The sequence below is a fragment of the Maribacter sp. IgM3_T14_3 genome (assembly GCF_049603095.1).
Taxonomy (GTDB): domain Bacteria; phylum Bacteroidota; class Bacteroidia; order Flavobacteriales; family Flavobacteriaceae; genus Maribacter.
Genome location: NZ_CP187138.1, coordinates 922743 through 980413 on the forward strand (window position 1 = coordinate 922743; position 57671 = coordinate 980413).

General features: G+C 36.4%; 51 protein-coding genes (2 of these 51 cut by a window edge). 25 read left to right on the top strand and 26 right to left on the bottom strand.

Annotated elements, in window-relative coordinates:
* The 3 genes in view from ACPF9A_RS04245 to ACPF9A_RS04255 are tightly spaced (at most 21 nt apart) and all read right to left on the bottom strand, a layout consistent with a single transcriptional unit that may run on beyond the window.
* On the bottom strand, nt 1–175 hold the start of the coding sequence (locus tag ACPF9A_RS04245; RefSeq protein ID WP_424001955.1) for a mechanosensitive ion channel family protein. It extends 659 nt beyond the left edge of the window; 175 of the gene's 834 nt are visible here — the first part of the coding sequence; it begins with the start codon at nt 173–175; its stop codon lies beyond the left edge, outside the window.
* Nucleotides 176–196: 21 nt separating this feature from the next.
* Entirely contained in the window at nt 197–388 is a 192-nt protein-coding gene (locus tag ACPF9A_RS04250) for a hypothetical protein (RefSeq protein WP_424001957.1), read from the bottom strand.
* A complete protein-coding gene (locus ACPF9A_RS04255) occupies nt 388–1014 on the bottom strand; it encodes an RNA polymerase sigma factor (RefSeq protein WP_424001959.1) in 627 nt (208 codons plus the stop codon). Before ACPF9A_RS04255 ends, ACPF9A_RS04250 begins: the two co-directional genes overlap by 1 nt.
* Before the next feature lie 78 nt (nt 1015–1092).
* On the opposite strand from ACPF9A_RS04255, the gene ACPF9A_RS04260 reads away from it, so the two are divergent.
* The 3 genes from ACPF9A_RS04260 (at nt 1093) to ACPF9A_RS04270 (ending at nt 4249) form a co-directional block, all read left to right on the top strand.
* Nucleotides 1093–1773: a hypothetical protein gene (locus ACPF9A_RS04260; protein ID WP_424001961.1), complete on the top strand. Its 681-nt coding sequence runs from the start codon at nt 1093–1095 to the stop codon at nt 1771–1773.
* 43 nt (nt 1774–1816) lie between these two features.
* Nucleotides 1817–2980, top strand: coding sequence for a hypothetical protein (locus ACPF9A_RS04265; RefSeq protein ID WP_424001963.1), 1164 nt, complete (start codon nt 1817–1819; stop codon nt 2978–2980).
* 102 nt (nt 2981–3082) lie between these two features.
* Nucleotides 3083–4249: a hypothetical protein gene (locus tag ACPF9A_RS04270; protein WP_424001965.1), complete on the top strand. Its 1167-nt coding sequence runs from the start codon at nt 3083–3085 to the stop codon at nt 4247–4249.
* Between the two features lie 6 nt (nt 4250–4255).
* On the opposite strand, the gene ACPF9A_RS04275 is transcribed toward ACPF9A_RS04270, so the two are convergent.
* The 3 genes from ACPF9A_RS04275 to ACPF9A_RS04285 all read right to left on the bottom strand — a co-directional run bounded on the left by ACPF9A_RS04275 (nt 4256) and on the right by ACPF9A_RS04285 (nt 7289).
* On the bottom strand, nt 4256–5404 hold the full coding sequence (locus tag ACPF9A_RS04275; protein ID WP_424001967.1) for an MFS transporter: 1149 nt from the start codon (nt 5402–5404) through the stop codon (nt 4256–4258).
* An 80-nt stretch (nt 5405–5484) separates the two neighbouring features.
* The gene (gene kynU, locus ACPF9A_RS04280) at nt 5485–6753 is read right to left on the bottom strand and encodes a kynureninase (RefSeq protein ID WP_424001969.1); all 1269 of its coding nucleotides are present in this window, start codon (nt 6751–6753) and stop codon (nt 5485–5487) included.
* Nucleotides 6754–6818: 65 nt separating this feature from the next.
* Nucleotides 6819–7289 carry a GNAT family N-acetyltransferase gene (locus ACPF9A_RS04285; protein ID WP_424001971.1) on the bottom strand — a complete coding sequence of 157 codons (471 nt, stop codon included), beginning with the start codon at nt 7287–7289 and terminating at the stop codon, nt 6819–6821.
* A gap of 64 nt (nt 7290–7353) precedes the next feature.
* Between ACPF9A_RS04285 and ACPF9A_RS04290 the strand changes: the two genes are divergently transcribed.
* Nucleotides 7354–7995, top strand: coding sequence for an O-methyltransferase (locus ACPF9A_RS04290; RefSeq protein ID WP_424001973.1), 642 nt, complete (start codon nt 7354–7356; stop codon nt 7993–7995).
* On the opposite strand, the gene ACPF9A_RS04295 is transcribed toward ACPF9A_RS04290, so the two are convergent.
* The 6 genes from ACPF9A_RS04295 to ACPF9A_RS04320 all read right to left on the bottom strand — a co-directional run bounded on the left by ACPF9A_RS04295 (nt 7958) and on the right by ACPF9A_RS04320 (nt 13397).
* Nucleotides 7958–8533, bottom strand: a complete 576-nt coding sequence (locus ACPF9A_RS04295) for a phosphatase PAP2 family protein (RefSeq protein WP_424001975.1) — start codon at nt 8531–8533, stop codon at nt 7958–7960. The genes ACPF9A_RS04290 and ACPF9A_RS04295 overlap by 38 nt on opposite strands.
* 6 nt (nt 8534–8539) lie before the next feature.
* The gene (locus ACPF9A_RS04300) at nt 8540–8869 is read right to left on the bottom strand and encodes a Sec-independent protein translocase subunit TatA/TatB (protein ID WP_424001977.1); all 330 of its coding nucleotides are present in this window, start codon (nt 8867–8869) and stop codon (nt 8540–8542) included.
* Nucleotides 8870–8962: 93 nt separating this feature from the next.
* Nucleotides 8963–11275 carry a M1 family metallopeptidase gene (locus ACPF9A_RS04305; protein ID WP_424001979.1) on the bottom strand — a complete coding sequence of 771 codons (2313 nt, stop codon included), beginning with the start codon at nt 11273–11275 and terminating at the stop codon, nt 8963–8965.
* A 57-nt stretch (nt 11276–11332) separates the two neighbouring features.
* Nucleotides 11333–11839: a DUF6702 family protein gene (locus ACPF9A_RS04310; RefSeq protein WP_424001981.1), complete on the bottom strand. Its 507-nt coding sequence runs from the start codon at nt 11837–11839 to the stop codon at nt 11333–11335.
* A gap of 51 nt (nt 11840–11890) precedes the next feature.
* Nucleotides 11891–12664, bottom strand: a complete 774-nt coding sequence (locus ACPF9A_RS04315; RefSeq protein WP_424001983.1) for a hypothetical protein — start codon at nt 12662–12664, stop codon at nt 11891–11893.
* The gene (locus ACPF9A_RS04320; protein ID WP_424001985.1) at nt 12654–13397 is read right to left on the bottom strand and encodes a hypothetical protein; all 744 of its coding nucleotides are present in this window, start codon (nt 13395–13397) and stop codon (nt 12654–12656) included. Before ACPF9A_RS04320 ends, ACPF9A_RS04315 begins: the two co-directional genes overlap by 11 nt.
* Before the next feature lie 292 nt (nt 13398–13689).
* On the opposite strand from ACPF9A_RS04320, the gene ACPF9A_RS04325 reads away from it, so the two are divergent.
* From ACPF9A_RS04325 to ACPF9A_RS04365, 9 genes are all read left to right on the top strand, one after another.
* A complete protein-coding gene (locus ACPF9A_RS04325) occupies nt 13690–17100 on the top strand; it encodes a beta strand repeat-containing protein (protein WP_424001987.1) in 3411 nt (1136 codons plus the stop codon).
* Nucleotides 17100–18263, top strand: coding sequence for a gliding motility-associated C-terminal domain-containing protein (locus tag ACPF9A_RS04330; RefSeq protein ID WP_424001989.1), 1164 nt, complete (start codon nt 17100–17102; stop codon nt 18261–18263). The genes ACPF9A_RS04325 and ACPF9A_RS04330 overlap by 1 nt, the downstream gene beginning before the upstream one ends.
* Before the next feature lie 237 nt (nt 18264–18500).
* On the top strand, nt 18501–26846 hold the full coding sequence (locus ACPF9A_RS04335) for a beta strand repeat-containing protein (protein ID WP_424001991.1): 8346 nt from the start codon (nt 18501–18503) through the stop codon (nt 26844–26846).
* A gap of 1 nt (nt 26847) precedes the next feature.
* Nucleotides 26848–27501, top strand: coding sequence for a hypothetical protein (locus tag ACPF9A_RS04340; protein ID WP_424001993.1), 654 nt, complete (start codon nt 26848–26850; stop codon nt 27499–27501).
* A complete protein-coding gene (locus ACPF9A_RS04345; protein WP_424001995.1) occupies nt 27498–28556 on the top strand; it encodes a hypothetical protein in 1059 nt (352 codons plus the stop codon). The genes ACPF9A_RS04340 and ACPF9A_RS04345 overlap by 4 nt, the downstream gene beginning before the upstream one ends.
* 98 nt (nt 28557–28654) lie before the next feature.
* Nucleotides 28655–29827: a gliding motility-associated C-terminal domain-containing protein gene (locus ACPF9A_RS04350; protein ID WP_424001997.1), complete on the top strand. Its 1173-nt coding sequence runs from the start codon at nt 28655–28657 to the stop codon at nt 29825–29827.
* Between the two features lie 126 nt (nt 29828–29953).
* Nucleotides 29954–30688 carry a M15 family metallopeptidase gene (locus ACPF9A_RS04355; RefSeq protein ID WP_424001999.1) on the top strand — a complete coding sequence of 245 codons (735 nt, stop codon included), beginning with the start codon at nt 29954–29956 and terminating at the stop codon, nt 30686–30688.
* Between the two features lie 39 nt (nt 30689–30727).
* Nucleotides 30728–31498 carry a M48 family metalloprotease gene (locus ACPF9A_RS04360; RefSeq protein ID WP_424002001.1) on the top strand — a complete coding sequence of 257 codons (771 nt, stop codon included), beginning with the start codon at nt 30728–30730 and terminating at the stop codon, nt 31496–31498.
* A gap of 136 nt (nt 31499–31634) precedes the next feature.
* The gene (locus ACPF9A_RS04365; RefSeq protein ID WP_317614972.1) at nt 31635–31802 is read left to right on the top strand and encodes a DUF6747 family protein; all 168 of its coding nucleotides are present in this window, start codon (nt 31635–31637) and stop codon (nt 31800–31802) included.
* A gap of 106 nt (nt 31803–31908) precedes the next feature.
* Here ACPF9A_RS04365 and ACPF9A_RS04370 read toward each other — a convergent pair whose 3' ends face one another.
* Both ACPF9A_RS04370 and ACPF9A_RS04375 read right to left on the bottom strand, forming a co-directional pair.
* Entirely contained in the window at nt 31909–32295 is a 387-nt protein-coding gene (locus tag ACPF9A_RS04370) for an ankyrin repeat domain-containing protein (RefSeq protein ID WP_424002003.1), read from the bottom strand.
* 190 nt (nt 32296–32485) lie between these two features.
* A complete protein-coding gene (locus ACPF9A_RS04375; protein WP_424002005.1) occupies nt 32486–32878 on the bottom strand; it encodes an ankyrin repeat domain-containing protein in 393 nt (130 codons plus the stop codon).
* Nucleotides 32879–33102: 224 nt separating this feature from the next.
* Here ACPF9A_RS04375 and gpmI point away from each other — a divergent pair, with 224 nt between their 5' ends.
* From gpmI to ACPF9A_RS04390, 3 genes are read left to right on the top strand one after another with little or no spacing between them, the layout of a single operon-like run.
* Nucleotides 33103–34620, top strand: coding sequence for a 2,3-bisphosphoglycerate-independent phosphoglycerate mutase (gene gpmI, locus ACPF9A_RS04380; protein ID WP_424002007.1), 1518 nt, complete (start codon nt 33103–33105; stop codon nt 34618–34620).
* Nucleotides 34621–34650: 30 nt separating this feature from the next.
* Nucleotides 34651–35469: a type I methionyl aminopeptidase gene (map, locus tag ACPF9A_RS04385; protein ID WP_424002009.1), complete on the top strand. Its 819-nt coding sequence runs from the start codon at nt 34651–34653 to the stop codon at nt 35467–35469.
* A 9-nt stretch (nt 35470–35478) separates the two neighbouring features.
* Nucleotides 35479–36243, top strand: coding sequence for a class I SAM-dependent methyltransferase (locus tag ACPF9A_RS04390; protein WP_424002011.1), 765 nt, complete (start codon nt 35479–35481; stop codon nt 36241–36243).
* On the opposite strand, the gene ACPF9A_RS04395 is transcribed toward ACPF9A_RS04390, so the two are convergent.
* From ACPF9A_RS04395 to ACPF9A_RS04430, 8 genes are all read right to left on the bottom strand, one after another.
* Entirely contained in the window at nt 36244–37254 is a 1011-nt protein-coding gene (locus ACPF9A_RS04395) for an FAD:protein FMN transferase (RefSeq protein ID WP_424002013.1), read from the bottom strand.
* Nucleotides 37251–37613 (bottom strand): Na(+)-translocating NADH-quinone reductase subunit F, encoded by a 363-nt coding sequence (locus ACPF9A_RS04400; RefSeq protein WP_424002015.1) that lies wholly within the window; start codon nt 37611–37613, stop codon nt 37251–37253. Before ACPF9A_RS04400 ends, ACPF9A_RS04395 begins: the two co-directional genes overlap by 4 nt.
* Before the next feature lie 72 nt (nt 37614–37685).
* Nucleotides 37686–38993, bottom strand: a complete 1308-nt coding sequence (nqrF, locus tag ACPF9A_RS04405; protein WP_424002017.1) for an NADH:ubiquinone reductase (Na(+)-transporting) subunit F — start codon at nt 38991–38993, stop codon at nt 37686–37688.
* A gap of 2 nt (nt 38994–38995) precedes the next feature.
* Nucleotides 38996–39757, bottom strand: a complete 762-nt coding sequence (gene nqrE / locus ACPF9A_RS04410; RefSeq protein ID WP_424002019.1) for an NADH:ubiquinone reductase (Na(+)-transporting) subunit E — start codon at nt 39755–39757, stop codon at nt 38996–38998.
* Between the two features lie 21 nt (nt 39758–39778).
* The gene (locus ACPF9A_RS04415; RefSeq protein WP_424002021.1) at nt 39779–40426 is read right to left on the bottom strand and encodes an NADH:ubiquinone reductase (Na(+)-transporting) subunit D; all 648 of its coding nucleotides are present in this window, start codon (nt 40424–40426) and stop codon (nt 39779–39781) included.
* 1 nt (nt 40427) lies between these two features.
* Entirely contained in the window at nt 40428–41180 is a 753-nt protein-coding gene (locus ACPF9A_RS04420) for a Na(+)-translocating NADH-quinone reductase subunit C (RefSeq protein WP_424002023.1), read from the bottom strand.
* 2 nt (nt 41181–41182) lie between these two features.
* On the bottom strand, nt 41183–42463 hold the full coding sequence (locus ACPF9A_RS04425) for an NADH:ubiquinone reductase (Na(+)-transporting) subunit B (RefSeq protein WP_424002025.1): 1281 nt from the start codon (nt 42461–42463) through the stop codon (nt 41183–41185).
* Nucleotides 42464–42466: 3 nt separating this feature from the next.
* Nucleotides 42467–43816 (bottom strand): Na(+)-translocating NADH-quinone reductase subunit A, encoded by a 1350-nt coding sequence (locus tag ACPF9A_RS04430; RefSeq protein ID WP_424002027.1) that lies wholly within the window; start codon nt 43814–43816, stop codon nt 42467–42469.
* A 152-nt stretch (nt 43817–43968) separates the two neighbouring features.
* Here ACPF9A_RS04430 and ACPF9A_RS04435 point away from each other — a divergent pair, with 152 nt between their 5' ends.
* From ACPF9A_RS04435 to ACPF9A_RS04455, 5 genes are all read left to right on the top strand, one after another.
* Entirely contained in the window at nt 43969–45210 is a 1242-nt protein-coding gene (locus ACPF9A_RS04435) for a DUF5103 domain-containing protein (protein ID WP_424002029.1), read from the top strand.
* A gap of 27 nt (nt 45211–45237) precedes the next feature.
* Complete coding sequence (locus ACPF9A_RS04440) at nt 45238–46362, top strand: DUF3667 domain-containing protein (protein WP_424002031.1); 1125 nt, start codon at nt 45238–45240, stop codon at nt 46360–46362.
* Nucleotides 46363–46367: 5 nt separating this feature from the next.
* Entirely contained in the window at nt 46368–46754 is a 387-nt protein-coding gene (gene apaG / locus ACPF9A_RS04445) for a Co2+/Mg2+ efflux protein ApaG (RefSeq protein ID WP_133688841.1), read from the top strand.
* Between the two features lie 72 nt (nt 46755–46826).
* Nucleotides 46827–48455, top strand: a complete 1629-nt coding sequence (gene pruA, locus ACPF9A_RS04450; RefSeq protein ID WP_424002033.1) for an L-glutamate gamma-semialdehyde dehydrogenase — start codon at nt 46827–46829, stop codon at nt 48453–48455.
* Between the two features lie 111 nt (nt 48456–48566).
* Complete coding sequence (locus ACPF9A_RS04455; protein WP_424002035.1) at nt 48567–49079, top strand: DinB family protein; 513 nt, start codon at nt 48567–48569, stop codon at nt 49077–49079.
* Nucleotides 49080–49379: 300 nt separating this feature from the next.
* Here ACPF9A_RS04455 and rsmG read toward each other — a convergent pair whose 3' ends face one another.
* Entirely contained in the window at nt 49380–50015 is a 636-nt protein-coding gene (gene rsmG, locus ACPF9A_RS04460) for a 16S rRNA (guanine(527)-N(7))-methyltransferase RsmG (RefSeq protein WP_424002037.1), read from the bottom strand.
* Nucleotides 50016–50135: 120 nt separating this feature from the next.
* Here rsmG and ACPF9A_RS04465 point away from each other — a divergent pair, with 120 nt between their 5' ends.
* Both ACPF9A_RS04465 and ACPF9A_RS04470 read left to right on the top strand, forming a co-directional pair.
* A complete protein-coding gene (locus ACPF9A_RS04465; RefSeq protein ID WP_424002039.1) occupies nt 50136–51236 on the top strand; it encodes a fatty acid desaturase family protein in 1101 nt (366 codons plus the stop codon).
* Between the two features lie 15 nt (nt 51237–51251).
* Nucleotides 51252–52442, top strand: coding sequence for a pyridoxal phosphate-dependent aminotransferase (locus tag ACPF9A_RS04470; RefSeq protein WP_424002041.1), 1191 nt, complete (start codon nt 51252–51254; stop codon nt 52440–52442).
* Nucleotides 52443–52514: 72 nt separating this feature from the next.
* Here the strand turns inward: ACPF9A_RS04470 and ACPF9A_RS04475 are convergent, their stop codons facing one another.
* Together ACPF9A_RS04475 and trkA are read right to left on the bottom strand one after the other, a co-directional pair.
* Nucleotides 52515–54008, bottom strand: a complete 1494-nt coding sequence (locus ACPF9A_RS04475) for a TrkH family potassium uptake protein (RefSeq protein ID WP_424002043.1) — start codon at nt 54006–54008, stop codon at nt 52515–52517.
* 1 nt (nt 54009) lies between these two features.
* Nucleotides 54010–55359, bottom strand: a complete 1350-nt coding sequence (trkA, locus tag ACPF9A_RS04480; RefSeq protein ID WP_424002045.1) for a Trk system potassium transporter TrkA — start codon at nt 55357–55359, stop codon at nt 54010–54012.
* A gap of 230 nt (nt 55360–55589) precedes the next feature.
* On the opposite strand from trkA, the gene ubiE reads away from it, so the two are divergent.
* Both ubiE and ACPF9A_RS04490 read left to right on the top strand, forming a co-directional pair.
* Complete coding sequence (gene ubiE / locus ACPF9A_RS04485; protein WP_424002047.1) at nt 55590–56333, top strand: bifunctional demethylmenaquinone methyltransferase/2-methoxy-6-polyprenyl-1,4-benzoquinol methylase UbiE; 744 nt, start codon at nt 55590–55592, stop codon at nt 56331–56333.
* A gap of 48 nt (nt 56334–56381) precedes the next feature.
* Nucleotides 56382–57077: a porin family protein gene (locus ACPF9A_RS04490; RefSeq protein ID WP_424002049.1), complete on the top strand. Its 696-nt coding sequence runs from the start codon at nt 56382–56384 to the stop codon at nt 57075–57077.
* 89 nt (nt 57078–57166) lie between these two features.
* On the opposite strand, the gene ACPF9A_RS04495 is transcribed toward ACPF9A_RS04490, so the two are convergent.
* Nucleotides 57167–57671, bottom strand: partial view of a TrmH family RNA methyltransferase gene (locus tag ACPF9A_RS04495; RefSeq protein WP_424002051.1) — the 3' portion only. The gene runs 215 nt beyond the window's last position; the window shows 505 of its 720 coding nt (coding positions 216–720); the start codon falls outside the window, past its right edge; the stop codon is at nt 57167–57169.

The window sequence follows — 57671 nt, forward strand, 5'->3', positions numbered from 1 at the left end:
ATTTGATGGCTTTAAATATTCTTCTTAAAATAAAGGTGACTACTTTAATAATTATCCAACCGAAAATAATAACGATGAATGCTCCGAAAATTCCTGGTAATGCAGACGCAATATCTTTAAATATATTACTTAAAGATTCGAAGGTGAGGTCTTTCCACTTATCAACTGTATCCATATAACTTGTGCTACTTTATTTTTATTTAGTTTTAGATTTAGTCTGTAACATACCCTCTATTATTGAGGCAAAACTACCCGTAAACAGACCAGATAATTCCATTATCAATTTAGCCGTAGCAACGTCGTCCATAACTTTTTTACGTAGTTCTGGCGGAACGTCTTTTAGGTCCCCGTCTAAATTCTTAAATGGATTTTGGTTCTGTTCTAACATCAGTTTAGGGTTTTATACATTTCAGTAACCTTGGCTTTTGCCCTTTTTAGTCTCATTTTAATAGCGCTTGATTTAAGCTCTAAAATATCTTCTAATTCTTTTATCGATGCTCCATCTTGATATTTCAACAGCAGTATCGTTTTATCTTCTGGAGCAATAAGTTCTAATGCTTTTTTAAGTTTATCGACTTGCATTTGCAATAACAAATCATCGGTTACCTCTACAGGCACATCTTCTTGCACATCAAATTTAACCGAATTATCATTTATTTTTCGTTCCTTATTTCTGTTGACATAATTGACACAGAAATTATAGGTAAAAGAATATAACCAGGTAGAGAATTTTGAATTCCCTTTAAACGAACCAAGCTTAACATATAACATTAGAAATATATCTTGGGTCAAGTCTTCTGCCTCTTTGTTCGATTTTGCGAACCCCAAGCACTTATTGTAAACTAATTTCGAGTACCTATCATAGAGCACACCAAAGAGCATAGAGTCATTGTTAGATACAATGCGTTCTACTAACTCTAAATCGGTAAATTCTTTGTTTTTACCACTAGAAACCCTTTTTTCATTGAATTGGTTTCCAATAATAATAAAACATAGCTTTTTAAGAAATGTCACTTTGATAGATGGTTTACAAAAAATAAAAGTAGGTTAAAGATACTGTAATTGATATATTTACTTGAAAATCTGCTGAAAATGAAAAAATTAATTATTCTTTCCGTTTTTATATCAAGTGTTTTTACAGCATGTAAAACCGACCAAAAAAAGCCTACGATTGCTGTTGCCGAAGATACGGAATTGACAGTTCTTGAAAAAATCGCAAATGCAAACGGATTCGAAAACTGGAAAGATGTACAAAATATCAAGTTTACCTTTAATGTAGATCGAGATGACGAGCACTTTGAACGTACTTGGTTATGGAAAACATCGTCTAACGAAGTTACCATGATGACCAGACAAGATACCATTACCTATAACAGAAAATCAGTAGATAGCACCATGATCGCAACCGATGGCGGATTCGTAAATGATAAATTTTGGCTACTAGCACCTTACCAATTGGTATGGGACCAAAATAGTTTTACACACAAGCTTACAGAAAATATAGAAGCGCCAATAAGCAAAGCTACTATGCATAAATTAACTACGGTCTACAACAATGAAGGTGGTTACACGCCCGGTGATGCTTACGATTATTATTTTGGTGATGATTTTATTATCAAAGAATGGGTTTACAGAAAAGAAAATCAGTCTGAACCTAATATGACTACCAGCTGGGAAGACTATAAAACGATAAACGGATTGAATATTAGCATGATGCACAAAAGACCAGATGCTGATTTCTCTCTTTTCTTTACAGGTGTAGAGGTGAAATAATTCGGTACGGAGTTTGATATTGTTCAGAACTAACTCACCAATTATGAAATTTCCACTTTTCACACTACTCCTTTTTTCTTTTTTTGGCTATGCCCAATACAGCACTAACGCTATTGTTTTGGATAGTTCAGATAATGCTCCATTAGAATTTGTTGGTATTTACAATAGTAAAGACCATACGATGACCAATGCTGACGGAAGGTTTCAGTTTTCATCATCATTAGATTCTGTTACAATTTACAGACCTGGGTATGAAACAATTAAAGCTAGTTTTAGCAATCTAAAAGACACCATCTTATTAGAAAAGAGTGTTTTAGAATTAGATGAGGTAGTGGTAACAAATCAAAAATCAATTCTACAAGAAGTTTACGAATCTCTAAATAAGAACTACAGCGCTGAACCCTATAAAGAGAAGTTTATGCTTCGTGCAATTAATAAGTACAATGGCGAGATGCATAGAATTGAAGATATAACCGGCAAGCTATCTATCAAGAACATGTTCACAGATGATACAATTAAGGAATCAAAAAAAGACTTTATTGTAGAACTAACTAATATGAGAAAGTTAGGTTTAAAAAATGATGCCAAAGATATCTATCTAATTTTTCCGTCATTGAAATCAATTTACAACTCACTTACTGATATTAAAATAACCGAATCAAAATATGATATTTCTGAAAACGAATTTAATAATGGTGAGAATATAAAAGTCGAGTTTTCTAAACTCTCTGACTCAACAGAAATTACAGGATATTATATTTTAGAAACTAACAATCTTGCAATCTCAGAATTTAAGTGTGAAATCTTAAATAAATTAGGGCTTTTTAACACCAATAAATCGGCACTTTATAGAACCAACTATACAAAACAGCACGTTTTTTTTAAAAAAGATAGAAACAAAAACCTTTACCATGTTAATTCTGGAAGTATAGAGTTTAATGTTATTATCACAGATAAAGAGAAATCATATCAGGCAAATCACAGCCTAAATCTTGTATTAATGACTTCAGATAATTTCGGGGATTTTGAAGTGACAAAAAATACGAGTGCTACCAAAGACCTCTTTAAATTAGACTACCCATATAACCCAAGCTACTGGAATGAACAGAACCAATTACTTTTAACTGATGAAATGACCGCCTTCATTGAAAAAGTACAAGACCCACAAAACGATTTCAAAATTAGCAGTAACCTTAAAAATAAATAACTAATAGCAAAGATTACTCGTCGACAGTTCACATTAGTCTTCGGCTAAAAATTAAATATATTGGTATAAAATTTGATGTACTTCATCTTCATCAACTATACTATGAAACTTCCATTCTTCTTCCTTTTTTTATTTTCTATTTTCAGCCATTCTCAATACAGCACTAGCGCTATTGTTTTGGATAGTTCAGATAATGCTCCATTAGAATTTGTTGGAATTTACAATAGTAAAGACCATACCATGAGCAATGCTGATGGGCGTTTTCAGTTCTCTTCTAGCTCAGATTCTGTTATTGTTTACAGAGTTGGTTATGATAAACTAATAACCACTTCTCAAAAAGTAAAGGATACCATCTATCTTAATAAAAGTGTATTAGAATTAAATGAAGTTACAGTTACCAATAAAAAGAAACTTTGGCAGAAAGTAAGGGATTCTATTGAATCCAATTATCCTACTTACCCTTATCAAGAGAAATTTTTATTGAGAGGTGTATTGCGATATAATGGTGAAATTACACGAATACAGGATATACAAGGAAAGCTAGAAAGAAGAACACTCTTATACACTAAAGAAATTGATCCAGACAAAAAAGATTTTAAAGTTGAGTTGACCAATATGCGTAAAGTTGGATTGGTAAAAGACGAAAAACAAGTGTATTTCATCTTCGAAACTTTTTACCAATTATTCATGAACTTCACTCCGATGAATGCCACAGGAGATGCTTTTGATTTAACCGAATCGACTTTCGAGAATGGCAATAAAATAAATCTAAGCTTTCACACCAAGCCTGAATTTGATAATGAAGAAGTAAAAGGACATTATATCATTAATACTGAAAACAATGCAATAGAAAGGATTTACATGACTTTTAATTACAAAAATAATCCCTATAAAGAAGATGGAGGAACAAGATATAGAACAGTTACGATAGAAAAAGAAATATCACTTTCCAAATCCTCTAAAAATAATAAGTATCATATAGCATCTGCCAAATACGATGTAAAAGTTGAATTGACTGATGAGCAACAATCATACACTTCATACTACGATGTTTCTTTTATTCTAACCACTTCAGATAATGAAGGCGATTTTGATGTCAAGAAAAATGTAAGCACCTCAAAAGATCTATTTAAAATAAACTACCCCTACGACGAGAGTTATTGGAATGCACAAAACCAATTACTGTTAACAGATGAGATGGTAGATTTTATTGAAAAAGTACAAGACCCCAACAGCGAATTTAAAATCCGGAGTAATATTAAAAACTAAGTAGAGCTACGCCTTTTTTCTTTTTAGTAAAAGTGTAAATAATAGAATTAAGAATGCGCATACTAGCAGTACTACAAAGCTTCTACTTAGACTGTAATGCTCTGCCAAAAACCCTAAAATTGGTGGGGCACACAAAAATCCTGCATATCCTGCTCCTGCAATGAATGCAATTCCTTTAGAAGAATCTATTCCTTTTACATTCCCTCCTATTCTAAATACTTCGGGCACCATTACTGAAAAACCTAATCCGTTCAGGGCAAAACCTATGATGCTAAAATTGATATTTCCGGTAAGAACTAAAAAATAACCCAGTATTGCGAGAATAGCCCCTAACGCAACTATTTTCACCGAACCAATTTTATCGCTGATACCATCGCCTAAAAAGCGACCCAAAGTCATGGTAACTTGAAAACCTAAAAACCCTAATCCCCACAATGCTTCTGGTGCCAGTGCAATTTCTTTTAGGTACAATCCGCTCCAATCTACAATAGCCCCTTCACTGCCCATTGCCATAAAAGAAATAAGTCCCAAAAGCAACAATGGTTTTAGCAAACCAAAACTAAATGGTTCATTTTCGATTTCTGCGGCTACTTCGGTAAAATAATAGTTCCTGAATTTTAAATTGACCAACAAAACCAATAACACCGCAATAGTCATATGTAATACGGGATTTGATAACGGACCAATTAAAAAACTACCTAAACCTGCCAATACTCCGCCAAGACTAAAAAAACCATGTGAAGCTGCCATGAATTTCACTTTATCTTTTTTCTCAATCTCCGTCACCAAAGTATTCATCGAAATATCGGTAATTCCATTAGCTGCCCCAAATAGAAATAAAGCTCCCATTAGTACATAATAATTCGGAGCCAGCAACGGCAACATTGCAGCTGCGCAACTTAATAACACGCCATAAAAAGTGGCTTTACCTACACCCAAACTATTGATGATACCAGAAGCAAAAGGAAAAACAGTAAACACCCCCAAAGCCAAAAAGAAAATAGCTATCCCTAATTCAGATTTACTGATTTCTAAAGCATCTTTTACAGCTGGTATATAGATTGCCCATGTACCAAAAAGAATATTAATACTTGCGAAAACCCACGAGGGACCGAAGTATCTAGCATTGCCTAAAATTAATCGTAATGACTTCACTTTTTATTCGTTGTCCGTTGTCCGTTAAAATTTAAAAAAAATCTATTTTCTATTCTCTATTCTCTAAATTCTACAAAATTTTAATTTGCTAAAACTCCCGCTTTTAAAATTTGTCCGAAACGGTACATATCTTCGTAGGTTGAATAAAAAGGTGCCGGTGCCAAACGAATTACGTTTGGTTCGCGCCAATCGGTTACTACGCCGTTTTCCATTAAATAATTGAACAGAGATTTTCCCTGTCCGTGTAAAAACACAGATAACTGACAACCTCTATCTTCGGGAGTAATAATTTCAAAAGAGCTATCTACTTCTTTATCTATTTCGTGTAAAATATACTCCAGATACGAAACGATTAATTTTCTCTTTTCAATCAACTTTTGCATACCCACTTCTTCGAACATCGTAAGCGAAGCTAAATAAGGTGCCACAGATAATATAGGTGCATTACTTATTTGCCAAGCATCTGCATTTTCCATTGGCTCAAATTCTGGCTTCATAAGAAAACGAGTTTCTTTCTTCGTTCCCCACCATCCTTCGAACCGTTGAATATCTTTTTTGTTCAGGTGCTTTTTATTCACGAAAATTCCAGACGCGTTACCTGGTCCACTATTCATGTACTTATAACTACACCACGATGCAAAATCTGCATCCCAATCATGCAATTTTAATTCTACATTACCTACGGCATGCGCTAGATCCCAGCCTACATTGGCGCCTACGGCTTTTCCGGCTTTTGTAATGGTTTCCATATCCATTACCTGACCATTGTAATAATTTACTCCGCCTATTAAAACTAATGCTAACTCATCACCTAATTCATTAATTTTCTCAAGTATATCTTCAGTTCTCCAGTGATGTTCTCCATCGCGCTTTTTAATTTCAATAATCGTTTCTTCCGGATCAAGACCATGAAAGCGAACCTGACTTTGAAACATATATTGATCACTTGGGAATGCTTTTTCTTCGCACAGGATCTTAAATCTCTTCTTTGTTGGGTTATAGAAAGAAACCATCAACAAATGAAGATTAACGGTCAAGGTATTCATTACCGAAACTTCTTCTGGCAATGCACCAACCACTTTTGCCAATGGTGCTGCTAAACGCTCATGATAGTCCCACCATGGTTTCTCTGCATAAAAATGCCCTTCTACGGCTAATTCTGCCCAAACTTTCATCACCTCATCTATAAAAGACTTGGTTCGTTTTGGCTGTAGTCCTAGTGAGTTTCCTGTAAAATAGATAACTTCTTTCCCGTTGATTTTCGGAAAAAGAAACTCATCTCTGTATGTTTTTAAGTTGTCTTTTGCATCTAAAGATTGTGCAAACGCCAACGTATTTTTAAATTCCATAGCTAATTTTGTATAAAAGTAATCATAAGCCTATAATTTTATAAGCTCTATTGAATAAATGGGCACTACGATTCTGTTCTTAAACGCATTTCTATCATATGCTTTTCAAATCCTTTTTTCTCATAAGCTCTTATCGCAGGCTCGTTCTCAGTATATACATGCAATCGAATTTCAGTTAAACCTGCGTTTGTAGACCAATCTTGCAAGGCACTTACAATTTTACCATTTATACCTTTACCTCTATATTCGGGATCGGTGTACATAAAACCTAAGTAAGCAAAAGTCTCATGATCCAAGTAGGTTCTTGCCGGTTTTTCTAACGCATAACCGGTGGCCACAATTTTATCGCCATCACATGCAACCATAATTGTTGCTCTAGGGTTATCCATCAAAGCATCTAAATCGTAATATTTTACTCCGCCATCTCTAATTGTCGGGTCCATCGGGCGCTCTGCTTTCACCACTTCTTGCTCATGTTGCAACAAAATAGGTATATCACTTTTTATTGCTTCTCTAATCGTAATTTCATTATTCATCGCTCTACTTCTTTACAGTCCATTAAATTAAGGCTTAAAACCCTATTTTTGCAAAAAGAAACGCATGCATTTTCTATCACCTCTTTTAGAAAGCTATTTAGCCGATAATTCACAGGGCGAACCTAAATTATTACAGGAGCTTACGCGCGAAACGCACTTAAAAGTCATACAACCACGTATGCTTACCGGGCATTTTCAGGGTCGTGTTTTAAGCTTGCTTTCTAAATTGATGAACCCGACCAATATTCTTGAAATCGGTACCTACACCGGGTATTCTGCCTTATGCCTTGCGGAAGGGTTATCGAAAAACGGACAATTACACACCATAGATGTCAATGCTGAACTAGAACAAATACAGCGTTCCTTTTTTGACCGAAGCGATTATGGGTCTCAGATTATTCAGCATGTGGGCAATGCACTAGATATCATCCCCAAAATGAATGTTACTTTCGACCTTATTTTTATTGATGCCGAAAAGAAACAGTACGATAAATACTTAGAAGCGGTATTGCCAAAAACCAAGTCTGGTTCTGTTATACTTTCTGATAATGTACTGTGGTCTGGTAAAGTGGTAGAACCCTTAGACCCTAAAGATATTACTACGAAGGTGTTATTAGACTATAACAAGAAATTAAGTGAGCATCCGCTTTTAGAAACGGTATTGCTGCCTATACGCGATGGTTTAACTTTAAGTAGGGTAAAATAAGTACCCCGTACAATTTATAGAACAACCAAGCGGAAAATATACCTACTAAAGCACCTACCATTAAATCAATAGGAAAATGCACACCTACATATACTCTACTCATCGCAAATAATAGAGGCCAGATATAAAATAGGTACACCCATTTAAATTTCCGTCTTAAAAAAAGTACCGTTATTGTAATGACTGAAAAGGAAGATGAAGCGTGACCTGAGAAAAAACTGAAACCTGACGGACTTCTTAATATTCGAATCAACGTATTTATTTCTTCGTCATTGTTTGGTCGTAACCGAGCCACTACATTTTTGGTCAAATCTGTTACTGTAGCCACAAATAAAACCATGACCAATAAGGTCAAAATCATAGTTATAGCTTCTCGCTTCGGAAACTTTACAAAGAATAGAATTATAATAAATGCAAATAAGGGAAGCCAAGGTGGAAATTTGGTGACCGTAGACCAAAAAATATCGTACTGCTCAATACCAAGACTGTTAAGATAGACAAAGGCATCTCGATCCCATTGTAAAATCTTATCTAACATAATAGGTTACTTTCTCTTGATACTGCCCGTTACATCATTGATGTTCTTGCTAACGTCGCTAATTTGTTTTTTAACGTCATTACCTAAGCCAGAGCTAATATCTTTTTTCATATCATCGATATCTTTCTTGATATCTTTTACGAAACTAGTATCAATACCCTGCTTGTCGGCACTTTTCTGAATTTCTTGTTTAATATCTTCGGTAGCATCTTTCAGTTGACGCATACCTTTACCCAACCCCTTGGCAATACCAGGAATTTTGTCGGCACCGAATACCATCACTACGATAAACATAATGAAGAAAATCTCTGCGCCACTTATAAATAATGAATACATAGCAATCATACTACAAATATAAACAAGTTTAGTATCCAAAATTAAAAAAGCCCCGTAGTTATACGAGGCTTTTTGTAATAAATATTTTGTTAATTATTCTCCTTTAATTCCGTCCTTCATTTTATCGAAATCGCTCTCTTGCTCTTTCTTCGGCCAGCTATTGTTTGTGGTGTCAATATCTGCCGTTTCCATTTTAGGATCTATGTTAACCCCAGTTAGCTCAGTAACAGATGATATCACCATACTTACCTCTTTGCTATTCTTTCTCCAAATTTCTGGAGGGTAGGTTACATTCTTAACCGAACCGTCTGCATAAGTATACTCAACGATCAATGGCATTGGTAAGCCACCCGGACTGTTATATGTTATTTCGTAAAAATACTTTGGTTCTTTTATCGCTGCTCTTTCTGCTGCGGTCATATTATCCATCATAAACTCTTTTAAAGTTTTAGAAGATTCTGATGGTAAATTATTCTTTAATTCAGGAGCCACAATATCGGTATCGTCATATTCCTCTAAAAATACCATTGGTTTTAAATTAGATTCTGGAATACCACGCTCAGATAAATACGCTTTCATTTTTTTGTTCGGGGTATCGCTAACATAATACTTCTTGATATCCTTAACGGCCAGATCAACATAGTCGGTTGTATAGAACCAGCCTCTCCAATACCAATCTAAATCTACAGCAGAAGCATCTTCCATTGTTCTAAAGAAATCTTCTGGTGTTGGGTGCTTAAACTTCCAACGGTGCGAATACGTTTTAAAAGCATGGTCAAATAACTCACGCCCCATAACAGTTTCTCTCAATATATTCAATGCTGTTGCCGGCTTACCGTATGCATTCGGACCAAGTTGAAATACATTCTCAGGATTAGACATAATCGGAGAAATCGTACTTTGATCTCCGCTCATGTAAGGTACGATCTTCGCAGGATCACCTCTTCGAGACGGGTATTTATCATTTGGCGCAATTGCTGCTGGGAAAGCTTCACCGAATTCTTGCTCGGCCATATACTGCATAAAAGTATCTAAACCTTCATCCATCCATCCCCATTGACGTTCGTCTGAGTTTACGATCATTGGAAAAAAGTTATGACCTACTTCGTGAATAATTACACTGATCATTCCGTATTTAGTTCTATCAGAATATGTACCATCTGTATTTGGTCTACCGTAGTTCCAGCAGATCATTGGGTACTCCATACCTTGGTTTTTGGCATGTACAGATATTGCTTTTGGGTAAGGGTAATCGAACGTATGCGACGAGTACGACCTTAAAGTATGCGCTACTGCTTTGGTCGAATACTCTTCCCATAATGGGTTACCTTCTTTTGGGTACATCGATACCGCCATGATATCTCTGCTACCTAACTTAACGGCTTGCATGTCCCAAATAAATTTTCTAGAAGTTGCAAAACCGAAGTCACGAACATTTTCTGCCTTCAGCTTCCATGTTTTTGTTTTATCAGAGAATCCTTTTTCTGCAGCTTCTGCTTCTGCTTGCGTTACTATAATTACAGGCTTGTCATATGACTTTTTTGCTTGCTCGTAACGGCTCATCATTTCTTTTGTAAATACTTCTTTTCTATTTTGAAGAAGACCTGTACCATCTAAAATATGATCTGCAGGTACCGTAATATTTACTTCATAGTTACCAAATGGAAGTGCGAATTCGCCATTACCCCAAAACTGGTGGTTCTGCCATCCTTCTACATCATTATATACTGCCATTCTTGGAAAAAACTGAGCGATTACATATGCTCTGTTTCCATCTTCCTCAAAAAACTCGTACCCAGATCTAGCTCTGTTTACCGTATGATCAGGTATGTTGTAGTTCCATTTAATATCAAAAGAATATTTCGCTCCACTTTTAAGCGGTGTAGGTAAATCTACTCGCATCATCGTAAAATTAACGGTGAATGGTAATGCTTTACCAGATCCGTCTTTTACGTAATCGATATTAAAACCACCATCAAAAGAATCTGTCATATAAGTACCGACAAACTTTTCTGGTGTATCTCCAAGAGAAACTCCGCTTCCGTTTTTCAACAAAGCTTTAGAATCTTTTGTTCTAATGTTTTGATCTAACTGCAACCATAAATACTCTAAATCATCTGGCGAATTATTAGTGTAGGTGATTGTTTCTGTTCCGAATATTTTAGCATCCTTATCGTCTAAACGAATATCCATTACATAATCTGCCTGCTGCTGGTAATAATCAGGACCAGGTGCACCTGATGCCGATCGGTAGGTATTCGGAGTAGCAAACTCTTCATATAATTGTTTGAACTTACTCTGGTTGGTGTGCCCAGGTTCCTTTTCTATCGTAATCGCCTCTTGTGCAAAAGTTACGGCGGTAAAAAGGAATAAAATTGACGCAAATGCGTACTTTACTCTCATCATTTTTTAGTTATTTAGTGTCGGAAATTTAAAGTTTTTATAGGGATATCTTAATATCTGTTACAAATTTAACATTCCTTTAATATGTGATTTTATAAGTACGTGGCTCTTTTTCTTCCCATTTACCTTCATATGTACCACATTCTGTTGGTCATCATAGATATCGGTCAAGATTTCGTTTACGATACCAATTTGCTTTAAGGTTTTAAGGGGAACATTAGGCACTTCTAAATAACAAATAACCATATCGGTATCGTACTTATGCCCTATAAAATTATACTTCGCAGTTGCTCCGTTTATTTCGACCAAGAATTTGGCGCGTAGGTATTTCTCAAGATATTCTTTGTCTAGCGTCGATTCTTTTTTTGTACCCAAATTGGTAATGATGCCGTATCGCTCTTTTAATACCGCATTCATATCATCAATAAATACGCGGGTAATTATTTGTACCGATTCATCTTTTTCTGAGTAATCTACATTGGTGACACTTATGTAAAATTTATGCGCGCCCGTAAAAGCAAAAAGTGGCAGTAGCATAAACAACACTGCAGTTCTAACTAGTTTCATCTGGTACCTTTTAATATCTTGTGTACAAACCATATGCCAAAGATAATCAGCTTAATCTAAAGCATTATATTCTCTATACAACAGGCTTTTCTTTCGTAAATACTCCCAAATATCTAATTCGCTATGGGTATCTACAACTTCTTGAAATCGTGGGTCGACCTCACAGTAATATAAAAAATCGTCTATTTTATCTAGCGGAATCGATAGCTGTTTTACATAAACACTATCGGCATAAAAGTCTCTTACCCGCTCTGTTCTATTATAAAGATTATTTCGCTCTACCCTATTCTTCAGCATTTTGGTACGACCAGAAATTCCGTTCAACAAAGCATCCATACTCATAATGGGGTTTGCGGTTGCGGCTTGTAGCTCTCGCTCTGCCTTGGTCGGTATTTTTACATATGCATTGGGCAGCCCCAAGGTAGATGCGGTTACCACTGGATCTAAATCTAAGGTCGGTAGGTCTCTGAGCAAATTACCACTAAGATTATAGGGTGTTACCGTAACTTCATCTAATTCGGTCAGAGCATCTTCTAAACCTACAGATATCAGCTTACTCTCATAAATTGCCATACTGACCACTACAATTTTCTTTTTGTACTGTATTGCAGAAAACTCAAGGGTATCTAAAAGTCGAACGGGAATAGAAAAATACCCGTTTTCGTCTGTAATAGAAGCCCTGTTCGAGGTTAAATTAATTACATGGGTAGCGGCAACATCACCATCATCGCTATATACCCTACCTTCAAGTTTGGTATACTCACCTGTTTGCGCCCATGAAAAAACACTAAATAAAAATAAAAATAAAAGGAGATTACCTCTCATCTAAACCTTTAAGAAACGATTTACTATTATTGACCAAAGCATCGATCAACTGAAATTCATTTTCCTTTTTTAGTAACGATTGAACAGGCATTTTGTCATCACAGTAAAACAAAAACTCATTAATTTTATCTTGAGGTATATTTAAATCTACCACGAAGAAAGAATCATCGTAAACCTGTCGTAGCACTTCGCTCAATTTTAATTTCGGACCTTCTTCTACATTTTCGTTTTGCGATTTGAAAATGGCCCTAAATATGTTTACAAAATTTAGACCGTCTTGCATACCCTTCTCAGCATCTGTCATGGCGATATTATCTACCTTGGTACCACGGTCAATTTCGTATTCAAATTCTTTAAACTCTTGGTTCTTTACGGCTAAAAAACGCTCTTGCTGTTCTGGGGTAATTACCACCTCGTCTAGCTCTGTCACTTTTTCGTTAACTTCCACCACCAAACGATTGTTAGCTAAAATTTCTTCGGTTACCGTAACGACTTTAATATTATAGTTAACGGCTGAAAAAACAAGTTGATCACCCACTTTTACATTGATTCGAAATAAACCTTGATCATTGGTAATTGTAGCCCTCTCAGTGGTTGCATTGACGACATTTTCATTCGGCACACCAATGTTCATGTAAATTACAGACCCACTTAATGGTTGTCTGGTATCGTCTTGTGAAAAGCCTGATACAGATATAAATAATACGAGTAAAAAAAGTATTTTTTTGGTCATTTAGTGTTTTTTAAACTGATAATACCCAATGTTAGGGCATTTAAAAGATAAAGAAAAGATTTGTAATCTTCATAAAAAAAAACCCGTCAATAAACTTTTGTTAATTTCTTAATCTGCCTTGATCAGCAGCACATTTGACCTTTTCCTAAATTTGGCATCGAAATTGACCCCTTTCAACGAAGATTGATGTTCTTTAACCCATTACCCTATTATTTCAACTTATAAATAAAGGGTATTAAGAAGATAATTCTATTTTTGTTCATCACTATTTTCTCGTCTTAAGACACTAAGTATGAAAGCAATAATATTCTTTATTTTTTTTACCATAGTAACAATACCTACCGTATTCGGACAAATAAAAATAGGTGACAACCCCCAAAATATTGATACTTCATCGGTTTTAGAGCTTGAAAGCACTTCTAAAGTATTGGTCATTACCCGTGTAACTACCTTAGAGATGGAAGCTATTACACCCCAACGTGGTGGTATGGTTTATAACACCGATACCGAATGTATCAATTATTACGATGGTACCCAATGGGTGAATTTGTGCGATGCTGTAAATTTTGAAATCACCAACGATCCCATAATTAACGGAAGAAGCACTATCGAAATAACAGAATCTGCTGGTGGTTATAATTTAGAAGTTGCCAAGAACAGTATTTTAGGCGATAACATTGTTGATGGCGGTATAGGGCCAGATGATATTCAAGATAATTCGATTACCCAAGATAAACTTGCAGCCGAATCTGTCGGTTCTAGTGAAATAAGACAAAACGCGGTCGGATCTGAAGAAATTAGAGATGGCAGCATTGCCCCTGCAGATATTGCCAATTTTATACCGGGACAAGTATTGACTACAGATGAAAACGGTATTGTACAATGGGAAGACACTGACGGACTTTTCGATTTAACGTTCAACAAATTAGATACTACGCTGACTATTGCCAGATCTACCATAGCGGGAGTTTCTACCATTAGCTTAGAAGCTTTAATAGGTTCTGATGATCAGCAATTGAGCTTAGATAACAATATTCTAAGTTTAGAAAATGACGAAGTAGATATAGATCTTTCTACGTATTTACAGACTTTGAGTATTAACCCAGCAGGCACTCAAATTAGTCTGACCAATGGCGGAACGGTTACCCTTCCTGCCGCAGCTGCAGAAGTTGATGGTATTGTTGGAAATGAAATTTTAAATGCTTATGATGGTACCTTGGTACGTTATGGGGGTGGTACAGATACAAACCCATATACTTTAGACGTTAACGCAGGTGGTATTGACACTGAAGAATTAGCGAATAATGCAGTTACTAACATTAAGTTGGCAGACAACTCGGTTAGAACGGCAAACATTTTAAATGGTACTATTTCTACCCTCGATATTGCCCCTGCAGCAGCTGCACCCGTAAATACTCAAATTTTAACTACCAGTACTGCTGGGGTTGTAGGATGGATTGATATACCTGAAGGAACTGTTAATACTGATAGTCAAAACCTAACACTTTCAGGCAACACTTTAGCTATTTCTGGTGGTAATGATGTTGACCTTAGTACAATAACAACAGCGACATCAAATTTAAATGATGGATTTATTTTTGTAGGTAATGCAGCAACCACACCAACAGCTGTTGCCGTAGGTGGTGATGTTACCATGAATAATATTGGTGAGTTTGCAATTGAAGATGAAGCGGTTACACCTATTAAAATTGAACCAGGCCTTAATGGTCAGTTTTTAAGTACAGTAGCAGGTGCAGTAACTTGGGTAGCAGCACCAAATGGGACTGGAGGAGGTGATGATGACCAGAATGCAAGTGAAGTAGCTTTTACACCAATTGGCAATACAATAAGTACCGATGTACAAAATGCAATTGCTGAATTACAGACTGAAATCGACGGAATAACTGTTGCAGGAGGCGAAACTAATACAGCTTCTAACCAAGGCATTGCAGGAGTACCAACTTTTATTCAAAAGAATGGCGCCGATCTTGAATTCAGAAGCGTAAATGCTGGCTCAAACAAAATTACTGTGACCGAGGATGCTGTCAACAATGAAATCCTTGTCGATATCAATGATACAAACCTAACAATAAGAGAAAGCCAAATTTCAGACCTAACTCACACTATCAATACCGATAATCAGATTGCATCGGCAGTTCCTTTTACTGCAGTAGGAAATACAACAAGTACAGATGTGCAGGCCGCTATTGTAGAAATTCAAACGGAAATTGATGGAATTACCATTACTGGCGAAACCAATACAGCTTCAAATCAAGGGATTGCAGGAGTTCCTGTTTTCATTCAAAAAAATGTTGCAGATCTTGAATTCAGAAGTGTAAATGCAGGCTCAAATAAAATAACCGTTACCGAAGATGCTATCAATAACGAAATCCTGGTGGATATCGTTGACACAAACCTAGCGATATCGGAAAGCCAAATTTCAGACCTAACTCACACTATCAATACAGATAATCAGATTGCTTCAGCTGTTCCTTTTACTGCAGTTGGAAATACCGTTAGTACCGATGTACAAGCCGCTATTGTAGAAATTCAAACCGAAATTGATGGAATCACCATTACTGGCGAAACAAATACAGCTTCAAATCAAGGAATTGCAGGAGTTCCAGTTTTTATTCAAAAAAATGGTGTCGATCTTGAATTTAGAAGCATAAATGCCGGCTCAAACAAGATTACTGTGACCGAGGATGCTGTCAACAACGAAATCCTTGTCGATATCAATGATACAAACTTAACAATTACGGAAAGTCAAATTTCAGACCTGACTCACACCATAAATACCGATAACCAGATTGCATCGGCAGTTCCTTTTACTGCTGTTGGAAATACTGTTAGTACCGATGTACAAGCAGCTATTGTAGAAATTCAAACCGAAATTGATGGATTAAATGCTGGCGATAATTTATCTAACACCAACTTAATTCAAACCGCTGATAGAACATATGATTTAGACGAAAATAATTTAACTTTTGATATTACTAATAGCGTGCTTTCTTTTGCTGGCGCAAATAGCAATGTTGGAATTGGAAATATTTCTCCTCAAGATAAATTAGATGTCGATGGTCAAATTAGAGCAAGAAATGGTTTTGCCGCAAGCAACGGTAGTGCCGGAGCTCCTTCATTAGGGTTTTACAATGATTCTGATACAGGAATTTTTCGAGGGAATTTAGTTGATTATTTAAGATTTTCAACTGATGGAGAAGAAGCAATGATTATTGACCCAACCCAAAATATAGGTATCGGACCAACTTTTGCTACAGGTACTGCAGTTGGTGCCAGATTACATGTAGATGGCGACATCATAGCAGATGGAACAATTTCAGCGACAGCTTATATCACCGTACCAGATTACGTTTTCCAAAAATATTTCTTAGGCAATTCTATTTTGAATCCAAATTATGAATTTTCCAACTTGTCTGAAATTGAAAAATTTGTAAAAGAGAACAACCACTTACCTGGCATCAAATCTGCAGCAGCAGTTAAAGAGCAAGGTTTTTGGGATTTAGGAGAGGCATCTAGAGTTAACCTAGAAAAAATAGAAGAACTATTTTTGCATACTATTGAGCAAGAAAAGAAAATTAAAGAATTGCAGAGTGCCAATACTAACATGAGTACAGAATTAGAGGGGTTAAAAGCCCAAATGGCAGAGATCAAAACCATGTTATTAGAAAAGCAGAACGACTAATGAATACATACACACACATACTTTTCTTTCTGTTTTCGGCAACTCTATCTGCCCAAACAGCATTATACAATAACGGCAACTTACGCATACACGAAGGTGGGCAAATTGGTTTTCATACCAACCTTATTAATGAATCGCCGACGGACAACAACCTTGGGCTAGCTGGTTTTTACGGTTCTGAGCTATTGACCGTTTCGGGCAGTGTTACTCCGCAGTTCTATGATATGGAAATTGCTTTGGAGAATAATATGCAGCTGAACCTTGGTATGGACAATATCAATAACACCAATTTCATTTTTGGTAGTATTCTTACTCCCCTAACCCAACCAGATATTTTTTACAATTTCGTAGACAACTCGTTTTATAGTGGCGAAAATGACTTTAGTAAAATAGAAGGGTACGCGGCAATTACCAATCAGCAAAACTTTGGTTTCCCGGTAGGTGATGTGCAATTTTTAAGACCGTTACTAATTAATTCTGAGAGTGTAAATCTGTTTGCTAAATGCGCTTATTTTTATGAAGATGCCAACAGCCCAGCTTCTTTATCAGGTTCTTATAGCACAGCTTCAACAGCGTTAGATGTAGAAATTGTGAGCGATACAGAATTTTGGCGTTTAGAAGGTACCGTTGCCTCTACCGTAACCTTAAGCTGGAATTTGCGTAGCAATTTAAGTAGCTTAACAGAAAATGTAGATGATATTATACCTGTTGGCTGGAGCAAAGCTTCGCAGCAATGGGTCAATTTAATTGGCAGTGCACCCGTAGGTGCCGTAAATGAAGGCTTTGTTACTACCGAATCGTTTACACCAGATGATTACGAACTTTTATCGTTCGGGGTGTCTAAAAGTCCGTTCGAACCTTTATCTAGAGACGTACTTTTTATAGATAACTTCTTTGTTTCTGTAAATGGAGACGGTATCAACGACAGCTTTTACATAGAAGAATTAGAAGATTATGATAGTAATTTTCTTCAAATCTATGATCGCTACGGACTAAAAGTGTTCGAAAAAACAGATTACGTAGATGATTTTGTCGGATTTTCTAATCTGAACAATGTCCCTTTCGGTGAAGAAAAAGGCTTGCCTACTGGCGTCTATTTTTATACGATTTACATTCCTGAAGGCGACTTAAATTATCAAGGCTTTTTATACCTATCTAGATAACCAATTCAGCTATTTAGTTGATTTCCAATCAACTTTATTCGAAAGAAATATCTTACCATAAAAATAGCTTCCTACACATTTATATTCTTTTACCCCTAGATTAAACGCATATTTCAACGATGTAATGAAAGGTTTATCGGGTTTCCCAACATATTCCCTTAGGTTCACAACATAATATATTTTTCCTACATAGACGGTTTTATTTTTACAGATGATAACATATTCCCCAATATTTAGATGTCTACAAAAATTAAATTTCTATTACTCTTCGTTTTTATTTCTTTCTGTGCAAATGCACAGGTGAAAATAGGTCAGAACCCCAATATTATAAATTCCGCTTCTATTGTCGAATTAGAAAGTACAGATAAAGCACTTGTGCTTACGAGACTTACTACAGCTCAAATGCAAGCAATTAATCCGCTAAACGGTGCAGTAGTTTATAATACCGACACGCAATGTGTGCATTACTATAACGGATTGATATGGACAAACCTTTGCGATGGCAATTCTACTTCTTCATTTTCATTTACTGATAACGGCAATGGAACCATTACACTTTCTGACGGAAACGGAAATAATGTAACCTTTAATGGGGCAGCACAAACCATATCTACACTTGCAGATAATGGTGATGGCACATACACCTATACCAACGAAAACGGAATAGAAACAGTTATTTCTATCGTTAGTACTGACAATCAAAATTTACAGACCGACAATACACCTGGGAATATTAGTATTGATAACGGTAACGCTATTGCAATCAATGTAGATGATGCAGATGCAGATGACCAAAATGAAATTCAAACTTTAAATTATACTTCGGGAGTATTAACACTATCTAACGATCCAAATGCAACAACGGTCGATTTATCAGCATTTGATGATAATGCTGCCGATGATTTTTCAGGAAGTTTCAATGATTTAAGTGACCTACCTGCAAATTTAGATACAGACGCAACAGATGATTTTAATACAGGAATCTCTTTTGACGGAACAAACTTAACCGTATCTGATGCCGGTGGCGATGTAAGCACTAATATTAGCGGACTTGCATATGATGATACTGCTATTCAGGCGGATATAAATCAAAACGAACTAGATGCCGATAACGCAATAGCAGCGGTAGATACTAAAATAGATAACCATATTATTGCGGACGAGGATACTTCTGCAACAAACGAACTTTCTGACCTGAGCTTAAGTGCTACCAACATTCTTACCTTAACGAATGCTGAAGCTGGCGCAACAGGTGTAGATCTTTCAGGATATGTTTCTACGGACGATCAGAATCTTGAATCCGCTACCCTTTCTGGTACTAGCGAACTAGGTATAAACATAGAGGGTGGTAACAATGTTACCGTTGACCTTTCTGCTTTGGAAGAATCAGCGGATATTACAGCTGTTCAGGATGATGTAAACCAGAACGAACTTGATGCCGATAACGCAATAGCAGCGGTAGATACCAAAATAGACAATCATATTATTGCAGATGAGGATGTTTCTGCAACAAACGAACTTTCTGACCTGAGCTTAAGTGCTACGAACATTCTTACGTTGACCAACGCAGAAGTTGGTGCGACAGGTGTAGATCTTTCAGGATATGTTTCTACGGATGACCAGAATCTTGAATCCGCTACACTTTCGAGTGCTAGCGAACTAGGTATAAACATTGAAGGTGGTAACGATGTTACCGTTGACCTTTCTGCTCTTGAGGAATCAGCCGATATTACAGCTGTTGACAATAAAGTGGATGCTCACATTCTTGCAGATGAAGATGTTTCCGCAACTAACGAACTTTCAGACCTAAGCTTAAGTGCCACCAACATTCTTACGTTAACGAATGCGGAAGCTGGCGCGACAGGTGTTGATCTTTCAGGATATGTTTCTACGGATGATCAGAATCTTGAATCCGCTACACTTTCGAGTGCTAGCGAACTAGGTATTAACATAGAAGGTGGTAACGATGTTACCGTTGACCTTTCTGCTTTGGAAGAATCAGCCGATATTACAGCTGTTGACAATAAAGTGGATGCTCACATTCTTGCAGATGAAGATATTTCTGCAACAAACGAACTTTCTGACCTGAGCTTAAGTGCTACCAATATTCTTACGTTGACCAACGCAGAAGCTGGTGCAACAGGTGTAGATCTTTCAGGATATGTTTCTACTGACGACCAGAATCTTGAATCCGCTACCCTTTCAGGTACTAGCGAACTAGGTATTAACATTGAAGGTGGTAACGATGTTACCGTTGACCTTTCTGCTTTGGAGGAATCTGACGATATTATTGCCGTACAGAATGATGTGGACCAAAACGAACTTGATGCCGATAACGCAATAGCAGCGGTAGACACTAAAATAGATACCCATATTCTTGCGGACGAGGATACTTCTGCAACAAACGAACTTTCTGACCTGAGCTTAAGCGCTACCAACATTCTTACCTTGACCAATGCGGAAGCTGGCGCGACAGGTGTAGATCTTTCCGGATATGTTTCTACGGACGACCAGAATCTTGAATCCGCTACTCTTTCGAGTGCTAGCGAACTAGGTATTAACATAGAAGGCGGTAACGATGTTACCGTTGACCTTTCTGCTTTGGAAGAATCAGCGGATATTACAGCTGTGGACAATAAAGTGGATGCTCACATTCTTGCAGATGAAGATGTTTCTGCAACAAACGAACTTTCTGACCTGAGCTTAAGCGCTACCAATATTCTTACGTTGACCAACGCTGAAGCTGGTGCAACCGGTGTAGATCTTTCCGGATATGTTTCTACGGACGACCAGAATCTTGAATCCGCTACACTTTCGAGTGCTAGCGAACTAGGTATTAACATAGAAGGCGGTAACGATGTTACCGTTGACCTTTCTGCTTTGGAGGAATCTGACGATATTATTGCCGTACAGAATGATGTGGACCAAAACGAACTTGATGCCGATAACGCAATAGCAGCGGTAGACACTAAAATAGATACCCATATTCTTGCGGACGAGGATACTTCTGCAACGAACGAACTTTCTGATCTAAGCTTAAGTGCTACGAACATTCTTACGTTGACCAATGCAGAAGCTGGCGCAACCGGTGTAGATCTTTCAGGATATGTTTCTACGGACGATCAGAATCTTGAATCCGCTACGCTTTCGGCTGCTAGCGAACTAGGAATAAACATTGAAGGTGGTAACGATGTTACCGTAGACCTTTCTGCTTTGGAAGAATCAGCCGATATTATTGCAGTTCAGGATGATGTTGACCAGAACGAACTTGATGCCGATAACGCAATTGCTGCGGTAGACACCAAAATAGATAACCATATTCTTGCAGATGAAGATGTTTCTGCAACAAACGAACTTTCTGATCTTAGCTTAAGTGCTACCAACATTCTTACCTTAACGAATGCAGAAGCCGGTGCGACAGGTGTAGATCTTTCCGGATATGTTTCTACGGACGATCAGAATCTTGAATCCGCTACACTTTCGGCTGCTAGCGAACTAGGAATAAACATTGAAGGTGGTAACGATGTTACCGTTGACCTTTCTGCTCTTGAGGAATCAGCCGATATTACAGCTGTGGACAATAAAGTGGATGCTCACATTCTAGCAGATGAAGATGTTTCTGCAACGAACGAACTTTCTGATCTTAGCTTAAGTGCTACCAACATTCTTACCTTAACGAATGCAGAAGCCGGTGCGACAGGTGTAGATCTTTCCGGATATGTTTCTACGGACGATCAGAATCTTGAATCCGCTACACTTTCGGCTGCTAGCGAACTAGGAATAAACATTGAAGGTGGTAACGATGTTACCGTTGACCTTTCTGCTTTGGAAGAATCAGCGGATATTACAGCTGTTCAGGATGATGTAAACCAGAACGAACTTGATGCCGATAACGCAATTGCTGCGGTAGATACCAAAATAGATAACCATATTCTTGCAGATGAAGATGTTTCTGCAACAAACGAACTTTCTGATCTTAGCTTAAGTGCTACCAACATTCTTACCTTAACGAATGCAGAAGCCGGTGCGACAGGTGTAGATCTTTCCGGATATGTTTCTACGGACGATCAGAATCTTGAATCCGCTACACTTTCGGCTGCTAGCGAACTAGGAATAAACATTGAAGGTGGTAACGATGTTACCGTTGACCTTTCTGCTCTTGAGGAATCAGCCGATATTACAGCTGTGGACAATAAAGTGGATGCTCACATTCTAGCAGATGAAGATGTTTCTGCAACGAACGAACTTTCTGATCTAAGCTTAAGTGCTACGAACATTCTTACGTTGACCAATGCAGAAGCTGGCGCAACCGGTGTAGATCTTTCAGGATATGTTTCTACGGACGATCAGAATCTTGAATCCGCTACGCTTTCGGCTGCTAGCGAACTAGGAATAAACATTGAAGGTGGTAACGATGTTACCGTAGACCTTTCTGCTTTGGAAGAATCAGCCGATATTATTGCAGTTCAGGATGATGTTGACCAGAACGAACTTGATGCCGATAACGCAATTGCTGCGGTAGACACCAAAATAGATAACCATATTCTTGCAGATGAAGATGTTTCTGCAACAAACGAACTTTCTGATCTTAGCTTAAGTGCTACCAACATTCTTACCTTAACGAATGCAGAAGCCGGTGCGACAGGTGTAGATCTTTCCGGATATGTTTCTACGGACGATCAGAATCTTGAATCCGCTACACTTTCGGCTGCTAGCGAACTAGGAATAAACATTGAAGGTGGTAACGATGTTACCGTTGACCTTTCTGCTCTTGAGGAATCAGCCGATATTACAGCTGTGGACAATAAAGTGGATGCTCACATTCTAGCAGATGAAGATGTTTCTGCAACGAACGAACTTTCTGATCTTAGCTTAAGTGCTACCAACATTCTTACCTTAACGAATGCAGAAGCCGGTGCGACAGGTGTAGATCTTTCCGGATATGTTTCTACGGACGATCAGAATCTTGAATCCGCTACACTTTCGGCTGCTAGCGAACTAGGAATAAACATTGAAGGTGGTAACGATGTTACCGTTGACCTTTCTGCTTTGGAAGAATCAGCGGATATTACAGCTGTTCAGGATGATGTAAACCAGAACGAACTTGATGCCGATAACGCAATTGCTGCGGTAGATACCAAAATAGATAACCATATTCTTGCAGATGAAGATGTTTCTGCAACAAACGAACTTTCTGATCTTAGCTTAAGTGCTACCAACATTCTTACCTTAACGAATGCAGAAGCCGGTGCGACAGGTGTAGATCTTTCCGGATATGTTTCTACGGACGATCAGAATCTTGAATCCGCTACACTTTCGGCTGCTAGCGAACTAGGAATAAACATTGAAGGTGGTAACGATGTTACCGTTGACCTTTCTGCTCTTGAGGAATCAGCCGATATTACAGCTGTGGACAATAAAGTGGATGCTCACATTCTAGCAGATGAAGATGTTTCTGCAACGAACGAACTTTCTGATCTAAGCTTAAGTGCTACGAACATTCTTACGTTGACCAATGCAGAAGCTGGCGCAACCGGTGTAGATCTTTCAGGATATGTTTCTACGGACGATCAGAATCTTGAATCCGCTACGCTTTCGGCTGCTAGCGAACTAGGAATAAACATTGAAGGTGGTAACGATGTTACCGTAGACCTTTCTGCTTTGGAAGAATCAGCCGATATTATTGCAGTTCAGGATGATGTTGACCAGAACGAACTTGATGCCGATAACGCAATTGCTGCGGTAGACACCAAAATAGATAACCATATTCTTGCAGATGAAGATGTTTCTGCAACAAACGAACTTTCTGATCTTAGCTTAAGTGCTACCAACATTCTTACCTTAACGAATGCAGAAGCCGGTGCGACAGGTGTAGATCTTTCCGGATATGTTTCTACGGACGATCAGAATCTTGAATCCGCTACACTTTCGGCTGCTAGCGAACTAGGAATAAACATTGAAGGTGGTAACGATGTTACCGTTGACCTTTCTGCTTTGGAAGAATCAGCGGATATTACAGCTGTTCAGGATGATGTAAACCAGAACGAACTTGATGCCGATAACGCAATTGCTGCGGTAGATACCAAAATAGATAACCATATTCTTGCAGATGAAGATGTTTCTGCAACAAACGAACTTTCTGATCTTAGCTTAAGTGCTACCAACATTCTTACCTTAACGAATGCAGAAGCCGGTGCGACAGGTGTAGATCTTTCCGGATATGTTTCTACGGACGATCAGAATCTTGAATCCGCTACACTTTCGGCTGCTAGCGAACTAGGAATAAACATTGAAGGTGGTAACGATGTTACCGTTGACCTTTCTGCTTTGGAAGAATCTGACGATATTACAGCTGTTCAGGATGATGTAAACCAGAACGAACTTGATGCCGATAACGCAATCGCGGCGGTAGATACCAAAATAGATAATCATATTCTTGCAGATGAAGATGTTTCTGCAACCAACGAACTTTCTGACCTGAGCTTAAGCGCTACCAATATTCTTACGTTGACCAACGCTGAAGCTGGTGCGACAGGTGTTGATCTTTCAGGATATGTTTCTACGGACGACCAGAATCTTGAATCCGCTACACTTTCGAGTGCTAGCGAACTAGGTATTAACATAGAAGGCGGTAACGATGTTACCGTTGACCTTTCTGCTCTTGAGGAATCAGCCGATATTACAGCTGTGGACAATAAAGTGGATGCTCACATTCTAGCAGATGAAGATGTTTCTGCAACGAACGAACTTTCTGATCTAAGCTTAAGTGCTACGAACATTCTTACGTTGACCAATGCAGAAGCTGGCGCAACCGGTGTAGATCTTTCAGGATATGTTTCTACGGACGATCAGAATCTTGAATCCGCTACGCTTTCGGCTGCTAGCGAACTAGGAATAAACATTGAAGGTGGTAACGATGTTACCGTAGACCTTTCTGCTTTGGAAGAATCAGCCGATATTATTGCAGTTCAGGATGATGTTGACCAGAACGAACTTGATGCCGATAACGCAATTGCTGCGGTAGACACCAAAATAGATAACCATATTCTTGCAGATGAAGATGTTTCTGCAACAAACGAACTTTCTGATCTTAGCTTAAGTGCTACCAACATTCTTACCTTAACGAATGCAGAAGCCGGTGCGACAGGTGTAGATCTTTCCGGATATGTTTCTACGGACGATCAGAATCTTGAATCCGCTACACTTTCGGCTGCTAGCGAACTAGGAATAAACATTGAAGGTGGTAACGATGTTACCGTTGACCTTTCTGCTTTGGAAGAATCAGCGGATATTACAGCTGTTCAGGATGATGTAAACCAGAACGAACTTGATGCCGATAACGCAATTGCTGCGGTAGATACCAAAATAGATAACCATATTCTTGCAGATGAAGATGTTTCTGCAACAAACGAACTTTCTGATCTTAGCTTAAGTGCTACCAACATTCTTACCTTAACGAATGCAGAAGCCGGTGCGACAGGTGTAGATCTTTCCGGATATGTTTCTACGGACGATCAGAATCTTGAATCCGCTACACTTTCGGCTGCTAGCGAACTAGGAATAAACATTGAAGGTGGTAACGATGTTACCGTTGACCTTTCTGCTTTGGAAGAATCTGACGATATTACAGCTGTTCAGGATGATGTAAACCAGAACGAACTTGATGCCGATAACGCAATCGCGGCGGTAGATACCAAAATAGATAATCATATTCTTGCAGATGAAGATGTTTCTGCAACCAACGAACTTTCTGATTTAAGCTTAAGTGCCACGAACATTCTTACTTTAACGAATGCGGAAGCTGGCGCGACAGGTGTAGACCTTTCTGGATATAAATTAATGGGTACTACTGGTTCTATTTTCTTTGCTGATACTGATGGAACCCCTACTGAAGAAAATTCTGAATTATTTTGGGACAATGGAAGTAATAGCCTTGGTGTAGGAACAAATTCACCTTCAAATAAATTAGAAGTTTCAGGCGCAATTCGTTCTCAAGGAATGCTTAATTCTAACGGAACAGTTGGAGAGCCTTCTTATAGATTCTCTGATGATACTAATACGGGAATGTTTAGTCCGAACGATGAACAGATAGGATTTAGTGTTGACGGAGTTGAAGCACTAAGGATTGATGGAACTACAAGTACCACTTCTGTAATTATTAACGAAAATTTAGAATTAGAGGGTGCAGTATTAGATGAAAATGATTCTGCCGGTACTGCAGGGCAAGTACTTAGTTCTACGGCTACAGGTACAGAATGGGTAGATAATTACAACCCTGTAAAAGTAATAGGTAAAATCAGCTCAACTGGTACTATAACTAAGGCAACAACCGGAGTTACTGTTACTAGAATTAGTATTGGTTACTATCGTGTTACATTACCTACAGGTTCAGTATCTGATGCAGATTATATTATACAATTATCACAACCAGGTAGAAATGGTGTTGGTAATGATGATCCAGGTATCTCCTACTCTAACCAAACCACAACAAGTTTTGAGGTAATCATTGGTGATAATGATAATGGTGGTACAGATAGAAGTCGTTTCGATTCTGAATTTATGTTTACTATTTTAGATTTATAATATGAATTATTCAAAATACATTATTTATATATGTGCCATTTTAATAGGCATCACAGCCAATGCACAATTAGATAGCGGTCTACTTGTAGGCTTAACCACTGGCACAACCAGTGATATCACTAGCACAACAGATGCCGCACAAGGTTCTTTAGTGTTTAATACCGATGACAACGAGGTATATGTTTTTGACGGTACATCATGGAATGTTATGGGACTGAAAAAAACATATACCGGTACATTTAGAATAACCAGCACTGGTTCTTCTTCAATTACCGGTATTCCATTTCAACCTTCATCTGTGTCATTTGTTGCCTATGCAAATGTTGAAGATTATGATATGGATATTGATAATGGCACAGTAAACAATGAAACTGGTCTACCTAACGCCTACGGTGGTATGAAAGGATTCGCTAGAGATGAAAATGGTACAATTACAGAACAAGTAATTTTTAATGGAGGTAGTGGAAATTCAATAAATGATATATCTAGATATGCATCTAGTTCTCATAGTATAGGGATAAGATATGCCAACCAAAATGGAGACAACTTAGGTTTAACTACTGCCACTGTTAGCAGTTTTACCTCAGACGGATTCACTATTAATACTGATAGTTTCGCTGATGGTTTAGTTATAATTTTTGAAGCTTACAAATGATAAAAAAAATACTAATTATATTATTAATTTCAATTGCCAGATTGGGCTTTTCCCAAACACCTACCGCAGGTGACGTGGCAGCTATACATTCGGCTACTTTAGCTGAAATAAGTGCAATTGTTAGTCCACATGAAGGTTCGTTAATTTACAATTCTGATGATAGCTTTCTGTATCAATTTACAGGTAGTACATGGCAGATACTTACCCCTGAGGATAATGAAACAAAAATAATATCTGACGAAAATGTAACTATCGTTGGTACAGATACATCAGCAAATCCATATATCGTTTCTTCGATTAAACCTACGTTCACAACAAACCCTGATGGTTCTTTTACATTTTCTAATGGTGTTGACCCAGATGTAAACTTTTTACCAACTATTCCGGGCAATACTCCTATTGTTTCAAATTCTGATGCCGGAACTGGAAACTGTTCTATATTTGGAACTAATGAAACCAGAAATGTAATCATTCAAGGCGCATACTTTGACGGAGCTATTGCCGGGCAAACAGTTAATTCGGTTACAATAAACAGTTCTTCTCAAATTACGGCTAATGTAACTTCTGGTCCTTCTTTTGGTAATTATGACATTTCAGTGACTAATAATGGAGGTACTAGCACATTATCAGGAGGGTTTGTTTTACAGTCATCTACAACTTTAACTAATAATAGCATTGGTATTGCAGATATGATCTTGACCGGTTCTATGACATATGATGGAAACAAATTAATAAAAACAGCCACAGCAGGTTGGAATGCACAAGGGTATTCTTCAACTCATGCCATTAGCGCTACTTCAGGCGGACACTTAGATTGGGTTGCCGATCAATCTAACAAATACGTTATGATTGGTTTAAGCAATACACCTTCAACTAATGCATCTTATACTAATTTAGATTACGCCATGTATATGGTCACTAATAGTCAAATTCAAATAAGAGAAAACGGAGCAAGTTTAGGATATGTTAGTGGATATTTAGTTGGAGATAGGTTAACGATTAATATAGATTGCTTAGGTAATGTAACCTATTTGAAGAATGATATTGTCATATAATCTTCATCTAAAAAAAGCTGCCAATCCGTTATACTTTGAATCGTCATATCATGGTATAGACGCATCAATTTCTAACATAACAATGACATATTAAAATCATGAAAATATTAAAAATCATACTTACCTTCTTACTACTACAACATACCATTGTAGCACAAGATGCCGTGCATAATTATGGAAATATTCAGATTCATGATGATGGTATTGTTGGTTTCCATATGGATGTTATAAATAATGGTGCATTCAATCAAAACAAAGGTTTAGTTGGTTTTTACTCTTTCGACAAAGCTTTATCGATATCGGGTGCATCTAATCCTATTTTTTATGATTTTGAAGTTGCAGTAGATAATAATCTTTATATTGATAATACGGTCGGTATTCAAAATAACGCAAACTTTATTGTAGGTGATATCGTTACATCAAGGGTAGCATCCGAAGTAAATATTAATTTTTTGAATGATTCATTCTATACAGGCGAAGGAAACTTAACCAAAGTTGACGGATATGCGGCCTTGAGCAAGAAATCTGAATTTACCTTCCCAATTGGTCATTTCGATAAATTGCGTCCGTTAAGTATAGCATCGGCGAGCTCTAATGATTACGCAAAATCTGCCTATTATTATGAAGATCCTAATGCACCAAGTGTATTTAATACCAGTTTCAGTACATTCATTAAAGAGAATGAAACATTAGCGATTAGTGAATATGAATTTTGGCATTTAGAAAGTACCATACCTTCAAAAGTAACTTTAACGTGGGACGAAGAAAGTAATGCCTACCTATTCGGAGAGACTATTGAGGAAATTAAAGTTGTAGGCTGGAGTGTCGTTGATAAAATTTGGGTCGATTTAGGGAACACCAATGTTGAGGGTAATTTTGCTTATGGCTCGGTAACTTCTAAAGAGTTTGTACCTAGTGATTATGAAATTATAACTATTGGCGGTAATTCTGATATAATAGAAACACTTGACAATATTACTTTAGACAATTATTATATGACCCCTAACGGCGATGGCATAAATGACTTTTTAGAAATTGAAGGCATTGAAAATTCACCCAATAACGCGCTACAAATCTATAATAGATATGGACGATTGGTATTCTCTCAACAAAACTACAGCAATGAGTTTACGGGTATATCGAATGTTAATGGGGTAATTGCGAAAAATATTGGTTTGCCATCTGGCATCTATTTTTATATCGTAAACTTGAATGATTTGAATTTTAAACATCAGGGATATTTATACCTTACTACTTACCAAGAAAATTAATCATAAATTCTTTTAAGATCAAGATTCATTACTTTTACATTAGTTGATTTCCTTCTTTTCAAAAGTTTTTTCTCTTTTGCTCAAGTTTGGCAAATCTTTTGTAGTAAATAACACCAATATAGAGTTATGCAAAGAAGAACGTTTATCAATAAAAGTAGCTCGGTAGCCTTGGCTATTGCCCTAGCTCCTTCTATCTTTATTCAAGAAGATACAGAGTATAGTATTCTAGAACTTATGGGTAAAGAAGATATTGAGCTTTTCGGAAAAGATATTAATCTTCGAAAAGAAGCTCATGATGCTTTTGTCGAAATGAAAAAAGCAGCATACAAAGATGGTATCGACCTTAAAATAGTTTCTAGCTTCAGAAATTACGATAGGCAAGAAGCAATTTTTGAGCGTAAATACTTAAAATATACAGATGATGATGGCATGAGCCCTACTGATGCCATTGATAAAATCATTGAGTACTCTACCATACCTGGTACGAGCAGACATCACTGGGGAACCGATATTGACGTTGTCGATGGATATAGAAAAGTAGATGGCGATGTATTAGTACCGCATAAATTTGAAGGTGACGGACCTTATGTCGATTTTAAAAAATGGATGGATGAAAATTCGGAAACCTACGGATTTTTCTTAGTGTATACCGATGAAGCAAAAAGAAGAGGTTTCAAATACGAGCCATGGCACTATAGCTATGCCCCATTATCGATACCAATGCTTGAACAGTTTAGAAGTAAAAACATAGCATCTATTCTTATTCGTGAAGATTTTTATGGTGCCGAGAATTTTACAATGGGCTTTTTAAGATCTTATATACAAAATAATATATTAGATATTAATAGAAATCTACTGTAAGCATTTCGTACATTAGAACCTGTACCATAACACATTACCATGAGAAGAGGAAGTTGGAAAATTAGAATATTTATCGGTTTGGCCATTGTTGCCTTTGCATTTATACAAAAATGCAGCAATACCGAAGAGAACCCCTATACTGGTCGCTCGCAACATATTACTATGTCTTCTGAACAAGAAATCGCCATCGGTTTACAAAGTGCACCAGAAATGGCGCAACAACATGGCGGTCTATACCCTGATCAACGTTTACAGGCTTTTGTAGAATCTGTTGGTAATAAACTGGTTCAAAATAGTATAGCCAGAGAAACCCCTTATCAATATGATTTTCATTTATTGGCTGATGATCAAACGATAAATGCCTTCGCATTACCTGGCGGACAGTGTTTTATTACTTATGCCTTATTCTCGCAACTTAACGAAGCACAATTAGCTGGTGTTTTAGGTCATGAAATTGGTCATGTTATCGGTAGACATTCTGCTGAAAGAATAGCCGATAGCCAAACTTGGCAAACTGCAACCATGGGAGCAACAGTTGGTGCTGGCGATATGGGTAGTATTTTAGGAAGCATTGGCCAGAACACACTATTAAAAAATGGTCGAGGCGATGAATTGGAAAGTGATGAGCTAGGTGTTCTATTTATGATCCAATCTGGTTATGACCCTTACGAGATGATCAAGGTGATGGAAATTTTAAAATCAGCTGGCGGTCCAGATCGTACTCCTGAATTTCAAAGCACACACCCTGATCCTGAAAATAGAATAGAAAAAATCAGAGAAGCCATAGATAAATACAAAAACCAAGGTTAATCGGATTTTTTGTACAGTTGGTCTAGAGGACAATACGCAGTGTTTATATTTTTGTAAATTTGAGGAAGTCCCAAGCTTATTTTACCATTTAAGAATTGCCTTTGTAGCTATGATTTAATCATAGAAGAACACTATAATGGGAACAATTACACATTTCAGAAACTTGTACGTGCAGGCGTTTGAGAACTGTAAACCAATAGTATTGGTTACATTTTTAAAGGTCTACTCAGTATTTTGTGCCCTAATGATATTTTCGGCACTGTATGCTTTTGTTGTGAGAGCAGCAAATGGATTTGATTTTTAACGCGTTTCACTCTTTTACCTGAACACTATTTGGAGTAGAAATTTTAGTATTTAAAAAGGGCTCATTGAAATTTCAATGAGCCCTTTTTATTTTACAATATTTGAAATTACATGTCTTGATTAATAACTGCTAACACATCATTTGCATTCGACATTTTAGCATAATCTTTGGCTGTGTAACCTTGGTCACTCTTAATATTTAGGTTTGCACCGTTCAGTACTAAAACCTTAAGTACTTCTGCCTTATTATATCTAGCAGCATACATTGCCGGCGTAAGACCTAAAGACTTTTCATTTAACTTTTCACCCAAAGCCAACAAACTTCTTACTTGATCTACATCACCTTTCATTACTGCTTTACATAACGAGCTAATCTCATCATTGGCAGAAATAGATATCTTTTCGTTAGAATTGATAGCGTCACTTGTATTTGCAAAAACCCCCGTTAATGAAAATACACTAATACACAGTAAAATCGTAATTGATTTTTTCATAATAAAACGTATTAATGATTAATAATATTATTGATATAATAAATTTACACATACAATTCTATTAATTGTGTAATATTAAGAAAGTTATAGTAAATATTTAACAATTAGAAAATATCCAAATAACAGAGAAAATATCTTAGACCAATCTTAATGCTATTTTCTTAAATAGTTTAAAGACCAATAAACATATTTAACTACCTATTGCAGTTTCAATTATTTCTAGAGCTTCAGAAGCATTTGACAATTCCGCATACCGCTTCGCAGTATACCCTTGGCTACTTTGAATTTTTAAATCGGCACCATTATTAATAAGTAATTCTAATACAGCTACCTTATTGTAGCGCGCAGCGAACATTGCAGGCGTCAAACCCAACGATTTCTGATTTACATCTTCGCCTAAATCGATTAACCGCTTAACTGTTTCGATATCGCCTTGCATAACGGCTTTACAAAAAGAGCTCAAATCTACTTTAGCAACGAGCTCCATTTGATTTGCTAATACTACATCGTTCGTGTTATTTGCGGTAGCTGTAGCTGTGATGGTAAGCGCTACCATTGATAATGTGATACATACTTTTCTCATGATTATTGATTTTTGATTGATGAGTACAATAGTGTACAATTAAAAGACGCCAAACTGATGCAAATGTTTCATGCATTAACAATGTTATAACTAAACTTTAACAAACAAATCTTCACCAAAACTTAAATTATGTTGGGATATAGTACCAAAACAAAAAAGGCAGGTCAACTAGTAGCTTAACTTGAAAGAACATAGTATTTTTGTACTCTTAAAACCTTTTGAAGATGAACAAAAAAGTAATCTTAATGATATTAGATGGTTGGGGTAAATCTCCTGATCCAGAAGTATCTGCAGTAGATAAAGCCAATACTCCTTTTATAGATAGTTTATATACGAAATATGCTAATTCTAACCTTCTTACAGATGGTATGAACGTTGGTCTTCCTGAAGGTCAAATGGGTAATAGCGAGGTGGGTCATATGAATTTAGGCGCTGGTCGCATTGTTTATCAAGATTTGGCTAAAATCAACAAAGCTGTAAAAGAGAATACCTTAAGTTCTGAACCAGTTTTAAAAAGTGCGTTCGAATACGCAAAAAAGAACAATAAAGATGTTCATTTTTTAGGTCTTCTTAGTGATGGTGGTGTTCATAGCCACACTAATCACATTAAAGGTTTAATTGCCGCTGGTAAAGAATCTGGCGTAGAAAATATGTATTTACATGCCTTTACCGATGGTAGAGATGTTGACCCAAAAAGTGGAAAAGGTTTTTTAGAAGATATTGTTCATTATTGTGCTGACAAAAACACTAAACTAGCAACGGTTATCGGTAGATACTACGCAATGGATCGTGACAAACGATGGGAGCGTGTTAAAGAGGCTTATGATGTAATCGTAAATGCAGAGGGTGAAAAATCGACTGACATAGGGCAAACTATTCAGAAAAGTTATGACCATGACGTTACCGATGAGTTTATAAAACCTATTGTAATGACTAATACCGATGGCACACCTATTGCCTCTGTAAAGGAAGATGATGTTGTTATATTTTTTAATTTTAGAACTGACCGTGGGCGAGAGCTTACGCAAGTTTTAAGTCAGGTTGATATGCATGAACAAAACATGCACAAGCTTAATTTATATTATGTTACACTTACCAACTATGATGAATCTTACGAAAAGGTTCATGTAGTGTATAATAAAGATAATATTGTTGAAACATTAGGTGAGGTTTTGGCTAATGCAGGTAAAAAGCAAATACGTATTGCAGAAACCGAAAAATACCCACATGTAACCTTCTTTTTTAACGGTGGTAGAGAAGTGCCTTTTGATGGTGAAACTCGTATTTTATGTCCGTCGCCAAAGGTGGCTACTTATGACCTTCAACCAGAAATGAGTGCTTATGAAATTAGGGATAAAATTATTCCTGAAATTAACAAAGGTGAAGTAGATTTTATCTGTCTAAACTTTGCTAACCCAGATATGGTTGGGCATACAGGTGTTATGGAAGCTGCCATAAAAGCTTGCGAAACGGTTGATGAATGTGCTAAAGATGTAATTACTGCAGCTATTACCAAAAATTACTCGGTAATCGTTATTGCCGATCACGGTAATTGCGAAACCATGGTGAACGAAGATGGTAGCCCTAACACGGCACACACTACCAATCCTGTTCCGCTGATTTTGGTAGACAAAGATATTCACCATATTAAAGACGGTGTTTTAGGAGATATTGCACCTACTATCTTAAAAATGATGGGTGTAGAAAAATCGAAATTTATGACTCAAAATTCATTGGTATAAATTTAGGTACAACAGAAAGTAATTGACTTTATGATTAAATTAAAAACAGCCGAAGAGATTGAGTTAATGCGCGAAAGTGCGCTTATCGTATCTAAAACTTTAGGCATGATAGCTTCTGAGGTAAAACCGGGAGTTACCACCCTTCAACTAGACACTTTAGCAGAAGCTTTTATTCGCGACCACGGTGCTGTACCAGGTTTCTTAGGATTATATGATTTTCCGAACTCATTATGTGTGAGTCCAAATGCTCAAGTAGTACATGGTATTCCAAATAACACGCCTTTAGTTGAAGGTGATATTATTTCGATTGATTGCGGAGCTTTAAAAAATGAATTCTACGGAGATCATGCCTATACTTTTGAAGTAGGAGAAGTTAGCCCTGAAGTTAAAAAGTTATTAGAGGTCACTAAGAAATCGCTTTACATTGGTATACGTGAGTTTAAAGTAGGCAACCGTGTGGGCGATGTAGGTTATGCCATACAAAAATTCACTGAAGACCATGGTTACGGCGTTGTACGCGAATTGGTAGGTCATGGATTAGGCAGAAAAATGCATGAAGGACCTGAAATGCCAAATTATGGCAGACGTGGTAGAGGCAAAAAATTTGCTGAAGGCATGACAGTTGCTATCGAACCTATGACCAATATGGGTACCAAAAATATTAAACAATTGAAAGATGGCTGGACAATTTTGACAGCTGATGGTAAACCTAGTGCCCATTTTGAGCACGATGTCGCTATCGTCAACGGAAAACCTGAATTGCTATCTACCTTCAAATATATTTACGAAGCTTTAGGTATTGTCAGTAACGAAGAAGATGAGTTCACCTCTTCTACTGCAAAAAGTTAGAAAGTACAGATGAAGAAAATTTTTAAATTTTTTCTTAACCTTGTTCCAAGGCCTGTATTAATATCTTTAAGCTATTTGGTAAAGCCTTTTTTTAAGGCTTACTATCGTGGTAACACCTACGAAGACCCTATTGATGGCAATACTTTTCGAAGCTTTTTACCTTATGGATATGAAAAGCCACGTGAAAATGTGCTCTCACCTTCTACCCTATCTTTAGAACGCCATCGCTTACTATGGTTATTTTTAAAGGAAGAGACAGATTTTTTCACTGCTCCGTTACATGTTTTACACTTTGCCCCTGAACAAGCATTCTATAAAAGATTTAGAAAACTTAAGAATCTAAATTACGTTACTACAGATTTAAATTCACCTTTAGCAGATGTTAAGGCAGATATTTGCAACCTACCGTTTGAAGATAATATGTTCGATGTTATTCTATGCAATCATGTACTAGAACACATACCAGATGACACTAAAGCAATGTCAGAATTGTATAGAATTCTAAAACCTGGTGGTTGGGGTATTTTTCAAATTCCGCAAGATTTGAACAGAGAAGTAACTTTTGAAGATGATTCTATAACTGACAAAGTTGAACGCGCAAAAATTTTTGGTCAATACGATCATGTTCGTATTTATGGCAAAGATTATTTTGATAAATTAAGAGGTATCGGTTTTACCGTAGAAGAAATAGATTTTACAAAGCTAATGAGCCAAGAAAACATCAATAGATATCGCTTAGCTCCTGGAGAGTTAATTCCGTTCGTAAAAAAATAGTTATTTCACTACAAGCGCTTTGAACCCTTCAGTCGAAAACTCTTGCGTATCACCGTTTTCATCCAAATAAATTATATAAGCTTCTAGACTTTCATTTTCTTCAACGAGCTCAAAAGCATCCTCTATATTCATCGCCATTAATGCTGTTGCATAAGCATCTGCCGTAGCACAGTCATCTGCTAATATAGTTACGGCAAGTGTATTAGATAGTTGGGTATAGCCTGTTTTGGGGTTTATCGTATGCACATACTTTCTACCTGTTTCTTCATCGATTCTAAACTTACGGTAATTACCCGAAGACGCTAATGCCCTATCATTTAAATTGATTATTATTTTGGTAGCTCTATTTACCTCCATCTCGGGATCATCGATACCAACCACCCAAAATTTATCTTTTATGGTATTCTTACCTTTGGCTACTAATTCACCTCCTACTTCAATCAGATAGTTATCTATACCCTTAGCATCTAACATAGCCGCAAGTCTGTCAATAGCATATCCCTTAGCAATAGCATTAAAATCTAAGTAGATATTAGGATTATCTTTTACTATACGATTACTATCATCCAAAATAATCTTATCCAAACCTACATAATTCAGCAAGCTGTCTATTTTAAGACTGTCCATCGAAATTTGACGTTCAGGTCCGAATCCCCATGCATTTACAAGCGTACCAACCGTTGGATCAAAAAAGCCATTGGTTTCTTTATGAATTGATTTAGACAGATTAAATACTTCTTGAAACATCTTATCAACCATTATAGTACTATCCCCTTTATTTATTCTAGAGATATCTGAGTCGGGAATATAAGTGGATAAAGAATGGTTAATTACCGCAAATACGGAGTCAATATCTTTTTGTAAATCTAATTCATCGCTCGAGATTGAGATGATACTATACGAAGTACCTAATGCACCCCCAGTATTTTCATTACGAAATTCAGCTTTGTTTTCTTTACAAGAATATACCAGCCCAATTAATACGGCAACTACATAAATATACTTTTTCATATCTCTATTAAACCGTCATAATCAACTAAATACTCTTCATCTAAATATACTGGCAAATTGTGATCTGCTGCATTAACCAAACCTACACCAGCATAAAAGGTAGTAGCCTCAAATTTAATCGCATGATCTTTCATTTTTGTAAGGTCAGACATAAATAAATCCATTTCCTTTGGGTCACCAGGGTATTCTATTGCTTTTACCACTACAAAGCGCATTTTCTTATCTTTTGTACATACAAACTGCGGATTTTTACGCAATTCACTGTTTACGGCTAAAAACTCAAACCCTTCTTCCTCCAACTGTTTGCCAACAATATTCATAGCCAAATTATGAAGTTCTTGTTCTGTTAATACGTGCATCTTAAAATAATTTTATAAAAAAACCGATACATTACATATCGGTTTTTTTTCATTTTTACAATCACTTATAGCTTATCCACCAAAGTCATCAAAACGTATATGCTCATCTGGGATACCGAAATCTTCACCCATTTTCTGAACAGCTTTGTTCATTAATGGTGGTCCACAGAAATAAAGTTCAATATCTTCTGGCGACTCATGTAGACTTAGGTAATTATCAATCACACAATTGTGAATGAAACCTACGAATCCATCACCAGGTGCATCTATATTTTCTTTTACTTTCCAATTGTCAACATCCATTGGTTCTGAAAGTGCCAAATAGAATTTAAAATTAGGAAACTCTTCTTCTAACTTATAGAAATGGTCTAAATAAAACAATTCACGTTTTGAACGACCACCATACCAATAACTTACTTTTCTATCGGTTTTTAAGGTTTTGAATAAATGATATAAATGCGAACGCATTGGTGCCATACCTGCACCACCACCTACGTATAACATTTCTGAATCTGACTCATTAATGAAAAATTCACCGTAAGGTCCAGAAATAACTACTTCATCACCTTTCTTAAGATTAAATATATATGAAGATGCAACACCAGGGTTTACATCCATCCAACCATTTTTAGCACGATCCCATGGCGGAGTTGCAATACGCACATTCAACATAATCTCTCTTCCTTCTGCAGGAAAAGATGCCATTGAATACGCTCTTTCTACCGTTTCTGGATTCTTCATTACTAAAGGCCAAAGGTTGAACTTATCCCACTCTGCTTGAAACTTATCTGGAGTTTCATGCTCTTCTGGGTGTGCTGTAATATCAATATCAGCAAATTTAACTTCACATTGAGGAATCTCAATTTGAATATATCCACCTGCCTTATACCCCATATCTTCTGGGATTTCAACTACGAACTCCTTAATAAAAGATGCGACGTTGTAATTACGTACAACTTTACCTGGCCATTTCTTAATACCGAAAACTTCTTCTGGTATCGTAATTTCCATATCTTGTTTCACCTTCACCTGACAGGCTAAACGTGCACCATGGTTCAATTCTCTTTTCGAGAAGTGAGGCGTTTCTGTTGGTAAGGCTTCACCACCACCAGAAAGCACATGACATTCGCACTGAATACATGTACCACCACCACCACATGCAGATGGTAAGAATACTTTTTGATTTCCTAAAGTTGACAACAACGATCCACCTGAAGAAACTTCAATTTTCTTTTCTCCGTTAATTGTAATGGTTACAGGACCAGATGGAGATAGTTTTTGTTTCGTAAACAGAAGCAATGCTACTAATGCCATCAACAATATTAGAAATGCGACAACAGTTATTAAAATAGTTCCGCCTGTACTTGCAGCTAAAATCATGTTTATTTATTTATGTCGTTATAAGAAATTACTTGTTTGTCAATTTCTTCGTTCTTTTCTACTACTACCTCTTCGACAGGTGTTACAACCTCTGGCTGAATTACCTGATTAACTTGCTCTGTAGCTTCTTCAGCATCATCACCGCCACCAGTTAACATACCTCCAAAACTTTGAAAGCCAATACCCATAAGACCAGTGATAATAAATGTAATACCTAGGCCTCTTAAAGGAGCAGGAACATTACTATATCTAATTTTTTCGCGTATTGCAGCAATTGCCAAAATTGCCAAGAACCAACCAATACCAGAACTAACACCATAATTGAATGCTAAACCTAAAGTTTCGATTTCTCTTGCCTGCATGAATAAAGATCCACCAAGAATTGCACAGTTAACGGCAATCAATGGTAAGAATATACCCAATGAGTTATATAAAGAAGGTGAGAATTTCTCCACTACAATCTCTACCAACTGTACCATTGTAGCAATAGTCGCAATAAACAGAATAAATGATAAAAAGCTAAGGTTGTATTCGGCATATTCAGGACCTAGCCAAACTAAGGCTCCGTCTTGTAACAAATATTTATCTAACAACCAGTTCATTGGTACAGTAACCGCCAATACGAATATAACAGCAGCACCTAAACCAACTGCAGTAGCCACTTTTTTGGATACCGCTAAATAAGAACACATCCCCAAGAACACGGCAAATACCATGTTATCAATAAAGATGGACTTAAAAAATAATTCTACATGTTCTAACATAATTTCTACTTAAATGTCTGTTTAATTCTCTTCTACTAACGCAGGATTTCTTGAGCGTTGTACCCAAATAATGATACCAACTACAATTAATGCTGCTGGTGGAATAATCATAAAACCATTATTCTCATATCCTGTAGCATACAACCCTGTTTTCATTATTGGGTCTCCTAACACTGGATATCCAAATAAGGTACCAGAACCTAATAATTCTCGAAAGAAACCAACAATTATCAAGATTACACCGTAACCTAAAGAGTTACCAATACCATCTAAAAATGAACGCCATGGTCCGTTTGCCAAAGCAAACGCTTCAAAACGACCCATAATTATACAGTTTGTAATAATTAGACCCACGAATACAGCCAAGGTTTTACTTAACTCATAAGCATATGCCTTAAGTACTTGATCCACTATAATAACCAATGTAGCAACTACAATTAACTGAACAATGATTCTAATTTTCGATGGAATGATATTTCTCATCAATGAGATAACTACGTTACCTGCACCTAATACGAACATTACAGAAATAGCCATTACCAAAGACGCCTTTAGCTCTGCTGTAATTGCCAATGCCGAACAAATACCTAATACCTGAATAGTGATAGGGTTGTTGTCCGCAAGTGGATCAGTAATAAGATTTGTATCTTTTTTTGATAGTAGTGCCATGTTACTTTGCTCTAATTGTTTCTAAATAAGGTTTGTATAATTTGACAGTTTCGCTAATCATAGCAGAAACACCGTTACCGGTAATAGTAGCACCAGCCAAGGCATCTACTTCATTATCATCTTTCGTATTATTCAATGGGTCATTGTTCCCTTTGGCTACTGCTATACCTGCATACTGAGTTCCATTTAAAATAGTTTCTCCCTTAAAATCGTCCATGAAATAACGCATTTTAATGTTAGCACCTAAACCAGGAGTTTCCCCTTTATGATCAAAATATACACCTTGAACAGTCATGGTATCATCTAAAGCGATAAAACCCCAAATAGCATCCCAAAGTCCTTTACCGTACATTGGAATGATATAAAATTTCTTACCATCTTTATCACCAATAAAAACGGGTAACTTATAAGGTTCTCCCTTTTTAATGTTCGCTAATTGCTTTTTTAAATCAATCAAATACGCTTGATCATCTTGAGTGATTTTATCACCTTGAATTACCAACTGCTCTTTGATATAACTTGCAAACTCATTTTCTACAACATCTGTAGGTATAAAATTTACACTACCAGCATCATCTCCATTTTCATTTACACCCATGGCATAAAGAATGTTCTGCTGTTTTTCAAAACGCTCATTTTCTTGAATGTTAGGTCGTAATGCTGAAGCCAAAAACGCAAGTATTGACCCAACTACCACAACCATAATAGCCGCAAAAACTACTGTATAAACGTTACTATCTGTTTTTTGTGCCATAATTAAACTGTTTCAGCTTTAAGTTCCTTTGCCTTACCATCAGAATCTTTCGGGTAGATAGTAGCATTTTTTAATCTGTTCATTCTTCTTTTAATATTACCCCTAACTACATAATGATCGATTGTTGGTGCAAATACGTTCATTAAAAGGATAGCCAAGAAGACACCTTCTGGGTATGCAGGGTTAAAAACACGGATCATTACAGAAATGAAACCTATAAAGAAACCATAATACCACTTTCCTTTATTAGTTTGTGAACCAGTTACAGGATCTGTTGCCATATAGACAATACCGAATGCCAAACCACCTACGATTAAATGCTTCCAGAAATCGAAACTCATCAATCCGTAAAATTTACTTGATTCGCCTACCCAACCAAAATCTACGACTTGATTGAATATTAAGCCCATAACCAATGAACCAATAACAGCACTTACCATTATTCTCCAGCTAGCAATTTTTGTGAATATCAAAAATAAACCACCTAATAAGATTAAAAATGCAGATGTTTCACCTACAGAACCTGGTATAAAACCGAAGAACATATCTGAAACAGAATATGTCATTTCAGCTCCTTTATTCTGCGCTAAGTATCCTAATATAGTTTCACCTGATATCGCATCAACATTTGCCCCAGCAAGAATTTCTTCTGAACGCTCACGAGCACCGTAAACCCAAACTTTATCACCACTCATCCATGTAGGATAAGCAAAGAACAAGAATGCTCTAATTGTTAATGCCGGATTAAGAATATTCATACCTGTACCACCAAAAACCTCTTTACCAATAACAACACCGAAAACTACGGCTACTGCCAACATCCAAAGTGGCGTATCGATAGGTACAATTAATGGCACTAACATACCAGTAACTAAATATCCTTCTTCTACTTCGTGACCTTTTATGACAGCAAAAATAAATTCTACTAAAAGTCCGACTCCATAAGAAACAACTACTAATGGCAATACCTTAATAATACCGATCCAAAGGTTATCCCATGTTAGGAAATCGTTCATTAAAGAGAAATCTGCCGGAAAACCGTTAATAGCAGAAAAATGCTGATAACCTGCGTTGAACATTGAGAATATTAACACTGGTATCAGTGCCATTATTACTGTGTTCATTGTACGTTTTAAATCATCTGCTGATTTTACATGTGTACCACCTGCATGAGTAGTCTCATCTGGCGAAAACAAAAAAGTATGAAAGGCATTAAAGGCAGGAGCCATTTTCTTACCCTGATACTTTAGCTTAAGTTCGTGTAATTTGCTTTTTAAACTCATTTCTTATCCTATTTCTTTTTGCAATAAATCTAACCCCTCACGAATAATCTTTTGGTGTGGCTGCTTAGAAATACATATAAACTCAGTTAACGAAAAATCTTCAGGAGCTACCTCATATAAACCTAACTGCTCCATCTCATCCAAGTCTTTTACCATACAAGCTTTTAACAGTTGCATTGGAAAAATATCCATCGGAAAAACCTCTTCATATTGCCCAGTTACCACGAAAGCTCTATGCTCACCGTTGGTATTGGTATCTAATTCATATTTCTTATTTGGCTGCATCCAAGAGAACGTCAATGCTCTTGTAGCCGATATTTTATTAAAAACCGGCTTATTCCATCCGAACAATTCATAATCGTCGCCTTCTGGAATAACCGTAACCGTATTATTATAATATCCTAAATAACCATCTGGTCTACTTTTAGAACCTGTAAGTACATCTCCATTGATAACTCTAAAGTTTTCTTCATTTACACCACTAGCGTATAAAAAAGTAGAAATCTCTGCCCCTATTTTAGTTGTGTAATATTTAGGTGCTTTTACAGATGAACCCGCAAGTGCGATAACGCGCTCTGCATTGAACTTACCTGTTAGCAAATATTCCCCAATAATGATTAAATCTTGCGGAGTTACCGTCCAAACCAATTCACCCTTATTGATAGGATCAATTTTATTGATCTGAGTACCAACCAACCCTGCAGGATGCGGACCAGATACATTATGCAACTCAACACCAGTTATTGTAGACAATGGCGATTTACTAGAACCTACAGATAAATGAACTTTACCTGGCGTTAATTTGCCTAATGCAGTAATTGCAGATTGTAGCTCTTTCTCCTTACCCTGTAATACATAATCCAAATCTGCCTGCAAAGGTCCACTTGAATATCCAGAAATAAAAATAGATTTTGGTGTTGTATCAGGATTAGCAACTACATCATAAGGTCTCTGCTTGATAAATGGCCAACAGCCACTTTTCAATAAAAGAGCTTTCAACTGTTCTTTAGATGATTTTTCAACATCTATAGTAGCACCTGTAAATGGCTCTTGTGTTTTGTCCGCTAATATCTTTAAGGTCAAAATACGTCTTCTATCCCCTCTTTCAATCTCTATAAGCTCACCGCTTACTGGAGAAACAAAAATCATGCTTTCCATGTTTTTGTTATAGAACAAAGGCTCTCCCGCTTTCACTTCGGCGCCTTGCTTTACCATCATTTTAGGAGTAATTCCGTGAAAATCACTTAACTGTATAGCATAAACATTACTTGAAACAGCTTTTGAAGTAGTCTGTTCTGCGGCGCCCACAAGATTAATGTTGAGCCCTTTTTTAATTCGAATGTCTTTTGACATGTGCGTATAGACCTTTAGGTTATCAAAATTTGAGCAAATTTAAGTACAAAAACTTCGTTTTCATAATTATTAACCCATAATTTAGTCATTAGAACGAGGTATATTATTTAGGCATCGTTTTTGTTTACCTTTACTTAAAAATTACTGGGTCAATGCGAATTTTCATTAAACATTTTATTTGTCTATTATTCTTGCAAAACTTAGTTGCCCAGGTACAATTAGAAGCAAATCCGCCAAACAACATAAAATCGATCGTTTTTAAAGGCCCCACAGAAGATCAGTTTCCTGTAATTAAAATTGGCGAACCTATTTATTTAGAGTTCGATGATATTCTAGCCAATGAACAAGACTATTATTACAAAGTAATTCATTGCGATTATGATTGGACACCCTCTTCTTTGTTGAAATCTCAATATTTAGACGGCGTAGACAACCAACGAATTACCAATTACGAGAATAGCTATAGCACATTACAGTCGTACTCTAATTATCAACTGACCATACCTAATGATAATGTTCGTTTAAAAGTTAGCGGAAATTATCTTTTAGAAGTTTACAACAGTGATAATGACCTTCAATTTTCGAGAAGATTCGTGGTATACAAAGATATTGTAAAGGTAGCTACTGCTATAAAACGCTCTAGAGATTTTAATTTTATTAACGAAAAGCAAGTGGTACAATTTAGTATTACCTCTGGTTCTTTGCGGTTAATAAACCCAAAAAAAGAGGTTAAAGTTGCGATTCTTCAAAATCACTATTGGCCTACTGCCATTACCAATGTAGCGCCACAATACACTTTAGGCGATGAACTGGTTTATAAGTATGATCAAGAAACTGCTTTTTATGGCGGCAATGAATTTTTATTATTCGACACTAGTGACTTAAGAGCACCAAGCTCGCAAATTTCTAGCATCGACCTTACCGACTTATACAATCATTATTTATTTTCTGATGATTTCAGAAACGACAAGCCATACACCTATTTCCCTGACATTAACGGAGATTTCGTGATCAGAACTTTACAGGGCGACAATGCTTCTAAAGAAGCAGAATATACCAACGTATATTTTAGCCTACCCTACACCGAATATATAGCTCTTGATGATGTTTACGTCTTCGGCAAATTCAATAATTACGCCCTTACCGACGAAAATAAAATGGTTTACAATGAAAAGAATGGTATGCTAGAAGCCACTCTAAAAATGAAACAAGGGTTTTACAACTACAAATATGCCGTGAAAGGCGGAGACAAAATAAAATTAAACGAGGTCGGGGGTAACTTCCATTTTACAGAAAATAATTACCTTGTACTGGTATACTACCGCAACTTCGGCGATATGTACGATAGCATAATCGGTATTGGCTCTGCCAATTCTAGAAATATCACCAACTAGCTGTATATTTACGTTTTTCATTAATTTATGGAGAACAAACCAGCCGTTCAACCATCAGGCAGATTTAAACTAAAATACCGAGGTGTAGACTGCCTAAATTGTGGGCACCCACTAGAGTTAAGCGATAAATACTGCCCTAATTGCTCTCAAGCCAACAGCACAAAAAAACTCACCCTTTTTGATTTTTTTGAAGAATTTCTTGCGAATTATTTATCATATGATTCTAAACTATGGAAAACATTAACCGCTTTACTTTTAAGGCCCGGTAAAATAACACGGGAATATATTTCAGGTAAGCGCCTGTCATACACCAACCCATTTCGTTTTCTATTAAGTTTATCTATTATCTATTTCTTGATTATTAGCTTTAACAGCAAATTTGAGACCTATAATAAATTTGGCTACGAAAACAAAAAACCAATTATTGACTTTGATGCAGAATTTGATAAAATTGATTTTGATAACGAAGAAGAGAAACAGTTCGCCTTATCTCAATTAGACTCGCTTGATATAAATAGCTATATCAAAAACGGAATTAGTAAAAAAGACTCTACTATTCTTGCCGACCCAAACCCTTATTTTAAAGACATAAATACAGAGGGTCTAACACGCCGCTTTCTTGGTAAAATAGACTTCTTCAATACCATTATTAAACATGATACCATTTATTACTTTGAACAAGGTTTAACAAAGTTCGAAATACCTCAAAACAAAGAAAATGAAATGGCATTCAACTTAGCAACTAGTTTAGTTGATATAGAAAAACGACCTGGAACATTTATAAATTCTTTAATTTCAAAACTACCATTCACCACATTTTTCTTTCTTCCGTTCTTTTCTTTTTTCATTTGGATGGTCTATATCAGAAAAAAATACACTTATACCGATCATTTAATCTTTAGTTTCCACAATCAGTCATTATTATTTATCTTGCTCATTGTTAGCAATTTGATCAACGCAGTATTCAATATTAGTAGCGAAGGATTCTTTATTTTAATATTCGCTATTTACCTTTACAAAGCAATGCGGAATTTCTATCAACAAGGAAGAGTTAAAACAGTTATAAAGTATTTTTTCCTAAACACATTATTTGTTATTTTAGGAAGTATTGCGATAACCATATTAATCGCTGCAAGCGTATTTACATATTAAATATGATGATAACACAGGTTACTAAAGGCATTAAAATTTCGGTTCAAACTACTTTTGAAGGCACGTTCTTTAAAAACTACAAAATGCATTATGCTTTTGGGTATACGATTACCATTGAGAACCAAAGTAAAGATGCTGTTCAACTAACCTCTCGTCATTGGAAAATATATGATTCTTTGAATGATATGGAAACCTTAGACGGCGAAGGTGTTATTGGTAAAAAACCGGTAATTCAGCCCGGCGAATCTCATACATACAATTCTGGCTGCTTGCTTACATCACCAATCGGCGCCATGAAAGGTCATTATAATATGGTGATTATGGATAATGCTCAAAAATTCAGAGTATATATTCCTACTTTTAAATTTAGCGCACCTTTCGCACTTAACTAAAGTCTTTTATAGTTTTTAGTCCAACACCCTTTTAGTACCTTTGGTCAACTTTTTAATTTAAAAATTTTGACAATGGGTAAAGGATTTTTTCAAGTTCCTACAGCATTTAACGAACCAATTAAAAGCTATGCTCCTGGGTCTCCAGAAAGAGAAGCGGTTTTGGAACAATACAAGGCATATTTTAACGACAAGATAGATGTACCTATGTACATTGGATCAGAAGAGGTACGCACAGGCAACACTAAGCCAATGTCTCCCCCACATGATCACAAACATATTGTTGGCACCTACCATACAGCTACTAAAGAATATGTACAATCAGCGATTGATAACTGTTTGTCATCTAGAACCGCATGGGCCAACTTAACTTGGGAACAACGCGCAGCTATATTCTTGAAAGCAGCTGAGCTACTTGCAGGTCCTTACCGCGCGAAGATTAATGCGGCGACCATGATCGCACAATCTAAAAATATTCACCAAGCAGAAATAGATGCCGCTTGCGAGTTAATTGACTTTTTACGTTTTAACGTAGAGTACATGTCGCAAATTTATGCAGAGCAACCAGATTCTGCCGAAGGTATTTGGAACAGGGTAGAATATCGCCCTTTAGAAGGATTTGTTTACGCAATTACTCCTTTCAACTTTACTGCCATTGCTGGTAATCTACCTGCAAGTGCAGCTATGATGGGGAACGTTGTTGTATGGAAACCGAGTGATTCTCAAATTTTCTCTGCAAAAGTTATTGTAGATGTTTTTAAAGAAGCTGGTTTACCTGACGGAGTTATCAATGTTGTTTATGGTGACCCAGTAATGATTACCGAAACAGTATTGGCTAGCCCAGACTTTGCTGGTATTCACTTTACAGGTTCTACACATGTATTCAAAGAACTTTGGAAGCAAATAGGAAACAACATTCATACCTATAAGACATACCCAAAAATAGTTGGTGAAACTGGTGGTAAAGATTTTATTTTAGCACACCCAACTGCCAATCCTAAACAAGTTGCTACGGCTATTTCAAGGGGAGCATTCGAATTTCAAGGTCAAAAATGTAGCGCAGCTTCAAGAGTATACTTACCAAAATCTACTTCTAAAGAGATTTTAGAATATGTTAAGGCCGATATCGCTTCTTTTAACGAACCTGGTTCTCCTGAAGACATGAGTAATTTTATTACGGCTGTTATACACGAAGGTTCTTTTGACAAATTGGCAAAGTACATTACACAAGCCAAAGAAGACAAAAATGCTGAAATATATGCAGGTGGTTCTTTTGATAAATCTAAAGGATACTTTATTGAACCGACCGTTATTTTAACGACAGACCCAAAATACACTACTATGGAAACTGAATTATTCGGTCCTGTAGTGACTATTTACGTTTACGATGATAAAGATTGGAGCGCAACATTACAATTAATTGATGGCACTTCTGAGTACGCACTTACCGGCGCTGTACTTTCTCAAGATAGATATGCTATTGACGAAGCTACAAAGGCATTACAAAATTGTGCAGGTAACTTCTATATCAATGACAAACCTACAGGCGCTGTAGTTGGTCAACAACCTTTCGGTGGTGCTAGAGCTTCTGGAACTAACGATAAGGCAGGATCAGCTCAAAACCTTTTACGTTGGGTCTCTCCAAGATTAATCAAAGAAACTTTTGTTACTCCTGTAGATTACAGGTATCCGTTTTTAGGATAAAAACAACTTTAAAGGCTGAATGTTAATTCAGCCTTTTTTTTGACATTACCCTTATTTTAGTTTACTTTACGTGTATTACACATTACTTTTAATAACCCTAACACTCTAATTATGAAAAAGTTATTACTCGTAGCATTCTTATTTGCAGGATGCTTTTCTTATGCACAAGAAGAACTGACACAGAACACAATCAAAGGTGTTTTAACCGGAAACCAACATCAAGTAATTCAACTTGCAGAAGCTTTTCCTGAAGAAAAATATGATTGGAGACCAGCAGAAGGTATCAGCTCTGTTGGCGAAGCCCTTTTACACGTTGCAGGAGGAAATTACTTTTTAGCGTCTAAATTAGGATTTGTTCCACCAGAAGATGTAGACGTAATGAACTTAGGTAAAATCACCGGTAAAGAAAATATCATTGCAGCTCTTAAAAAATCTAACGAGTTCGTTCTAGAAAATATTACCAAGATTGAAGACGCCAACCTTAATGACGAAGTTGATTTTGGTTTTATGAAATCAAATAAACTAGGCGGATTGTTAGCGATTATGGAGCATAATGGTGAGCACAAAGGTCAGCTTATTGCTTATGCAAGATCAAACGGTGTCGTGCCACCATGGAGTGAATAAAAAAATTCTCACTACAATAAAAAGCCCCATAAACAAATTTGTTTACGGGGTTTTTTTAGTATTTAAGAAACATTAACACGCCTCCAATACAATATCAATGTAAATTTAACGTTAATTAATTGTAAATTAAAGGTAATTTACCGAGATTTGTACTTCACTTAAAATCAATTGCTTATGACAGTCAATAACTTAAGATTACATATAACATGTATTCAGATTCACGCATGGAATTATTTAAAAGAATTTGCCCGTAAATATAAGAAGGCATACTACAGTTCATTTCTTCTTTAATACATACGCTCAACCTTTATATTTAAGCGGCAGATAAACCATTTTCTTCGTCTCGAAGAAATCTTCTTTGAAGTAATCGGTCAAATTATAGACCTGTGCGGCTCTATAGTCTTTTAACTCATCATTCAGGTCTCCGCCTTTTAAATACAGTATTCCGTTTCTTACAGTGTGTACTGATTCCTTTTTTATTTTTCCTTTTATCCAGTGTACAAAAGTTGGCATTGCTGCCACAGCCCTACTGACGATAAAATCGAATTTACCAGGTATCTCCTCTACGCGAGCATTTATAGTAGTAACATTGGTTAGTTGTAAACCTTCAACCACCTCGTTCACCACTTTGATCTTTTTACCGATAGAATCCACTAAAGTAAAATGAACTTCAGGAAACATAATAGCTAATGGTATTCCAGGAAAACCACCACCAGTTCCAACATCTAATATTGATGAACCATCTTTAAAAGTTATAAATTTTGCAATTCCCAAGGAATGCAAAACATGCCTTAAATAGAGTTCATCTATGTCTTTTCTCGAAACCACATTTATTTTTTGATTCCAATCTTTATACAATTCCTCTAATTTTCTAAAATTTTGTTTCTGATTTTCAGATAAATTGGGAAAATTTTCAAATATGATTTCAACAGTCATGCTTATATTTGTAAGTAGATAATATTAGTATATTCACTGATGCAAAGATTTAGCTTTTAATTAAGCTATCAAACAATTATAGATTCAATTACATTGTACTAAGTAAAAGATTACCAAATTATGGCACAAGATACCATTCGTTTTCCAAGAACTGATTCTGCAAAGTTTTTTAAAACATTGAACAGCAGAGTTAATGATTATTTCAAAACTAATAAATTAAAGAAAACAGGAAACTGGAGACTTCACGTAAAAACGTTAGTGATGTTCGCCTTATTTCTTGCACCTTATTTTCTAATACTAACCTTAGGGCTACCAAATTGGGCTAATATCATTTTAACTATCGTTATGGGTGTTGGCATGGCAGGTGTTGGTATGAATGTTATGCATGATGGTAACCACGGTGCATATTCCAATAAAAAATGGGTAAACAAAGTAATGGGCAGCAGCATCTATATTCTTGCTGGTAATGTTTATAATTGGCAGGTACAACACAATGTGCTTCACCATACTTATACCAACATTCATGAACATGATGAAGACATGGAAGCGGGTAGAATTTTGCGTTTTTCGAAACATGCAGAATGGAAAAAACACCATAAGTTTCAACACTTTTATTCTGTATTGCTTTACGGACTTTTAACCTTCAACTGGGCTATTACTACCGATTTTCAGCAAATGTACAGGTATACAAAGCGTAAATTGTCATACGGTAAATTACCTAGTGCCACGATGAATTGGAGCACCTTGATCGTAACAAAATTATTATACATTACTATTTGGGTCGTACTACCGATGTTGATTTTAGATATCGCGTGGTGGAAAATATTAATCGGATTCTTTTTGATGCATTATGTTGCAGGGGTAATACTAAGTATGGTTTTTCAACTAGCACATATTGTTGATCATGCAGACACTCCGTTACCAGATGAATCAGGTACGATGAAAAATACTTGGGCTATTCATCAATTGTTTACTACTGTAAATTTTGGCACCAAAAACAAAATTGTAAATTGGTTTACCGGTGGATTAAACCATCAAGTGGAACACCACATCTTTCCCAATATAAGTCATGTACATTACACAAAAATTTCGAAAATTGTGAAACAGACTGCGCAGGAATTTAATTTACCATATCACGAGTATAAAACTACTAGAAAAGCTATAATTTCGCACTTCAAACATTTAAAAGAGCTAGGCAAAGAGCCTACTTTACAATACTAGAAATTAAGAGCACCCATGAGCAATCAACTTTCGGACAGAATTAACAGCGTTACACCGTCAGCTACTTTGGAAATGGCCGCAAAGGCCCGTGAATTAAGAGCACAAGGAAAAGATATTATTGGTTTGAGCTTAGGCGAACCAGATTTTAACACTCCTGATTATATTAAAGATGCTGCCATACAAGCTATTAATGATAATTACAATGCCTATTCACCTGTTGATGGGTATGTAGATCTTAAAAAAGCTATTATCACTAAATTTAAAAGAGATAATAATTTAAGCTATGATCTTGCACAAATTGTAGTTTCAACTGGTGCTAAGCAATCTTTATATAATGTTGCACAGGTTATCTTAAACCCTGGTGACGAAGTTATTTTACCATGCCCTTACTGGGTTAGCTATAGCGATATCGTTAAGTTAGCCGATGGTGTACCGGTAGAAGTAGCTACTACATTAGAGAACGATTTTAAAATGACTCCCGCTCAATTAGAGGCAGCAATTACACCTAAAACTAAAATGTTATGGTATAGTTCGCCTTGTAACCCAAGTGGATCTATTTATAGCAAAAAAGAATTACGTGCACTTGCAGATGTTTTGAAAAAACATCCTCAAATCATTATTGTAAGTGATGAAATATATGAGCATATTAATTATGGTGTAACAGCTCATGCTTCAATGGCAGAATTTGAAGATATGTATGATCGCACGGTTACCGTAAACGGAGTTGCAAAAGCATTTGCAATGACCGGATGGCGTATTGGTTATATTGGCGCACCTGCTTATATTGCTCGTGCGACAAATAAACTACAAGGTCAAGTAACCAGCGGCGCAAACTGTATTGCACAACGTGCCGTAATTACAGCTCTTGAAGAATCGCCAGACCGTATTAAATATATGGTAGATGAATTTAAAGAAAGACGTACTCTAATTTTAGGCTTACTGAACGAAATTGAAGGTTTTAAATGTAATGAGCCTGAAGGTGCATTTTACGTATACCCAGATGTAACTGCTTATTTCGGCAGAACATTTAACGGTACTACAATTAATAATGCATCAGACCTGTCTATGTACATTTTAGAAGCTGCCAATGTTGCTACCGTAACCGGTGATGCTTTTGGTAACGGAAATTGCATTCGTATTTCTTACGCTGCATCTGCAAAGGAAATTAAAGAGGCAATATCAAGAATTAAAGAAGCGCTGAAGTAAACCTCAGCTTATTGTATAAAAAAAAGTCCCTTCTAACGAAGGGACTTTTTTATTTTCATAAAATGAGTACTCTTAAGTTCTTTTCCAAAAATAAGGCGTTAACAATATCAGTACGGTAAAAAGTTCTAACCTACCTGCCAACATTAAAAAGCCACACCACCATTTTGCCAAATCTGGTAAACTATTAAAATTACTAACCGGATTTAAGCTCCCTAATGCCGGACCAACATTACCCAAAGATGACGCCGCGCCCCCAATGGCAGATTCAAAATCTAACCCCAAAAAGCCTAAAACTAAAGCTCCAATAATAAAGAGCAGCATGTAAAGCACAAAGAACCCGATGATATTATATACGATTTTCTCTTTTACAGTCTTGTTATTATAACGCACAGGAATGATGGCGTTTGTATGTAATGTTCGCTTAAACTCCAATACACCATTCTTAATAATCAATAGATGACGCATCACTTTTATACCACCTGCTGTTGAGCCTGCAGATCCTCCTAAGAAGAACAATCCGAAGAAAAACACGGTTAAAAAGGGTGTCCACTGTGTAAAATCTGCACTAACAAAACCTGTTGTGGTTATCACAGAAATTATCTGGAATAACGCATGTCTAAACGAACTTTCTGCCTTACCGAGCACCATTGGATATCCAGGGGTCAACTCTGTAATATTAGCTTGGTAATACACCACCAAGGCCACTATTATAGTAAAAACTATAACGAATCCGGAATAATACCTAAACTCTTCATCTTTAAACACTTTTTGAATTTTTCCCTTAAAAGCGAAATAACTCAATACAAAATTACTACCCGCAAGGAACATGAAAAAGATAATGATATACTGAATCAATGGTTGATCGTTCCAATACGCCACACTGGCATTTTTAGTTGAAAAACCACCTGTTGACAGTGTTGCCATAGCATGATTAATAGCGTCAAAAAACGACATACCCGCAATTTGTAATAAGATTGTTTCTGCTACCGTATACCCAAAATAAATAAGCCAAAGACGTTTTGCCGTATCAGTAATTCGTGGATGTAATTTATCGCCTGTTGGTCCCGGTGCCTCTGCAGAAAACAACTGCATTCCTCCAATACCCAACAAAGGTAGTATGGCAATTGCCAAAACGATAATACCCATGCCCCCTATCCAATGGGTCAAACTTCTCCAAAATAAAATTCCCTCTGGCATTGCTTCAATATCATCCATTATAGAAGCCCCAGTTGTCGTATAACCAGAAATAGTTTCGAAAAAAGCATTAGTTACCGTAGGTACCGCACCTGAGAATAAATAAGGCAGCATACCAGAAATGGACATCACTATCCACCCGAAAGTAACGATAATGTATCCTTCTTTTTGTTTTACTTCCTTTTTATGACCCCTGGTATAGTACATCATAAAAACCCCAACGAACATCGTGCTTATAGATGCTAAAGCGATACTTAAAGTAGCGCCGTCTTGGTAAATACCACTTACTACCGCCGCTAAAAGCATAAAGCCTCCGTTACAAAGTAACAGAAGCCCCATTATATGTATTATAATTCTTAAATTAAGCTGCATCTTAAAGGAACATTCGTTCTATTTTAGAAATCTCTGAAGGTAGACAACAAACCACTACCCTATCACCTTCTTGTATTTTAAATCCACCAAGTGCAATATGACCTTTACCATCTCGAACAACACCACCAATGGTAGCTGCTTTTGGAAAATCAAGTTCACGAATAGTTGCACCAGTTACTTTAGAATTTTTCTTTACTATAAATTCTAAAATCTCGGCATTTAAATTGTTCAAACGCATTAATGCCACTACCTCACCTTTTCGAATATGTCTAAATATGTTATTCGCCGCTAGTAGTTTTTTATTAATTAAAGTATCAATACCAATAGAATGTGAAAGCTGAAAATAATCCATATTCTCAACCAAGGCAATCGTCTTTTTAATATACTTAGACTTAGCAACCAAACATGACATGATGTTGGTTTCTGAATTTCCGGTTACCGCAATAAAGGCATCCATAGACTCAAGACTTTCTTCATCTAATAATTCAACATTTCTACCATCACCATTTATTACCAATGCATTCGGTAATTCATCTGCAAGGTCAAACGCTTTTTCTTTATTCTTTTCAATAAGCTTTACGTTGAATTTATTGGCACAAAGATCTCTAGCGGTTTTATAACCTACTTTGCTACCACCAAGAATCATTACATTCTTTATTTCCGTTTTTGTCTTACCGGTAAGTTTATAGAGTTCATCAACACCCTCTTTTACAGTTATAAAATATACCTGATCTCCTTCTTTAAACACCGTATCTCCACGAGGTATTACTGTATATTGGGTTCCTGTTCGCTGAAGTGCAATAGGCATAAAATGCAATTCGGGAAAAATCTTAGCTGCTTCTTTAACCATTTTACCAACAAATGGCGCAGATTTCAGTAAAGACACCCCTACCATAATCAACTCTCCATCTTCAAATTCATAGGTGTCGTTGAAGGCGGACTTATTCAACAACATTTGAATTTCTGTCGCAGCCAAAGCTTCTGGAGAAATCAATTCATCAATACCTAAATCTGAGAACCTCAATAACTCTTTATTCTTTATAAATTCAGTATTCGAAATTCTTGCAATTGTTCGCTTACACCCCAACTGCTTCGCCAACATGCAAAGTGTAAGGTTTGTAGTTTCTGAAGAGGTCACCGCGATAACTAAATCTGAATCTTTTACCTGAGCATCATTTAATACTGCAATAGAAGTTGCATCACCCTTTAAAACTCGTATATCTAGATGATTGTCTGCATAAGCCAGACTCTCTTTTTTAGAATCGATTAGTGTAATATCCTGTGATTCATAAGAAAGTAATTTGGCTAAATGAAAGCCTACTTCCCCAGCACCAGCAATTATAATCTTCATTTATTTTATTCGATCGCTAATTGACAAGTACAAATTTTCGACTCTAAACTATTATAAATTGTTTAAAAGCAGACTTGAAAAATATAGCATTTATTATGGCGCAAAATTACATAATTAAATTAGTTTATTCTTTATTTTCAATTGTTTACCGCATCAATAACCAACCTAAATCGCTAAAATGGAATTAAGCACTAGCTATATCGTATATTTGCCAAAAAAATAGCCATAAAATGCCCCAAAAAGTTACACCCTATAAAGATTCTGATTTAGGAAAGAAAGAACAAGTAACCAAAATGTTCGATACCATTTCTAAAAATTATGACGGCTTAAACCGTGTAATATCATTTGGAATAGATATTAAATGGCGTAAAAAGGTTGTAGAATTATTAAAAAAAGAAAACCCACAATCAATTCTAGATATTGCTACAGGTACCGGTGACCTTGCTATTGCCCTTGTTAAAACTGGCGCAAAAAAGATTGTAGGTCTAGATATTTCTCCAGGGATGCTAGCCGTCGGCAAAGAAAAAGTGACCGATAAAAAACTTGACAGTACTATTGAAATGGTCGTAGGCGATAGTGAAAACCTATTATTTGAAGACAATTCTTTTGATGCCGTAACGGTTTCTTTTGGTGTTCGGAATTTTGAAACTTTAGAAAAAGGTATGTCAGAAATATTACGCGTTTTAAAACCTAACGGTTCTTTAGTTGTACTAGAAACTTCGGTACCTACAAAAACGCCATACAAACAAGGATATAAGTTTTACACAAAAAATATACTTCCATTAATCGGAAAATTATTTTCAAAAGACAATTCAGCTTATGGCTATTTAAGCGAATCTGCTTCTGTTTTTCCACATGGCGAAAACTTCAACAATATTTTACATGAAATCGGGTTTATAGATGTAACGAATAAACCTCAAACATTTGGGGTTGCATCAATTTATGTGGCAAAAAAGGCTAACGCCTCGCTATAATTAGCACGCTCTCTTAAATTGTTGACTTACAATCGTAAACCACGATATATGAAGAAATGGTTTTTTATAGGATTTACATTATTTTTAATGACCAATACGTTGAGTGCTCAATTCAACGAAAGCCCCATATTGAACAAACAAAACGAAGACAAGAAACTCTTAAACTTTGGTTATTTCTTAGGTTTGAACCAATATGATTTTAAAATTGAATACAAAGAAAATGCCCAAGATATTTTGGTTAGCAAGAGCTTTGGATTTAATGTTGGATTGATTGGTGAAGTTCGACTTAATGAATTTTTAGATATTCGTTTTGAACCAGGATTGCATTATGGATCTAGATTAATGGGATTTCCTGGCTTTGACGATGAGCGAGATGCAATTAGAGAAGTAAAATCTACATATATTAACTTTCCTCTTTTATTGAAAGCCAGCACAAGACGGTTTGGCAATTTCAAACCTTTTTTATTAGGCGGAGCCTCAACCGGACTCAACTTAGGCAGTAACGAAGAAAGCCTTGATGATAATGAATCTGGCACTTTTAGAATGAAAAAATGGGTGTACAACTATGAACTTGGTTTTGGTATCGATTTCTATTTAGAGTACTTCAAGTTTACCCCTTCTATTCGTGGTGTTTTTGCTATAACCGACGAATTAGTTCCTGATAATGATCCTAACAGTCCGTGGACCGGAAACATAGAATCTTTAAAAACACGCGGAATTTTTATCAACTTTACTTTTGAATAGCAATTAGCAATTAGCAATTAGCAATTAGCAATTAGCAATTAGCAATTAGCAATTAGCAAAAGTTAAAAATTTTGAAATACAAGTCTTAGTTACCTTCTAATTTCATGAAGTAATATTGCCGTTGCAGACGCTACATTCAAACTTTCTGTAGTTACATCACCAAATTGTGGTATTGCCAATCTATCTGTACATAAAAGCGCTACAGCATTAGAAATACCTTTACCCTCATTACCCATAACCATAATACCCTTTTTAGGCAATTTTGAAGTAGTTACACTTACACCATTCATAAAAGTTCCGTATACTGGTATTTTGGTAGCTTTTAAAAACTCGATCAAATCCAAATACTGAATGTTCACCCTTGTAATCGAACCCATCGTAGCTTGCAATACCTTTGCGTTATAACAATCTACCGTATCTAAAGAACATATAATGTCCGAAATACCGAACCAATCGCAAAGTCGTATTATAGTCCCTAAATTACCTGGATCTTGAACTCCGTCTAACACCAATGTCCAGTCAGATAAGATCTTGTTACTCTCATAAGGTATGTGAAATACTCCCAGATATCCGTTCGGATTCTTAAGACTACTC

What these genes read in the sequence shown, in the direction of transcription:
- ACPF9A_RS04250 (WP_424001957.1), bottom strand. Translation starts at nt 388, where the DNA reads ATGTTAGAACAGAACCAAAATCCATTTAAGAATTTAGACGGGGACCTA.
- ACPF9A_RS04260 (WP_424001961.1), top strand. Translation starts at nt 1,093, where the DNA reads ATGAAAAAATTAATTATTCTTTCCGTTTTTATATCAAGTGTTTTTACA.
- ACPF9A_RS04265 (WP_424001963.1), top strand. Translation starts at nt 1,817, where the DNA reads ATGAAATTTCCACTTTTCACACTACTCCTTTTTTCTTTTTTTGGCTAT.
- ACPF9A_RS04270 (WP_424001965.1), top strand. Translation starts at nt 3,083, where the DNA reads ATGAAACTTCCATTCTTCTTCCTTTTTTTATTTTCTATTTTCAGCCAT.
- kynU (WP_424001969.1), bottom strand. Translation starts at nt 6,753, where the DNA reads ATGGAATTTAAAAATACGTTGGCGTTTGCACAATCTTTAGATGCAAAA.
- ACPF9A_RS04285 (WP_424001971.1), bottom strand. Translation starts at nt 7,289, where the DNA reads ATGAATAATGAAATTACGATTAGAGAAGCAATAAAAAGTGATATACCT.
- ACPF9A_RS04290 (WP_424001973.1), top strand. Translation starts at nt 7,354, where the DNA reads ATGCATTTTCTATCACCTCTTTTAGAAAGCTATTTAGCCGATAATTCA.
- ACPF9A_RS04295 (WP_424001975.1), bottom strand. Translation starts at nt 8,533, where the DNA reads ATGTTAGATAAGATTTTACAATGGGATCGAGATGCCTTTGTCTATCTT.
- ACPF9A_RS04300 (WP_424001977.1), bottom strand. Translation starts at nt 8,869, where the DNA reads ATGTATTCATTATTTATAAGTGGCGCAGAGATTTTCTTCATTATGTTT.
- ACPF9A_RS04305 (WP_424001979.1), bottom strand. Translation starts at nt 11,275, where the DNA reads ATGATGAGAGTAAAGTACGCATTTGCGTCAATTTTATTCCTTTTTACC.
- ACPF9A_RS04310 (WP_424001981.1), bottom strand. Translation starts at nt 11,839, where the DNA reads ATGAAACTAGTTAGAACTGCAGTGTTGTTTATGCTACTGCCACTTTTT.
- ACPF9A_RS04315 (WP_424001983.1), bottom strand. Translation starts at nt 12,664, where the DNA reads ATGAGAGGTAATCTCCTTTTATTTTTATTTTTATTTAGTGTTTTTTCA.
- ACPF9A_RS04320 (WP_424001985.1), bottom strand. Translation starts at nt 13,397, where the DNA reads ATGACCAAAAAAATACTTTTTTTACTCGTATTATTTATATCTGTATCA.
- ACPF9A_RS04325 (WP_424001987.1), top strand. Translation starts at nt 13,690, where the DNA reads ATGAAAGCAATAATATTCTTTATTTTTTTTACCATAGTAACAATACCT.
- ACPF9A_RS04330 (WP_424001989.1), top strand. Translation starts at nt 17,100, where the DNA reads ATGAATACATACACACACATACTTTTCTTTCTGTTTTCGGCAACTCTA.
- ACPF9A_RS04335 (WP_424001991.1), top strand. Translation starts at nt 18,501, where the DNA reads ATGTCTACAAAAATTAAATTTCTATTACTCTTCGTTTTTATTTCTTTC.
- ACPF9A_RS04340 (WP_424001993.1), top strand. Translation starts at nt 26,848, where the DNA reads ATGAATTATTCAAAATACATTATTTATATATGTGCCATTTTAATAGGC.
- ACPF9A_RS04345 (WP_424001995.1), top strand. Translation starts at nt 27,498, where the DNA reads ATGATAAAAAAAATACTAATTATATTATTAATTTCAATTGCCAGATTG.
- ACPF9A_RS04350 (WP_424001997.1), top strand. Translation starts at nt 28,655, where the DNA reads ATGAAAATATTAAAAATCATACTTACCTTCTTACTACTACAACATACC.
- ACPF9A_RS04355 (WP_424001999.1), top strand. Translation starts at nt 29,954, where the DNA reads ATGCAAAGAAGAACGTTTATCAATAAAAGTAGCTCGGTAGCCTTGGCT.
- ACPF9A_RS04360 (WP_424002001.1), top strand. Translation starts at nt 30,728, where the DNA reads ATGAGAAGAGGAAGTTGGAAAATTAGAATATTTATCGGTTTGGCCATT.
- ACPF9A_RS04365 (WP_317614972.1), top strand. Translation starts at nt 31,635, where the DNA reads ATGGGAACAATTACACATTTCAGAAACTTGTACGTGCAGGCGTTTGAG.
- ACPF9A_RS04370 (WP_424002003.1), bottom strand. Translation starts at nt 32,295, where the DNA reads ATGAAAAAATCAATTACGATTTTACTGTGTATTAGTGTATTTTCATTA.
- ACPF9A_RS04375 (WP_424002005.1), bottom strand. Translation starts at nt 32,878, where the DNA reads ATGAGAAAAGTATGTATCACATTATCAATGGTAGCGCTTACCATCACA.
- gpmI (WP_424002007.1), top strand. Translation starts at nt 33,103, where the DNA reads ATGAACAAAAAAGTAATCTTAATGATATTAGATGGTTGGGGTAAATCT.
- map (WP_424002009.1), top strand. Translation starts at nt 34,651, where the DNA reads ATGATTAAATTAAAAACAGCCGAAGAGATTGAGTTAATGCGCGAAAGT.
- ACPF9A_RS04390 (WP_424002011.1), top strand. Translation starts at nt 35,479, where the DNA reads ATGAAGAAAATTTTTAAATTTTTTCTTAACCTTGTTCCAAGGCCTGTA.
- ACPF9A_RS04395 (WP_424002013.1), bottom strand. Translation starts at nt 37,254, where the DNA reads ATGAAAAAGTATATTTATGTAGTTGCCGTATTAATTGGGCTGGTATAT.
- ACPF9A_RS04400 (WP_424002015.1), bottom strand. Translation starts at nt 37,613, where the DNA reads ATGCACGTATTAACAGAACAAGAACTTCATAATTTGGCTATGAATATT.
- nqrF (WP_424002017.1), bottom strand. Translation starts at nt 38,993, where the DNA reads ATGATTTTAGCTGCAAGTACAGGCGGAACTATTTTAATAACTGTTGTC.
- nqrE (WP_424002019.1), bottom strand. Translation starts at nt 39,757, where the DNA reads ATGTTAGAACATGTAGAATTATTTTTTAAGTCCATCTTTATTGATAAC.
- ACPF9A_RS04415 (WP_424002021.1), bottom strand. Translation starts at nt 40,426, where the DNA reads ATGGCACTACTATCAAAAAAAGATACAAATCTTATTACTGATCCACTT.
- ACPF9A_RS04420 (WP_424002023.1), bottom strand. Translation starts at nt 41,180, where the DNA reads ATGGCACAAAAAACAGATAGTAACGTTTATACAGTAGTTTTTGCGGCT.
- ACPF9A_RS04425 (WP_424002025.1), bottom strand. Translation starts at nt 42,463, where the DNA reads ATGAGTTTAAAAAGCAAATTACACGAACTTAAGCTAAAGTATCAGGGT.
- ACPF9A_RS04430 (WP_424002027.1), bottom strand. Translation starts at nt 43,816, where the DNA reads ATGTCAAAAGACATTCGAATTAAAAAAGGGCTCAACATTAATCTTGTG.
- ACPF9A_RS04435 (WP_424002029.1), top strand. Translation starts at nt 43,969, where the DNA reads ATGCGAATTTTCATTAAACATTTTATTTGTCTATTATTCTTGCAAAAC.
- ACPF9A_RS04440 (WP_424002031.1), top strand. Translation starts at nt 45,238, where the DNA reads ATGGAGAACAAACCAGCCGTTCAACCATCAGGCAGATTTAAACTAAAA.
- apaG (WP_133688841.1), top strand. Translation starts at nt 46,368, where the DNA reads ATGATAACACAGGTTACTAAAGGCATTAAAATTTCGGTTCAAACTACT.
- pruA (WP_424002033.1), top strand. Translation starts at nt 46,827, where the DNA reads ATGGGTAAAGGATTTTTTCAAGTTCCTACAGCATTTAACGAACCAATT.
- ACPF9A_RS04455 (WP_424002035.1), top strand. Translation starts at nt 48,567, where the DNA reads ATGAAAAAGTTATTACTCGTAGCATTCTTATTTGCAGGATGCTTTTCT.
- rsmG (WP_424002037.1), bottom strand. Translation starts at nt 50,015, where the DNA reads ATGACTGTTGAAATCATATTTGAAAATTTTCCCAATTTATCTGAAAAT.
- ACPF9A_RS04465 (WP_424002039.1), top strand. Translation starts at nt 50,136, where the DNA reads ATGGCACAAGATACCATTCGTTTTCCAAGAACTGATTCTGCAAAGTTT.
- ACPF9A_RS04470 (WP_424002041.1), top strand. Translation starts at nt 51,252, where the DNA reads ATGAGCAATCAACTTTCGGACAGAATTAACAGCGTTACACCGTCAGCT.
- ACPF9A_RS04475 (WP_424002043.1), bottom strand. Translation starts at nt 54,008, where the DNA reads ATGCAGCTTAATTTAAGAATTATAATACATATAATGGGGCTTCTGTTA.
- trkA (WP_424002045.1), bottom strand. Translation starts at nt 55,359, where the DNA reads ATGAAGATTATAATTGCTGGTGCTGGGGAAGTAGGCTTTCATTTAGCC.
- ubiE (WP_424002047.1), top strand. Translation starts at nt 55,590, where the DNA reads ATGCCCCAAAAAGTTACACCCTATAAAGATTCTGATTTAGGAAAGAAA.
- ACPF9A_RS04490 (WP_424002049.1), top strand. Translation starts at nt 56,382, where the DNA reads ATGAAGAAATGGTTTTTTATAGGATTTACATTATTTTTAATGACCAAT.